Below are 53439 nucleotides of genomic sequence, written 5' to 3' on the forward strand. Positions count from 1 at the left end.
GATCGCCGCCCGCCGCTAGCACCCCACATGCCGCCGGGGCCGGCGGGCGGGGGATGGACCGCCGACCCCGGCGGCATGTGGGGTGCTAGCGGCGGGCGGCGATCAAGCAGTCGGCCTGGTACTTCGCCTGCTCCGCGGCCTGCTGGGCTTCCTGCGCTCGAACCAGTGCGGCCTGGGCCTCGCGGTCAGCGGCGGTGAGGTCCTGCTCAGCCACGGCGATCACCGGGCCTTGCGAACGTGCGTGGCGGCGGCGTGGGCGTCACGGTCGGCCTGCGACATCTCGATCACGATGGGGCTGCGGCCGATCTTCCGGCCGACGGCGATCCTGCGACGCTGCGGGGCGACGGTGGCGGTCTTCGTGTCAGCCACGGGACACCTCGCGGGCGGTCCGGGCCAGCTCGCGGATCTGGGCGGCGAACGCGACCAGGTTGTCGGCGAACGCGTCGGCTGCGTCGGGCGTCATGTCCGCCGCGTCCGAGCTGTCCGCAACCACAACGAACGGCTGACGGCGAAGCGGATTCTTGGACGCAGGGTCCATGCCCAGTCGGGCAAACAGGACGATGTCCTCGCCGCGACCCATGACGGGCGCCGTGAGATCCGCGTAGTCACTTCCGTGCCACAGATCCTCAGGGCTCGTAAGGTCCGTCGCGTGGTCGTTCGTGCACCAGGTCGGGCAGTCCGCGCCAGCGACGACGGCCGGCACGAAACGCTGGGCGGGGATGATGGCGCTCACGAGGCCACCGCCAGGTCGCTGGCCGGGATGCCGCGGTCGGCGACGTACTGCTCGAAGGCGGCGCGGCTGATACGGATCGTGCCGCGGCCGGCGCCAACGCGATAGGCGGGGAGGTCGCCCTGGCGGATGGCGAGGTAGACCGTCGACACGTCAACACGCAGCGCGGCGGCGACCTGCTTTGCCCTGAGCGGGGCGATTCTGGAGACGGATCCAGCCGTCTCCGGGGTAGAGTTCTCCTGCATCGGTTTCTCCAGATTCCAGATGCGTGGCCTCGACGGGCTCAGTGTTCGTAGCACTGAGAACCCCCGTCGGGGCCTTTGACGTGTCTGACCTATCCCAACCTGTCGTTCCGGTGGGCTTGCGACTACGATGTCTTAAGACTCTTGGTGGAGTCAAGCAGGTTCTCTAAGAAACTTAAGACGGGAGAGTTCGGATAGTGAGTACACCCCAGCGGCTGCCGGCGTACCGGCAGGTCGCCAACGAGATCATCGAACGCATTAAGAGCGGGGAGCTGCAGCCTGGCGACCCGATTCCCTCTGCGCGGGAGATCGTCGAGGCCAAGGGGATCAGTAGCGCCACCGCCGCCCGCGTGCTCGGAACCCTGCGGGACGAAGGATGGGCCGACACCTCGCCAGGACGGCGAACCCTGGTTCGAGCCCCGGAAGTCCTGACGCAGGGCGCCAGTCGCATCGGCATGGTCCGTCGAGGCGGATCGGGTCTCCTTGACGGGGAGACGGTCGAATTCGTCGAAGCCCACACGGAACCCGCCACCCAAGAGGTGGCCGACGCCCTCGGCGTTCAGGAAGGCGACACTGTCGTGTTCCGGCGGCGGCGGTACGTCGACGGGACCGGCATCTCCGTCGTGTCCACCACTTGGGTCACAGCCGAACTCGCAGGGCGACTCCCCGCGTTCACCGAACCGAGCAAGCTGCCGAAGATGACCATGGGGTACATCGAGGATCAGACCGGCCGCAGGGCCACCCAGCAACGCGAGACGCACTCCATCGGATCCGTTCCGGAGGACATCGCGCCGAAGCTCGGCGTTGAGGCGGGCGAACGGGTTCTCAAGGTCACCAATCGCTACGTAGACCAGGATGCCGAGCCGACCGAGTACGCCGTGGACTGGCACGCGCCCGGCAGGAGTTGGGTGGCCGAAGGCCCGGTCGAGTAGATGGGCAAGCGGATGAGCGCACACTCGCCGCACATGACGAAGGCCCCGCCGAGCTTTTGGCGGGGCCTTCGTCGCACTACGCGCGACCGATCGCCTTCTCGTCGGCGATGATCTGCATCTGCATGCGCTTCCACTCTTCGAGCGCCTGACTCATCTGCTCAGGCGTCGCCCCCTCGGCGGCGCGCACGACGATGATGATGCGGGCGCCAGAGTCCTCCAACTCGATGACCTTCGTGTCGACCAGGTCCCCGGCATCGAGCTCGTGGGCGACCGCGAACGGCAGGTCCGTTCGAGTCGTGGACGTCTCAGGGTTCGCCAGCGGAGGGTTCTTCGCAGGAGGGCCGGACACTGAGCCCGCGAGCAACTGCTCAATGTGACCGTCTGGCCATCCCAGAATGGCCGCGATCTCCTGCATCCTGCGGCTGATCCTCTTGCGCGGTTGTCCACTCTCAAGGTTCTGGATCGTGGAACGAGAGGTGCTGGCACGCTCTGCCAGCTCCTCCTGCGACATCCCCGCCGCCAAACGCGACGCCCTGAGCGCATCGGCCACGCTCTGCCAGTTCTCCTGCATGCCTCCATGGTGCACAGAAGAGTGACCTAGGCCAAGTTAAAGCTTCCGAAAGTAGAGAACTACTTGCAGGATGACCATCTAAAGCTTAGTTTTAGCGCAGCAGGCCCACCCGGTACTTGGCGGTTCGGGGTGGGCCTAGCGATCAATCCACTGCGTTACAGACAGGAGAGACCATGACCATGGTCGCATCCCTCGCCAGCCCTGACGACGACGGGGCCGTAGGGCGCTTCAGCTTCGAGGGGGTCGAGGTCCGGACTGTGATCCGCGACGGCGAGCCCTGGTGGGTCGCCGCGGACATCTGCTCGGTTCTCGGCATTACCGATCCTCGCAAGTCCGTGGGCCTGCTCGACGAGGATGAGCGGAATACTGTTCCGGTCACCGACTCCCTGGGTCGCCAGCAACAGTCGTTCATCATCAACGAGTCTGGGCTGTACTCCCTGATCCTGCGAAGCCGGAAGCCGGCAGCGAAGGCGTTCAAGAGGTGGGTCACCCACGAGGTGCTCCCCGCCATCCGTAAGACCGGCAGCTACGGACAAGCCCCGAAGCCCCGCGAGATCACGGCGGCTGCTGGCCCCGTGCCGTACAAGGAGCAGGCGGAGATCCTTTCGATCCTCTACCCGATGCTGCCGGATTCCTACGCCACGGCGACCGGGAAGATCATCATGGCGCGCGTCATGGGTGAACGGCCCGAGCTGGAGTCGTCGGAGACCCCGCTGTACGCGTCCACGTTCCTCGCCGAGAAGGGCCACAAGCCGAAGACGGTGGCGAAGTTCCAGTCCGGGTTCGGGTCGCGAGTGTCGAACCGATACTTCAAGGTCCACGGCCGGCGCCCCGGGAAAATCCCTGGCCCGGCCGGGTCACGGATCGACCAGGTCGCTGTCTACACGGAGGACGACCGCCCGATCCTGGAGCAGGTCTACCGGGAGATCGCCGACCTGATCGACGACTTCGAGGGCGGCGGCCAGATGCGCATGTCCGCCTAACACCGAACGCGACAAGGCCCGCCACCCCATCGGGTGGCGGGCCTCGTCGTGTCCTGCTCGGCATGCGCGCGGTTGTCTGTGCATGGAGTCTGAGCTGCCTACTGCCGGCTACCCCGACGACCCGCGCCTGCCGTTGCTGACGGCCGCTGAGGCGCGGGAAGCGGTGGGGTACCTGCTGTTGCTGGAGTCGCTGGACCTGTCGCCGCGGGGCGAGGCCGCCGGCCAGCTGGCTGCGGACCTGGCGCGGCGCCTGCCGGAGGGCTAGGCGGGGCCGGTCTTCTGGTTGTAGTCGACGAGGGCCCGGATCTGGATCTCGACGAATTCCTGCTGCTCGACGGTGAGTTCCCGGAAGGCGTCGACGATGCGCTGTTCCCTGTCCGGGGCGACTCGTCCCGGGGTCTTGCGGCCGGCAGCGGTGAAGACTTCGGATTCGGGTACGCCGAGTACCCCGGCGAGCTTGGTGAGTGTCTCCCGGTTGGGTCCTCGTCCGGTGCCTCGCTTGCGCCTGACCCAGCTGTTGACTGCGGCAGGAGAGATGCCGATCCGTCGCGCGATCTCACTCTGGGTGAGCTGGGGCCGCTGATCTTGGATGCGGCGGATGAGGCCAGACAGGTCTTCGTCGTTTCGGTCCACGCTTTCCGCCTTCCTCAGGATCGTAGCGACCCTACTGCGGGCCTCCTCGCCTGCTGAAGGGTTAGCTATGGGAGATGGGCTGCTCGGTACTCGCGCGTGATCCGTTCGATGTCCTCGGATTCGGCAGTGACTGCGAAGCCTGGCGCCCAAAAAGTGTGCTCACCTGGCGCGAGCCCTTCCTGGGCCGGTCGCCCCACCTCGATCTGGGTTCGCCAGTGGCTCCACGCCGGGACGACCACCTGAACCCAAGGGCCGCCTGGCTTGTCCACTACTGCCGTGACGCGCCCCTTGAGGAGGCCGCCGTTGCCGGGGAGCCGAACTTCGACCCGAGGGTGGGGCGGGCTGACCTGGTGAGTCTTCTCTTTCACGGTTGTCTGTCTAGCGGGCCGCGGTGGGCCGAAGGTCGGGGGCGCGGCGTCGGGGCTGGGTTTCATCCGAATGGCTCGCCGAAGGAGCGCCGTGCACTCCCCGGGCGACCCTCTGGCCTGCACTTTTACTCACGTCAACAAGGTGATACGCGTGCGCCCGAAGGTGCGGAACTTACGTATTTTCTGTGTTCTCTGGGGTGTGCCAGAGAGAGTCGGCGGCTATGATTGGCATGTCAGACGCGCTGACGTCATGACGTCACAGGAGCCCTCTGGTGGGCTGCCGGGATCAGGTCGGAACCAGGCAACTGGATCCTCCACCCAAGTGGTGGCAGTGGCCCCCGGAGCCCTCCAGAGGGCTTCTCCTGTGTGGCAGTCAGGCGATGCTCCACTTCTTCCACCAGCACCGGTCCGTGACGAAGCTGTCGTCTCGCGCGATGACCTTGACGCCGACGCCTCGGAGGATGCCCGCCGGAGAACGGTGCAGCTGGTGCTTGCACAGCAGCAGGTTCTCTGCGCAGGTGGCGTCATCCTTGGCGCCCGTGAGTGCCACGTTCAGCAAGCCGGCGTGGATGTCTGCGAGTTGGATGCCGTCCCAGTCGGTTCCGGTCCAAGCGGGGGGCCACTTGATGTACTGCCAGGGGACGGCGAGGCCGAACCTGTCGAAGTCGCCGCGTCGCGCCCTGTTCAGGTAGTAGGCCGTCTGGCTGTGATCCATGCCTTTGACTGCACCGAGTCGGACGATGGCAAGTCTGGGCCCACCGGGCCAGTTGCGCGCAGCATGGGCGACTCGTTCGAGAAGGTACTTGCAGGTGAAGTTGTAGAAGCGGTCGGTGTTCTGCAGCCCTCGGTAGTAGTCGCGTCGGATGTCTTCCTTGGGTGCGATCACATGGACGACCTTCGCGGAAGGCATGTCGGCCAAGGCCCGGGCGGCCCGGTAGCGCCGTTCCGGTCTCTTGGCCTTGAAGTGATCCACCCAATGCAGGGGCTTTGTGGTGTTCGGGAGGCTGGTGTGGATCAAACCCCTGAGGCCGCAGGCGGCGTAGCGGACGGTCCAGTCATCTTCGTGGGGAACCATGAGGGCGGTCATGGCGAAGAACGGCGAAGCCCCGTTGGCGAGGCCCCTGTCGCCAGTCTCGTCGACGTACACGTTGAGCTTCGGCAGTTGACCGAGCTGTGCGGGAGTGAGTGGGGCGGTACTCATCGCCCCTGCCGCGGCTTTGCTTGGTAGCGCGCGGCGCTACGGTTGGGATGTGCCACTGGAGGGCGAACTCCTTTGGTTTTCGCCCCCGATGGCCGTCCGCTGTCGGGGGCGTTCCTCATTCCGGTTACCGTCCAGTCACTTAGCGTGACGCGTCCGATTGGATGACGTTACACCGGTCCGAGGCGTGTCCGAGGCCCCCCACGGGTCATGTCGCGCTATGCCGCGGCTCCCCGTCCGGCGAGGCCGCGACCGAGGATGTCACTGCGCTCGTATCCGGTGCCGCACGCCCGGCACGTCTCGCCGTGGGTGTTGAGCGTGAACGGGACCACTGCCCCGCATGCGCAGGCGAACCGCAGCCTCCGCGCGGGCTTCTCTCCGCTGGTGATGCCGGTCAGCGTGCGGTGGATGGTGCCGATCTCGGCCGCGAACTCGTCGGCCGCGGGGTGATTCGCAGCGGCCCAGGCCAGATTGAACCTGAGCGTCCTGCAGGCGTGGTCGACGCGCCGCTGCAGGTTGCCGGCCTCGCACATGTCGGCGTGGCCGTGGGTCTCCCAGTCGCGTACCCACGTCTCCAGTGGGCCGAGGACGGGGCCGCCGGCGCACTGAAGGCTGAGGATGTCGACGCGCAGCGGGGCCGGCGCTGTCTTGCTGCCGGAGACGGCCGGCCCGCCGCTGCCGGAGCCGCGCTGCAGGTGGTGGGCGAGCTGGGCGTACAGGCCGCGCGGGCCCTGGATGGCGCCCAGCTGCTGGGCGGCCCGGTCCTCGCAGCGGCAGCAAAGTACGCGCCCGAGCTCGTCGTCGCGGAGCTCGTAGGCGCAGCGGGGGCAGGTCGGGAAGTCGATCACGGCGGCTCTCCTTGCGGCGGTGCGGGGTTGAGTCAGGTGGTGGGCTGTTCGCCGAGCTGGAGTCGCTGGACGAGTGCGTCGGCGATCGCGGTGCGGCCTTCGATGGCGAGCCAGTAGCCGGCAGCGTTGATGGCGGTGCTGATGGTGTCGAGGATCAGCGCGCGGGGCTCGGGGCCCTGTGCGCCCGCCTGCGGGCCGTTCGCCGTCCCGGCGTCCCGATCCTTGGATTCGGCGCCAGAGGCCGCCACAGGCCCGTACAGGCCGTCCGGCGGGGTCGAGTTGGGGTTCATGCTGCCTGTCCCTTCGGTCGGACCGAGATGCGGGAGTCGTTGAGGTCGATGAGGCCGAGGCGGGCGGCGACCACCACGGCGTGAACCCGGTTGCGGGCGCCGAGCGTTCGGGCCGCGCTCTTCAGTCGCAGATGGACGGCCTGTTCGGAGACGCCGAGGACGCGGCCGGCTTCGAGGCTGGTGAGTCCGTTCGCGACGAGTCGGAGGGCTTCGAGCTGCCCGGGGCTGAGGTGGTCGGCGGTGCGCGGCATCACAGGCTCCTGATCACGTTGACGACGGGGCGGCTGGGTATCTGGGCGCGGGCTGGGGAGCGGCCGTGGTCGCAGGGCACCGTCTTGGCCCATCGACCGCGGGGCCGGGGTGGGAGGCCGAGGCCGGCTTTGGCGTCGGCTTCGGCCTCCCACCCGTCGGGCCACAGGGGCGGCTGGTCGTGCACGGCTAGTCGTCGGTCCCGGACTGCGGCTCCTGGGGGTCGAGGGCGGCGCGGATGCCCGCTTCGGCCATGGGTTCGATGTGGATGGTGCCGAGGTCGCGGCCGAGGTGGGTGAAGGCGTAGTCGCTGATGGCGAATGCGGCGGCGCGGATGGCCGTGGGGCTGGTGACGCGTTCGATGGCGGCCTCGGCCTCCCGGAGCTTGCGTGCCCATGCCTGGCTGACGGCGTCGTGGCCGGCCTTGTCGATGCGGAGGTTGCCGAGCTCGTGCTCTTGCGCGGCCAGCCTGGACTCCGCCTTGTCGACGCGTGAGTGGAGCCGGGCGAGGGCTTCGGTGGTGATCGTGACGGTCTCCGGCCCGGTCCGGCGTGCCTGTTGGGCTGTGCGGGCGTGGTCGATGGGGCCGAGGCGGGGCTGGTCGGTCATCGGGTGCTCCTGGTCCAGGTGCCGAGGGGGAGTCCGGCGAGGGTGGCGGTGAGGGTCACGTACAGGACGACGGCGAGGACGGTCACGACGGCTCGGGCTGGGAGGTTCGGCGGCCGTTGATGACGTCGGTGATGTCGCGGAGGGCTTCGCGGTAGCCGTTGCCGAACTCGCTGCGCGCGGTGACGGGGTCGCTGGCGATCCATGCCTGGACGCGCTCGACGGCGTCGGTCGTGGGCTGGGTGGCGTCCTGCTGCCCGACGGCGGCGTACTGCGGGCAGTCGCGGTAGTGCCCAGCAGGGACGAAGGCGGGACCCGCCGACCCGCAGGTGCAATCGGCGGCAGTCTGCTCGAAGCTGTGCAGCTCGTGGCCAACGACTTTCTGGCACTGCTGGCCGTAGTCCTCGAACTCGGCGGCAGGGCACTGCTGCGTCTCCTCGGCGTCCGGCTGTTGTGTGCTGGCCTGGCGGGCCGCGTCCCGAACCGCGGCAGCGGCCTGGAGCGCGAGCACCGCGTCGGCGGCGGCTTCGGCCTCGCTGTAGTTCAGCATCACGGGACGGCCCTCATCAGCGAGGCGGAGGCTGTTGGGGCCGAGGCGGACGCGGACCGCGTCGCGGATGGCGCGGGCGTACTGCTCGCGGAGGCTGGTGGTCTGGTCGGTCATGGTGGGCTGCTCCTGTGTGGTGGACTGGTGGGGTGCCCGCCCCTCCCGAATCCCGCGGGAGGGGCGGGCCGCTGCGTGGGTCAGGCCGAGGCAGCGGCCAGGCAGGCCGCGACGATGACAACGGCTGGGGTGTCGCCGGGGAACTCGATGACGGCGCCGCTCGGGCAGTCGAGGCCGGAGTCGTCGGACTCGTTGTGCACGGCCCAGACGGCGCCGGACGGGTGGCGCAGGATGCTGAGTGGCATGTCGGTGTCGCCGGTCCAGCCCGCGGACTCCAGGGCTTCGACGACGTCGAGGCGGCCGAGCCAGTCGCCGGGGCCCGGGCGGCTGATGATCAGGTGCAGGTCGGTCATGGCGGTGTTGCTCCTTGGTGTCGGGTGGGGCGGGCCGGCGGGCGGCTACGAGACGGGCGTGCAGGTCGGGCACTCGTCGCGGACGTCGGGCAATGCGCGGCCCTCCATGGCGGCAGCGATCTCCATGTCGGTGGCGTCGCCGAGGGTGTAGCCGCAGCCGTTGCAGGCGCGCTTGACGCGGCGGGTGGTGGTGCCTCCGTCGTTCTTGCGGGGCGGGGTGTCGGGTCGGGTCATGGCGGTGGGTCTCCCTGCGTGTGGGGCGGTGGAACCGGATGACCGGCGGTCAGGCGGTGAGGCGCTTGCGGAGCGCGTAGGCCGTCTCGTCGTCGGCTGTCGGCGGGGTGATGCGGAGGGCGTGGAGGACGGCGTTGAGGACGGTGCCGGGGTCGGCGTCGGGTTCGCCGGTGGCGTGCTCGATGGCGTGCCAGGCGCGGTCGTGCTCCAGGACGGTGAGGGTGCGACGGGTCTCGGGTGGGGCTGGGTCTGGACGCGACCGGTAGCGGGGACGGTGCACGGCTTGTGGATGCCGGCGCCGCAGTGGGGGCAGGCGACGGAGCGGGAGGGGTGCTGGCCGGCGCGCATGAAGTGGCGGAGCTCGGCGGGCATCGGGGCGTTCGGGCGGATGGTCACTGGTCCTCCTGGGCGTTGTCGGGGGTGTCGCATCCGCCGCATCCGCACGGGTCTCGGTCGCTGCCTTCGCCTGCTCGGTAGCGGTCGAGGGCGTGGTCCCATGCGCCGGGCGGCTGAGACTTGAGTGGGTCTGGCGGGCGGCTGCCGGTGGGCCAGGCACCTGGCGGGCGCCCCGTGGGCCTTCTGGCGGGCTTGGGGGCGGGCTGCTCGCGGCGGGCTTTGCCGATGGCGAGCTGGGCCCGCATCAGGGCCTTGATCCCGGCGGCGCCTTCCTCCCTGCGGATGGCGGCGATGTCGTCGACGTCGAAGTCGTCACTCACCGAGGGCCTCCTCGCGGGCGGCTTCCTGGTTGGCGATGATCTGTTCGAGCTTGGCGATGGACGCGGCCCGCCGGTTCTCGATCTGCTCCACCGTCTCGCTGGCCACAGGCTGGCCCTGCGCTGCACGCCGGCGAGCGGGGTGAATGACCTTGCTGGCGCGGCTACGAAGGGCCGACTTGCACGGCCGTCCGATCGGGGCGGCGCAGGCAGGGACTGGGCATTCGATGCCGAGGGGCCCGGATCGCCTTACCTCGGCGACCGCATCGTCCTCGCCAGGTACCTGTCGGCCGACGCCGTCGAAGTCGAACTCGTTCTTCAGTCGCTGGAGAACGTTCGGGTGGAAGCTGCCCTCGAGGGCCGGGATTTCTGTGGGCGCCGGAACCTGGCCGGACGCGACAGCCTTCATGCTGCGCCGAAGGTTCGCCAGGTACTGGGCGGGGGTCTCGTCGGGGTTGCCTTCGTAGACGAAGTTCTCGAGGCGCTCCTTGCGGAGGATGTCTCGGTGGCTGCGGACGTCGTGGGGTTGGATCCACAGTCGCTGGCCGGCCTCCTTGGGCGGGGTGCCGTAGTAGCGGGCGACGGCGTCGAAGCAGTCCTGGTCGAGGGGGAGGTCTTTGAGCGATGTGGCCCAGGCGCGGGCGGCGATGAGGCTGGGCTGCCGGTTGTCGAAGGCGGCGCAGGCTCCGAGGAGCTGCTTCGCGTCGTCGGGTGTCACGGGTTCTCCTCGGTCGGAAGGTTGAGCCAGCCGGCTACTCGGGCGTCGGTGCCGGTGAGGGTCTGGCCGGTGGGGAGCTGGATGACGTTGCTGGGGCGCTGGCCGCGTTCGGCAGTCCATTTGGCGGAGCGGCGGATCCACTTCTGCCATTCGGCGGCCCAGTTGGGGCGTCGGCTGCCGTTGGCGCGGTGGTGGTCGAGGAACTGGGCGGTCTCGTAGTCGAGGTCGAGGCTGGGGCCGAAGGTCTGGAGGGCCCAGCGGCGCATGGCGTCGGTGACCGCGAATCCGTCGTCGTCGATGGGGGCGTGGAACGCCCGCCCCTGGGGTGGGTCACTGTGCTTCCCCACCTGAGCGACGACGGTTGTTGGTGGTTCTACTGATGGTTGATTGGTGGTTACGGCGGCTCTGAGTGCGTGACCGACGGATTTAAAGTGCGTGACGTCACGCACTTCGAGTGCGTGACCGACGGAGTTTGAGTGCGTGACATCTGTCTTGGTCACGGCTTCTGAGTCCGTGACTGTCACGTCGTTTGAGTGCGTGACGCTCTTGGCCCTGGACCGCCTCTTGCGCGCTGTGGCGGCCTCCCGCGAGTCCTCTTCTGCGCGCTCCAGCTCGTCCCAGTCGGAAGCCGGTCGCAGCAGGTGCATGTGCAGCTTCCAACGGGTCCGGTCCTGAACCGTGCCGTCAGGCGAGATGAGGCCGGCGTCCTGCAGGCGGCGCAGCGCCCGCTGGACGGTCCGACGGTCGAAGCCGGTTCGGTACTGGAGTCGGGTGACGGACGGGTGGGTGTTGGTTCCGTCCTTCCGGGCGTGCTCGGCGAGCGCCTGCAGGACATGCCGCGCCGTGGCGTCGGGCTTCCCGGACGCGGTGCGCAGCATGGGCGCGTCGTCCATTGCCCACTTCACGGCCTCGGTGCTCACGTCGTCTTCTTCCTGCTGGCAGGGGTGGGTGGTCTAGGCGGCGGTCTGCTGCTCGGGGTGGCGGCCGAGTTCCTGCTGGAGGTACTGGCGGGTGATGCCGAGGCGCTGGGCGGCGACCTCATAGGAGGCGCCGAGCCGCATGAGTTCGCGGGCGTCCTCGACGATGGCGGCGCCGCGGTTGGAGGCTTCGGCCTTGGCCCGGCCGAGAGCCTTGAAGCGGTCGCCGTGGCTCAGGCCCTGGTGCGCCTGAAGCCATTCGTCGTGTGCGTTCTGACATCTCTCGCACGCGGCGATCCGCTCGAGGCGGTGGGTCCACCAGCCGCGGTCGGTGCCGCAGAAACCGGTCCAGTCCGGGTGGGCTTCCGGGTCGTCGATGCTGTCCGAGTCCCAGCCGTCGGGTCCGGGCCAGTTCTTCGAGGCCGCGGCGATGCGGGCGGGACGTGACGGGCCCGGGGTGGCTTCGTGTCTCCGGTACAGGGCGGCGAAGCGTTCGGCGAGCGTGCGGTCGACAGCGTCGACGGTGCCGTTGAGGATCTCGTAGATGTGCCGGTTGGAGCAGGCGACCTGGGTGGCGGTCCAGTCGATGGTGTAGCCGGCCCGGGCGAGCGCCTTGATGCGGCGGATGCTGCCGAGCGGGGGAACCTTTGGGCTGTGCTCCGGCTTGACGTTGAGGAGTCGGAGCCCGTTGTCGCGTTGGACCTGGGGCTGCCCGCCGAGGATGTAGCGGATGGCGCGTTCGGAGACGGTGCTTGCTTCGGCGAGTCCCAGTCGGGTCCAGCCGGCGTCGAGGCACTTCCGAATGTGGTCGGCGACGATGCTTCCGGCGATGTGGCCGTCGATGCCCTGGCGCTGTCGGCTCGCCTTCCGCTGGCGGGCGACCCTGTTGGCGGTCCGCTGGGTGTCGGTGGTCACTGTCCGGTCTCCTTCCGGGGCTGCGGGATTTCGGTGAGGTTCCAGATGGCTTCGCAGGCTTCGCGGTCGGCGATGGTCTGCTGGGTGAGGCGGTCGGCTCGGTAGCGGGCGACGTCGGCGGCGACCTGCTCGGGGGTGCGGTAGGGCGGGTGGTTGTCGCGGATCCAGATCGCGAGCCAGGCGGCGGCGAGGACGACCGCGCAGGCGGCGGAGATGGCGCCCATCACGCGGCGGCCCTCCTGGCTGCGGCGGTGCCCTTCCAGGTGCGGACGCCGGAGTGGTGGACGGTCGGCCGGTCGCTGCAGGCCCAGCCCGCGGTCCGGATGAAGCCCTCGTCCTTGAGGAGGGTCATCAGCCGCCCCCAGTGGTGGGCGGAGTCAGGCGGCTCCGGCAGCTTGTGGGCGTCGGCTATCTCGAAGCAGGTGAAGGTACGGCCGGTGGCTGCGGCGTCGAGGTACTTGGGCCAGACGGCAGCGAGCCACGTCTCGTAGTCCTCGGCGCGCTGGCGGGTCCTCGATTCCGGGACGGTGCCGTCGAGGGCGGGCTGGATGGCGGCCATGGCGGTTCTCCTCTCTGCGTGGTCTGCTGGGTGGTGGGCCGGCCGCCTTGCCCGCGGCCGGCCTGAAGGGGCTACTGGGCGGGGTTGCTGCGGAGCCAGTCGAGGATCGGCTTGGCGAGGTCGCGGACGCCGTCGGGCCGCTCGAGAACCTGCTGGTGCAGGGCGGGGCAGCGGGACTTGAGAACCCGGAGCCGGTTTTCGATGTTCATCTCGACGGCGATGTCGAACTCGTACTCGATGCCCTTGCGCTGCTCGGCTCGCATGCCGACCATCACCGGCTCGCGTCGGCCACGAGCGTTCTCCTGCAGGACCCACTCGGTCTGGGACCGCATCGTGGCGACGACGTGCCCGGGATAGGTGAGGATCGCCTCGACCATGTCGTTCTGGAGGGGCGTGCCCTCCTTCCAGCCGGCGAAGGAGTTTCCGCCGAACCGACTGGCAGCCTTCTCGACCTGGTCGAGGGTGCCGTCGGTGCCCTTCCAGAAGTGGCTGAGGGAGTCGACGGCGATGACCGGGTAGCCGGCCTTGGCTGCGGATTCCAGCGCTTCGATGAGGAGGCGGGGGTCGTAGCGGTCCATCTGGAGGGTGTCGAACTGGATGCCGCGCTCGCCGACGTAGAGGGATGAGGCGCCGTTCTCGGTGTCGATGACGCCGAACCGGTTCCCTTCGGCGAGCCCCCAGGCGATGGAAAGCCCGGTCCAGGTCTTGCCGCTTCCGGAAACGCCCTGGAGGGAGACGCGGGCCTTGCGGCCGTCCTTCGTGGCGGGCCGGAATCCGGCGGCGGTTCCGGCGGCGGGCTGGTCCTGGCGGGTCTGTGCCCGGCGGACGGGCGGGGGCAACTGGTTCACGAGATCTCCTCGATGGCCTTCTTCTCGGCCCACGGCGGGAGCGAGATGTGCAGGGTGGTGGGGCTGTAGGCGGGCCACTCGCCGGTGGCCTGGCACAGGCGGTAGGTGTGGGCGGCGCGCAGGTTGCGCTCGTGTCCGATGGCGCGGGCCGGGAAGTCGAGCTCGACGACCTGGACCAGGTACGGCGGTTCCTTCTCCTGCATCACGAACTTGAAGGCGCCGTGCGGCGGGATGAGCCCGAGCTCGATGGCGATGCGTCGGTAGTGGGCGTCTTGCTGGAAGTAGCCGTGCTCCCAGACGGTCTTGGCTATGGCGTCGGGGTGGACGGAGCGGGTGGTCTTGTAGTCGCTGATGTCGTCGGCGAGCCAGTCGAAGCGGGCCCGGTGCCAGGTGCCGTGTTCGTCGGGCCAGAACGCGGACTGTTCGGCGATGCCGCTGCCGGGTGTGAAGATCTCGGCTGCCTCGGGGTGCCGGGAGAGGACTTCGGCCATGTCGTCGATGCGCTGCTTGGCTTCGCGCTTGAGGGGCACGTTGCCGGCTGCGCGGATCGCGGCGACCTTGGCCTTGAGCTCCTTGGTGTCCCAGCGCTCCGCGTCGACGACGATCAGTTCCGGGCCGTCGCCGAGGATCACGGTGTGGGCGGCGGTCCCGAACTCGAAGGCCGGCTTGTAGGGCTCGGGGTTGTCGAGGAAGTGCTTGAAGCGGGCGGGGCAGTCGGTGAGGCGTCGGATGCCGGTGGAGGAGAGGCTGCCGCCGGGGATGGGGTCCTGGTGGTACAGCTCGGCGGGGATGTCGTACAGGCCGGGCTCGACCTCGTCCCCGGCGGCGGTCACCGGGCGTCCTCGGTGCCAGCGCAGTCCTCGCAGCGCGGTCCGTCGGGGGTGATGACGAACGGGCCGTCGGTGTCGCCGCACTTGCAGGTGATCACGCGGCACCGTCCAGCTGCTCGACGCCGACGAGGCGGACCTGGGGGCCAACGCGGTAACTGGCGGCAACGTCGTAGTGGTCTTCGACGCAGACGCAACCGGTGTGTCGGAAGCGGAGGTCGCCGTCGCGGCTGAGACCGGCTGCGATCTGGCGGCGCATATCGTCGATCAGGTCGAGCAGCTCCTGGCGGCTCAGATTCTGCACTTCGGGCTCCTTGAGGGTGTGAGAGGCCAGCGCCGCCCGCAGTCGCGGGGGTCGGGCGGCGCTGGCTGGCGCGGAGCTGGGGGCTCGGACGCGCCGTCTATGGGGTTGGGTCAGGCGGTGAGGTCTTCTCCGCACTTGGCGCAGCGGGAGTGGGCTCCGCTGATCGCGCCCATCTCGTCGTGGAGGTGGACGAGAAGGACATCGCCGCCGCATCCGGCGTGCTCGACGTTCTCCGCGCGGTAGGTGCGCTCGAGGCCACCGCCCCAGTCGTCAGTGTTGGTGAGGGTCCAGATCACTTCGTCGGGAAGGTTGCTCATGGTGGGTCTCCTGGGATGCTGGGGGTGCGCCCCGTCGAATTCGCCTCGACGGGGCGTCGGGCTGGGTGGTCTTGTCCCGCCGAGCGTTGGCCGGTGTCATCCAGCGGCCGGCGGGTGGTCTAGGTCCGCTTGTGCGGGAGGGTGACGACGCGTCCGGCTACGAAGCGGCGGAGTATCGGGACGGGCTGGGTGGGCTGGTCGCCGGGGTCAATGTCCCGCTCGCCGGCCGGGATGGTGACCGCGTTGACGTTGGCCTTGAACGCCCGCAGCGCGAGGAGCTCGGCCCGCATGCTGGCGACCTCGTTCTCGGCAGTGACCGCGCGGACCCGCAGCCGGTCGGCGGCGTCGAGAGCGGCGCGCCTGTCCTGGCGCAGCCGGGCGAACGCGTCGTCGGATCCCGCCACGATCTTCAGCAGGCGCCGGTTCTCGTCACGGAGCTCGGACGGGCTGGCTGAGCGGTGCAGGCCGTGGCCACGGAGGATCGGCAGCGATATCAGGCTCATGCCATCCTCCGGCGTGCCATTCGGTTGTCCGCCGCTGTGAGGTGCCTGTCGTACTTGCCTTGCGCGTCTTCCTGGTCCCAGAAGGCGCGGATCTTGTCCAGGTAGGCGGCTCGGAGCGACCTGAGCTTGCTGTAGTCCTGGGCGATCGAGAGGAGTTCGGCGGCCTCGAAGCGCGGCGGGTACTCCTCGTATGCGTAGTCGAATCCTTCCCAGTCGACCTTGGCGTCGAAGGCGGCGAGCTCGAGGAAGTCGTACTCGGACAGCTCGGGCTGTTGACTGGTCACGGTGTTCCTCCGCGGGTGTCTCGGATGGCGCGCCATGCCGCGCGGCGACCGGGGTCGCGCTCGGCGGCGATCCGCTGATCGATCCAGCTACTGGGTTTCTGATTGAGGTGGCGCCCCAGCTTCAGGAGCGCGGCAGAGATGGCGGTGGTGGCGGCGAGCAGCAGCCAGACGCGGCTCACGGGGCGGCCCCTGCGGTGCGGCGGGCCCAGTCCTCGTAGGACTCGACGTAGCCGGCCTCGACCGTGCGGGCGAAGTCGCCCGAGATGGCGTCCTTGAACATGGCCTTCGACGGGCGGGCCGGCAGCGGGATCAGCGGGCCGTGGTCGCGGTAGACGACCGACAGCGGGAGCGGGGTCTTGTCGCCGGAGCCGATCAGCAGCGGCTCGCCGGTCTCGGTGCACTGGCCCGACCAGCGCCACTCGACGCCGATCACGTCCACAAACCCACGGGCAAGGTCGAATGCGATGCCGTCGTGGACGTATTGCGTCATGAGGCTGCCGCCTTCGGTGTGGCGAGCTTGGTGTAGTCGCGGCCGGCGAGGTCGGGGTCGATGTCGAGGAAGGCGTGCCAGTCCTCGAGGTGCATGCCGTCCGGGTCGGGGCAGGCGCGGCGGGCGTTGGCGCGAATCTCGGCGATCTGCTGCTCGAGGTCAGCGGCTGGCACGTCGAGCTTCTCGATGGCGTTCATGCGGCACCTCCGGCGCGGACGATGAACCGCGGGTCGAACGCCGCGAGGATCTTGTTGGCGCGGGCCAGGTCACCGAGGGCGTACTCGCGGGCCTCGGCGTAGCGCGGCGATCGGCAGAGGCTGATGTTGTAGGCCTGGTTCACGGCCTCGACCTCGGCCTGCAGCACGCGCTCCGGGATCTGCTGGCCGATCAGGTCGGCCACACGGTCCGGGACGGGCACGGCGGGGAGCTGAAGGGTGATCACGCCGCCACCGCCTCGGTGCGCATGTCGAGGATCAGGCCGAGCGTCTTGCGGTCGCGGCGCCAGATCGAGGCGCCGTTCGCGGCGGCGCGGGCGTTGCTTTCCTCGGTGAGGGTGCGGCAGTTGTCGCAGTGCTTCTCGTGCTCGGCCCGTGCGGCAGCGGTGTACCAGTCGGCAGGACGGGGCGCAGGGGCGCGGCGGGCCCGGGAGGTAGGGTGGTTGGACACGGGGTCCTCTTCTCTCTTCGCAGGTTGGATGCGTTGCGAGGGGTGGATCTCGGAGGGCGGCCGTCGGTGGTCAGAGACCGGCGGCGGCCCGCATACCGCTCTAGGCGGCGAGGACGCGCGGGCTGTACTGGTGAGGCGTGACCTCGCCGTGCTCGATGACCCAGCGGATGTGCTGAGCGGTCAGGCGGGGGGTCCGGCCGATGCGGGTGTGCGGGATGGTGCCGAGCTGGATCTGCTCGGTGACCCAGTTCTCCGTCTTCCCGAGGTAGGTCGCGGCGTCGGCCGGCGAGTAGGTGCGGATCTCGATGTCCGCGTCGCTCTTCAGGCCCTCGACGGCGCGGATGAGGCGCTCGAGCAGGTCTCCGTCGGAGCTGCCGAGGTCAGTTACAGGGGCCAGGGCGGTCTTCCTGGTCACGGGGCTTCTCCCTTGTGATGGCTTCGATGGGGACTGCCAGTGATGTGGCAATCCGGCCAAGCGTTTCCGGCGATGCCCCGTCGTCCTCTGTCTCGATATGTGAGAGGAATCCCGGGCTCCGCTCTATGAGGCGAGCGAGCCGTCGCAGGCTCAGTCCGCGTGCCTCACGGATGGACCTGATTGCGGCTCCGTTCGGTGTCACGACACCTAAAGTATGGGTGCCGCTACGGCTGCGCAACCCGTTGGGCCGGATTAGTTGGGTGTTTCTCCGCCCCCGATGGGTGACTTTGGGTGCACTGGGTGCCCGGCGCACCCAATCTCGGTGGCACCCGGTGCACGCGCCGGAGCTTGAAGAGGCAACATATGTGCGCCTTAAGCACCGATCGTTACAGGTCAATTGGGTGCCCCGGTGGGTGTGTGTTGCCTGCAAGTCGTGCATCATGAGCCCATGGGCAGGGACTGGAAGCGCCTGGCGGACGCCGTCGAGGCAGCGAGGGACGCGAAAGACCTCACACAGGTAGCGCTGGCTGCACTGGCCGGCGTGAGCGAGTCGACCGTGCAGAACCTCGAGTCTGGAGCCGAACGCAAACGAGTGCCGGCCTCTCTGCACCGCGTCGAGAGGGCACTGGGCTGGGCTCCGGGGTCGGGAGAACAGGTCCTGGACGGCGGAGACCCCGAGCTACAGGAAGAGTCCGCCCCACCGCCGTCCGACCTTCCGTTGCGCATCGTTCAAGAGCTGCAGGACGGTCCGCTCCTCGACACCACCGTTCTCGACCTCAGCCCGCTCGGCTCAGGCGCCAGGATGATCGTGGTGGTCAAGGGCGCGCCGGACGCCAGCCCCGAGCAGATTCGGGCCGACCTTCTCGCCTGGGCCAAAGCGCAGCGCCACCTGCAAAACCTTGGCGAGGACGACGACCCCGACGAAGCGGCTAACTGACTGCAACATTTCGTCTACTCAGCATCACCGACCCCTCCCCGCGCAGGCGTACATGTGATGTCATGTCGGTTACCAACGAGCGGGCCAACCTCGGTGGTACAGGGGGACCTATGTCACTCCGGGTTCTTCGAGCGTCAGGCATGCCGCACAACGCTCAAGCGTGGCTGACTGATCGAGACGGTCAGCAGGTCCTCTATGTCGATGAGGGCCTGACCGCTAGTGAAGTGGCGCAACTGGTCGAAGGGGCGGTCAAGGCTGCCTCTCACTTCTGGAACAGCGCCGCGGACCACAATCCGCGGTGAAGTCTCACACTGGATGACGGCGATGCCGGCAACCCCCATGCGCCGGCGAGCCGTTGCCCAACCGTCCAGTGAGGTGAACGTGGCGTTCTCAGAGAAGCGCGGCAAGGGCCGAGACGGCCGGATGCGGTATCGAGGCCGCTACAAGCTGCCCAACGGCAAGTGGGGATCCGTCTCCCGCGACGACCAGGGCCACCCCTTCTACACCGCGCGCTCCGCCGAGCAGTTCGCCGTCGGCCTAGAGACGGACGTGCGGCGCAAGGCGTTCATCAACCCTCGCGACGGCCGCATGACGGTCCAGGCATGGGCCGATCAATGGCTCCAGTCCATCGACGTGGGACCTCTCAGCGAGAAGGACTACGGGCTCCGCCTGAAGAACCAGATCCTGCCCGAATGGGGACCCGTCGCCATCGGCGACCTCTCCCCCGCAGGCATCGCCAGGTGGGAGAAGACTCTGCGGCAGCGGATCAGCAAGAACTACGCCGACGGAGTCATGTCGGTCTTCCGCACGATGATGGACGACGCCGTTGCCGAGAAGATCCGGGGCGACAACCCCGTCATCGCCCGCAAGGCGGGACGCCGCGGCCGGTACAAGGCTAAGCCCAAGGACGAGCGAGTCACCGCGACGCCACGGCAGGTGCTGCTCATGGCCCGCAACGGGCTGGAGATGCGCGGCCTGAACGAGTACGCCATCGTGCTCGCGTCCGCCTACACGGGCCTCAGAATCGGCGAACTCGCCGCCGTGCACCGGGACCAGGTGGAGCTGGACGACACAGGCCAGGGTGCCCGCCTGTACTCGGTACAGCAGAGCCAGTACGTGCAGGGCGCCTTCACCCAGATCGACAACAAGTACGCCTCGGGGCGCGGCCTCATCCTGCCGCCTTTCCTCGCCGACCTCCTGCGCGAGCTCATCGATAGCCGGCCGGACAGCGAGTGGGTGTTCACGGCCCCGAAGGGCGGGCGACTGCTGCGCGGCGGCGACTGGTACGCCGAGACGTGGCGTCCGATGGTCGAGGGTCGGGCGCCTCGCGGAGTGGTGCGGGGCGCCAAGGCCAGGTGCGGCATCCGTCCCGTTCTCGGCGTCGAGGGTCTGACGCCCCACGGTCTGAGGCACTCGCAGAAGGTGTGGCTCGACGAGGGCAGCCATCCTCGGGTCGCGGTGGAGGCCAGGATGGGCCACGTCCTTCCGGGGGTGGAGGGCACCTACTCGCATGTGACACTGAAGATGGAGCTCGCGATCGCGGCCTACCTCCAGGAGATGTGGGAGGCGTCGCTGAAGCCGGTCGTGGCACGGCGGGAGTTCGGCCCCTATCCCCCGCTGGAAGTGCCGACCTCTAAACGATCTCCCAGGAATCTCCCAAGCCGCTCGGTAGTCACCCAGACGGCATGAAGAAGGCCCCCCGCCGCGATGGCGGGGGGCCTTCTTCGTCGACTCGATCTATGCGCGTCCCGCTGGGAGTTCGGCTGGTGTCGGGCGTCAGCGGGCGAGGCCGCGGCTGATCACCAGCCGCTGGATCTGGTTGGTCCCCTCGAAGATCTGCATGATCTTCGCCTCGCGCATGTAGCGCTCGACCGGGAAGTCACGGGTGTACCCGTACCCGCCCAGGACCTGCACCGCGTCCGTGGTCACCTTCATGGCGGCGTCGGTCGCGATCAGCTTGGCCGCGCTGGCCTGGCGGCTGAAGGGGCGGCCGAGGTCGCGGCGGCGGGCGGCGTCGAGGTAGGTGGCGCGGGCGGAGTCGACGGCCGCGGCCATGTCGGCGAGGAGGAAGCCCAGGCCCTGGTGGTCGACGATCCGGCGGCCGAACGTGGTGCGCTCGTTGGCGTAGTCGACGGCGGCGTCGAGGGCCGCCTGGGCCAGACCGGTGGCGCAGGCGGCGATGCCGAGCCGGCCGCAGTCGAGCGCGCTGAAGGCGATCTGGAGGCCCTGGCCCTCGTCCCCGATGAGCCGGCCGGCGTCGAGCAGGGCGCCGTCCCAGTGGGCGGAGGTGGTCGGGACGGCCTGGAGGCCCATCTTCCGCTCGGGCTTGCCGAAGGAGAGGCCCTCGGCGCTGCCCGGGGCGAGGAAGCAGGAGACGCCGTGGCTGCCGGGGGCCGTGCGGGCGAAGAGGGAGTAGAAGCCGGCCTTGCCGCCGTGGGTGATCCACGCCTTGGTGCCGGTGACGCGGTACGCGGTGCCGTCGGCGGTGCGCTCGGCCTTGCACGAGAGGGCGGCGGCGTCGGAGCCCGCCTGGGGCTCGGAGAGGCTGTATCCGCCGACCAGGTCGCCGGCGAGCATGGCGGGCAGCCAGCGCTGCTTCTGCTCGTCGGTGCCGAAGGAGTTCAGCGGGTGGCAGGCGAGCGTGTGGACGCTGGTGGCGACGGCGACGGCCGCCCAGCGGGCCGCCAGCTCCTCCAGGACCTGGAGGTACACCTCGTACGGCTGGCCTCCGCCGCCGAACTCCTCGGGGTACGCGAGGCCCAGCAGCCCCGCGTCGCCGAGGGTGGTGAACAGACCCTCCGGGTACGTCTCGGCGGCCTCGTGTTCGTCCACGCGGGGAGAGAGCTCCTTGTCGGCGATCTCCCGGGTGAGGGCGATGAGGTCCGCTGCCTCGGGGGTGGGAAGCAGGCGGTCGACATCCATGGCGACTCCAGGGACACTCAGCACCGCTCGAAACGGTACTGGGGGCGGTACGGCAGTACCGTTGAGAGTAGCGCAGAAGTGGGACGCCGTAACCCCCGGAACAAGCCGACCGGCATACTGTTCGGGTGATCGAGACCTCAGCCGCCGACGCGCCCAAGCTGACGGGCCGTGGCGCGGCCCGCCGGTCCGCCCTGTTCGAGGAGCTGGTGGCCCTCCTCGTCGGCGAGGGCTTCGCGCAGCTGACGCTGGACGATCTCGCCGCCCGCCTGCACTGCTCGAAGCGCACGCTGTACGGCCTGGCGGGCAGCAAGGAGCAGCTGGTCCGGGCCGCCGTCGTCCACTTCTTCCGGCGCGCGACCACCAGGGTCGAGTCGGTCCTCGCCGCCGAGAGCGAGCCGGCCCCGCGCCTCGCCGCCTACCTGCGGGCCGTCTCGGCGGAGCTGGCCCCGGTCTCGCCGCAGTTCTTCGACGACGTGGCGGCCTTCGAACCGGCCGCCGAGGTGTACGAGCGCAACACGCGGGCGGCGGCGGGCCGGGTGCAGCAGCTGATCGAGGAGGGCGTGCGCGCCGGCGCCTTCCGCGAGGTCCACGTGACCTTCGCGGCCGACGTCATCGCCTCGGTCATGGTCCGCATCCAGCAGCGCCAGGTGGCGGCGACGACCGGACTCGCGGACGCCGAGGCGTACGAGCAGTTGGCGGAGCTGCTCCTGAACGGCCTGACCAAGGCGTAGCGAGGCGGCCCCGGCCGGCGACGCCCAGGTCCTGTCCGGGCGGTCTCCGCGGGCCCGCGACGACGGCTGTCAGCGGGCGGGGACGACCGGCGGGTTCGCCAGGCGCAGGAGTTCCAGGGCCTGGGACGGGAACCACTCCCCCGCCCGCGGGTCGGCGATCCCCCGTTCGGGATCCAGCGGTCCCGCCGTGCCGCGCAGGCACTGGCCGTCGGACTCGCCCGGGATCTTGATCCAGAGGCGGGCGTCGTGGAGCGGGTCGCCGGTGACGGTCGTGGGCGGGGCGCCGAGCCCTCGGCCGGGCGGATTGCACCAGTCCTGCGGGTCGGTGTAGCGGCCGGCGGGCGGTGTCCAGGGGCCCTGGCCGTTGCGGCTGGAGTCGGTGACGAAGTGCCTCATCCGGTCCGCCGGCGTGGTGACGTGGGCGGCCAGCCATGCCCGGGCCTGCGCGCGGGGCAGCGTGCGGTCCGGGCAGCGGGCGGGGTCGCCGCCGCCCTCGGCGTGGGCGAGGCAGGAGGCGACGAGCGTGCCGTACCAGGTCGTGTCGTCGTCGGTGCGGTGGTTGGAGACGTTCACGGCGAAGCCGGTGGCCCGCCCGGCCCCCGCCTTCAGCAGGCGGGTGACGACGGTGGGAACCGCGTGCCAGGCGGCGTGGCCGGCGTCGACGTACACCCGGGTGGCCGGGAGGGGTTCGAGGGTGTCGACGGCCCGGGCGAGCGAGGCGTACCGCTCGGCGGTCCGGGAGCCGGCGGCGTCGTCCTGTCCGCACTCCGAGGGGAGCAGGGCCAGGCCGTCGGGCTCCAGGACCACCAGGGCCCGGTGGTCGCCGATGCCGCGGGCGACGGCGTCGGTCCAGGCCGTGTACGCGGCCGCGCCGCTCGCGCCTCCGCCGGAGTACTGGGCGCAGTCCCGCCCCGGGAGGTTGTAGAGCACGAGGACGGGAACGCTGCCGTCCTTCTCCGCGGCGGAGACGGTCCCGCGCACCTCGCGCTCGGTGTTGGCGGGGGTCGCGTCGCCGAACCACACGGCCTGCGGGGTGCGCGTCATGGCGCGCAGGGCCGCGGCGGTGGACGCGTCGCCGCGGGCGACGAGGTCGCGGTGGTGCGCCTGGGCCTCGGCGGACGGTTCGGGTGCGTACAGCCGGACGGGGGCCGCGGGGTCCACCGGGTCCTCCGCCGGGGGCGGCGTCCGCGCCGGCAGCAGGGCGACGAGCCCGAGCACGAGGGGAGGAAGGAGGGCCGGCAGCAGGGTGCGTCGGCGCATGGGCCGTCCCTTCGTGCGCGTCACGGGATCGGGTCCCGTGACCGGGATGCCCGGCTCCCGGGAGCGTTCCCCCCGAGCCTCACCCCCGGCCCGGCGCGCGTCAATCGCGCGAACGGCTGACCACGGGGCCGGGCGCCCGGTCGCCCGAGGGACCCGACGACTCCCGTCGCGGCTCCCGCTCAGGCCGACCCCCGGCCGTCGGGCGACCCGTCAGGCGACCCGTCAGGCGACCGAACCAATCCGGCCGGCGGGCGGGCGCGGGCTGTCGTGGTGGATCGGGGTGTGCGCGCCGGTCAGGGAGGCGCCCGTGCCGCCGCGGCGGTTGGCCACGATCTCGGCGGCGATCGACAGCGCCGTCTCCTCCGGCGTGCGGGCGCCGAGGTCGAGGCCTATCGGGGAACGCAGCCGGGCCAGTTCGAGCTCGGTGACGCCGACCTCCCGCAGCCGCTTGTTGCGGTCCTCGTGGGTGCGGCGGGAACCCATCGCGCCCACGTAGGCGACGGGGAGCTTCAGGGCCGCTTCGAGGAGCGGCACGTCGAACTTGGCGTCGTGGGTCAGCACGCACAGGACCGTGCGGCCGTCGACCTCGGTCGACGCCAGGTAGCGGTGGGGCCATTCCACGACGATCTCGTCGGCCTCGGGGAACCGGGCCGGCGTCGCGAAGACGGGGCGGGCGTCGCACACGGTCACGTGGTAGCCGAGGAACTTCCCGACCCGCACGAGCGCCGAGGCGAAGTCGATGGCGCCGAAGACGATCATGCGCGGCGGCGGCACGGACGACTCGACCAGGAGGGTGAGCGGCTGCCCGCAGCGGCTGCCGTCCTCGCCGATCACGACGGTGCCGGTGCGGCCGCCGTCCAGCATCGCGCGGGCCTCGCCCGCCGCGGTGCGGTCCAGTTCCGGATGGCCGCCGAGCCCGCCTTCGTACGACCCGTCCGGGCGGACCAGCAGGGCCCGCCCCATCAGGTCGGCGGGGCCCTCGACGATCCGGGCCAGGGCCGCGGCCTCGCCGGAGACGGCGGCTTCCAGCGCGGCGGGGTAGACCCCGCCGCGTACCGGGGTGACGAGGATGTCGATGATGCCGCCGCAGGTCAGACCGACCGCGAAGGCGTCCTCGTCGCTGTATCCGAAGCGCTCGACGACGGTCTTGCCGTCCTCGAGGGCCTGCGTGCACAGGTCGTAGACCGCGCCCTCCACACAGCCCCCGGAGACCGAGCCGATCGCCGTGCCGTCGCTGTCGACGGCGAGCGCGGCGCCGGGCTGCCGGGGCGCGCTCCCGCCGACCGCCACGACGGTGGCGACGGCGAACTCGCGTCCCTGCTCGACCCACCGGTGCAGCTCTTCGGCGATGTCCAGCATCTCGGTCTCCTCGGGTGGTGTGGGGAGGGCGGCGGTGGGGGCGTCAGCTGACGCCCAGCCAGCTCTCGATCGGATGGATCGCGAAGTACACGATGAAGATCGCGGTCAGGCCCCACATGAAGGCGCCCACCTCGCGTGCCTTGCCCTGCGCCACCTTGATGACGACGTAGGAGATGACGCCGGCCGCGACACCCGTGGTGATGGTGTACGTGAACGGCATCAGGACCACGGTGAGGAACACCGGGATCGCGACGGAGCGGTCGCTCCAGTCGACGTGCTTGGCGTTCTGCATCATCATCGCGCCGATGACGACCAGGGCGGCGGAGGCGACCTCGGCCGGCACGATCGCGGTGAGCGGGGTGAAGAAGAGGCAGGCCGCGAAGAACGCGCCGGTGACCACGGAGGCGAGACCCGTACGGGCCCCCTCGCCGACACCGGTCGCCGACTCGACGAAGACGGTCTGGCCGGAGCCGCCGACGCCGCCGCCGAGGATGCCGCCGGCACCGTCGATGAACAGCGCCTTGGACAGGCCCGGCATCCGGCCCTGCTCGTCGGCGAGCTTGGCCTCGGAGCCGACGCCGATGATCGTGGCCATGGCGTCGAAGAAGCCCGCGAGCACCAGGGTGAAGACGATCATGGTGATGGTGATGTAGCCGACGTCGCCCCAGCCGCTGAAGGACACCTCGCCGATGAGCGAGAAGTCCGGCGCGGAGACGGCGCTGCCGTGCAGCTCCGGCGGGCCGGAGAACCAGGCGCCCGCGCCCTCCTTCGGGATGTCCGCGACCGCGTTGACGATGGCGGCGATCACCGTGCCGGCGACGATGCCGATGAGGATGGCGCCGGGGATGTTGCGGGACTGCAGGGCGAAGATCAGGAGCAGGGTGACCGCGAAGATCAGTACGGGCCAGCCCTGGAGCTCACCGGCGGGGCCGAGGGTGACCGGGCCTCCGCCGGGAGAGGGGTTCTCGTGCACGAAGCCGGCCTTCACGAAGCCGATGATCGCGATGAAGAGGCCGATGCCGATGGTGATCGCGTGCTTGAGCGCCAGCGGGATCGCGTTCATGATCATCTCGCGCAGCCCGGTGACCACCAGAAGGCAGATCACCACGCCGTAGGCCACGCACATGGCCATCGCCTGGGGCCAGGTCATCACGGCGATGACCTGCGAGGAGAGCACACCGGAGACGCTGAGACCCGCCGCCAGGGCGAGGGGGACCTTGCCCCAGAAGCCCATCAGCAGGGTCGTCGCGGCGGCGGCCAGAGCGGTCGCCGTGATGAGCGCGGGCTGGCTGAGGACGTTGCCGTCCACGTCCTTGCCGCCGAGGATCAGGGGGTTGAGCAGGAGAATGTACGCCATCGCCATGAAGGTGGTGACGCCGCCGCGTATCTCCGTCGCGACGGTGGATCCTCTTTCCGAGATGTGAAAGTACCGGTCGAGCCAAGAGCGGCCGGCGGGGACGTTCGAGCCGGAGCCCGCGTCCTCCGAGGCGGTCTTGGGCTCCACTGACGACTGGGTCATGGGGCCTACTCCCAAGGTTCAAAGGGACACCCGCATCCGACGGGGAAGACGGAGGTGCTGCGGGATTTGGGATGGTGCGTTGGCTGCACGACCCGGGGGACGGCCCGAGACGGACGTGGATGGATCGGATCCATCCGGTGTTGCGCGGTACTGCTGGTGGTGCGGGTGGTGCTGGAGGCTCCGGACGGCGCGGGCGGGGAGGTGTGACGTTCCCGGATGGCGCGCCGCCCGGAGAGTCCTACAAGGTGCCGGTGAGCGCCTCGGGGCGGACCGGCGTCTTGTTGAGCTCCAGACCCGTCGCCTGCCGGATCGCCGCGAGGACGGCCGGCGTGGACGAGAGGGTCGGGGCCTCGCCGAGTCCCCGCAGGCCGTAGGGCGCGTTGGGGTCGGCGAGTTCGAGCACGTCGACCGGGATGGTCGGCGTGTCGAGGATCGTCGGGATCAGGTAGTCCGTGAAGGAGGGGTTGCGCACCTTCGCGGTCTTCGGGTCCACGATGATCTCTTCCATCACCGCGACGCCCAGGCCCTGGGTGGTGCCACCCTGGATCTGGCCGACGACGGAGAGCATGTTGAGCGCCTTGCCGACGTCCTGGGCGGTGGCGAGCTCGATGACCTTGACCAGGCCGAGCTCGGTGTCCACCTCCACCACCGCGCGGTGCGCGGCGAAGGTGTACTGGACGTGGCCGTCGCCCTGACCGGTGACGAGGTCGAACGCCTGCGTAGGCCGGTGGCGGAACTCGAGCTCGATGTCGATCGTCTCGTCCTCCAGGACGTCCGCCAGGGAGGCGAGGACCTCGCCGCCGTCGGTCACGACCTTGCCGCTCTCCAGGAGCAGCTCGGCGGTGGCCCACGCGGGGTGGTACGAGCCGAACTTCCGCCGGCCGATCTCCAGGACCCGCTCGCGGACGGCCTCGCAGGTGTTCTTCACCGCGCCACCGGTCATGTACGTCTGCCGGGAGGCGGACGTCGAACCGGCGGAGCCGACCTGGGTGTCGGCCGGGTGGATGGTCACCTGCGTGACACCGAGCTCCGTACGGGCGATCTGGGCGTGCACGGTGACACCGCCCTGACCGACCTCGGCCATGGCCGTGTGGACCATCGCCACGGGCTCGCCGTTGATGACCTCCAGGCTCACCCGGGCGGTCGAGTAGTCGTCGAAGCCCTCGGAGAAGCCGACGTTCTTGATGCCGACGGCGTAGCCGACGCCGCGGACGACGCCCTCGCCGTGCGTGGTGTTCGACAGGCCGCCGGGCAGCGCGCGGACGTCCGCGCCCTCGCCGGCGGTCTCCCACTGGCGCTCCGGCGGCATCGGGCGGGCCTTGACCCGGCGCAGCAGCTCGGCGACCGGGGCCGGCGAGTCCACGACCTGGCCGGTCGGCATGATCGTGCCCTGCTCCATGGCGTTGAGCTGGCGGAACTCGACCGGGTCCATGTCCAGCCTGGCCGCGAGCTTGTCCATCTGCGCCTCGTAGGCGAAGCACGCCTGGACGGCGCCGAAGCCGCGCATCGCGCCACAGGGCGGGTTGTTGGTGTAGAGCGCGATCGCCTCGATGTCGACGTCGTCGATGACGTACGGGCCGACGGAGAGGGAGGACGCGTTGCCGACGACGGCCGGGGAGGCCGAGGCGTAGGCGCCGCCGTCGAGCACGATCCGGCACTTCATGTGCGTGATCTTGCCGTCCTTGGTGGCCCCGTGCTCGTACCAGAGCTTCGCCGGGTGGCGGTGGACGTGGCCGAAGAAGGACTCGAAGCGGTTGTAGACGATCTTGACCGGCTTGCCGGTGCGCAGTGCCAGCAGGCAGGCGTGGATCTGCATCGAGATGTCCTCGCGGCCGCCGAAGGCACCGCCGACGCCGGAGAGCGTCATGCGCACCTTCTCCTCGGGCAGGCCGAGGACGGGGGCGATCTGCTTGAGGTCCGAGTGCAGCCACTGGGTGGCGACGTACAGGTCGACGCCACCGTCCTCGGCGGGCACGGCGAGGCCGGACTCCGGGCCGAGGAAGGCCTGGTCCTGCATGCCGAACACGTACTCGCCCTCGACGATCACGTCGGCCCTCTTGCGGGCCTCCGCCACGTCGCCGCGGATGATCGGCTGGCGGTGCACGATGTTCGGGTGCGGGACGTGACCGATGTGGTGGTCGTCGCGGCCCTCGTGGATGAGCGGCGCGTCGGCGGCGAGTGCGGACGCCTCGTCGGTGACGAGCGGCAGCTCCCGGTAGTCGATCTTCACCTTGGCCGCGGCGCGACGGGCGGTCTCCGGGTGGTCGGCGGCGATCAGGGCCACCGGCTCGCCGTGGTGACGTACCCGGCCGTTGGCGAGGACGGGGGTGTCCTGGATCTCCAGGCCGTAGTTCTTCATCTCGGCCGGCAGGTCGTCGTACGTGAGCACGGCGTACACGCCGGACGTCGCGAGGGCCTCGGAGACGTCGATGGAGACGATCTCGGCGTGCGCGACGGTCGAGCGGAGGGTCTGGCCCCACAGCATGTCCTCGTGCCACATGTCCGAGGAGTACGCGAACTCGCCGGTGACCTTGAGGGTGCCGTCCGGGCGGAGCGTGGACTCGCCGATGCCGCCCTGGTTGTGCTTCTGGGTGACGTTCGTCGGTGTGCCCGCCGGAGCGGTGCGCGTGTTCTGCGCCATGGTCAGACCGCCTCTCCCTGACGGGCGGCCGCCAGGCGGACCGCGTCGAGGATCTTCTCGTAGCCCGTGCAGCGGCAGAGGTTGCCGGACAGGGCCTCCCTGATGTCCTGGTCGGACGGGTCGCTCTGCCGCTCCAGGAGCTCGTCGGCGGCGATCAGCAGACCAGGCGTGCAGAAGCCGCACTGGACGGCGCCGGCGTCGATGAACGCCTGCTGGATCGGGGAGAGTTCCACGCCCTCGCCGGTCTGCGAGTCCTGGCCGGCCCGCGCGCCGGGCTCGCCCTGCGAGGGGCGCGCCTCCCACTTCCGGGCGGTGTCGAGCGAGGTGCCGCAGGCGCCGGTGGCGCAGCCGCCGTGGCCGGCGTGCTCCTCGCGCTGCCTGGCGAAGTCGGCGAGGCCCTCGACGGTGACGACGTCGCGGCCCTCGACCTGGCCGGCGGCGACCAGGCAGGAACAGACCGGCACCCCGTCGAGGCGGACCGTGCAGGAACCGCATTCACCCTGCTCGCAGGCGTTCTTGGAGCCGGGCAGGCCCATCCGCTCGCGCAGGACGTAGAGGAGGGACTCGCCCTCCCAGACGTCGTCGGCTTCCTGCGGACGACCGTTGACCGTGAAATTGACGCGCATGGTTATGCAGCTCCCTCAAGCGGGCGGCCGGCGCCGCGGTACTGCTCCCAGGTCCAGCCGAGCTGGCGGCGGGCCATGATGCCGACGGCGTGGCGGCGGTACTTCGCGGTGCCTCGGACGTCGTCGATCGGGTTCGCCGCGCCCGAGCACAGGTCGGCGAACTGCTTGGCGATCGACGGGGTGATGATCTTGCCGCTCTCCCAGAAGCCGCCCTCCTCCAGCGCCGCGTTCAGGAAGGCCTCGGCCTCCTTGGCGCGGATCGGGGTCGGTGCGGCCGAACCGATGCCGGTGCGGACGGTCCGGGTCTCCGGGTGGAGCGCGAGGCCGAAGGCGCAGACCGCGATGACCATCGCGTTGCGGGTGCCGACCTTGGAGTACTGCTGGGGGCCGTCCGCCTTCTTGATGTGGACGGTCTTGATGAGCTCGTCGGGCTCCAGCGCGTTGCGCTTCACGCCCGTGTAGAACGCGTCGATCGGGATGAACCGGTTGCCACGCACCGATTCGACCTCGACCTCGGCACCCGCGGCGAGCAGCGCGGGGTGCGCGTCGCCGGCGGGGGACGCGGTGCCGAGGTTGCCGCCGACGCCGCCGCGGTTGCGGATCTGCGGGGAGGCGACCGTGTGCGAGGCGAGGGCCAGGCCCGGCAGCTCGGCCCGCAGGCGCTCCATGATCGTGGTGTACGGGACGGAGGCGCCGAGGCGGACGTTCTCCTCCCCGACCTCCCACTCGCTCAGCAGCTCGATACGGTTGAGGTCCAGGAGGTACTCGGGGCGCCGGTGGTCGAAGTTGATCTCGACCATGACGTCGGTGCCGCCTGCGATGGGCACGGCCGTGGGGTGCTCTGCCTTGGCGGCGAGCGCCTCCTCCCAGCTGGCGGGGCGAAGGAAGTCCATGGTGGCTCTCTTCTTGTGCTTCTAGTGGTCGGGGGTCCGTCGTACGGGCCCGGGGGGACGGCCGGCCCTCGACTTCGAATTCGTGTTCATGTGCTGTTCACGCGATGTGTGGCCTAGTACACAAGCCCGGCGCTGCCCGGTGCAGTCACCGAAAACATGAAGGAGTTGGCTGGTGACCTTCCTCGTCTTGTAGATTCGAACGAAAGGCGAGGCTCGGCAACCTCTCCGTTTTCCCCTGGAAACCCCGGCACCGGGCCACCGTCGACAACGCGACACTCTCCCGCGCCGCGGATCCTGGGGATCCACCTGTTTATGTCTTACCCACGAGTGACTGACGAGAAGGAACGGCGGCGACGAGATGCGGCTGCGCGCACTGCTGGAAACCGACGCGCTGGGGCTGCGCCTGCTCGGTGGCGAGGACGAGCTGGACCGCACCGTCCGCGGCGTGATGACGACGGACCTCAAGGACCCCAGCCGGTATCTGTCCGGGGGCGAGCTGGTCCTCACCGGGCTCGCCTGGCTCCGCGAGCCGGCGGACGCCGAGCCGTTCGTACGGATCCTGGCCTCCGCCGGGGTCGCGGCCCTCGCGGCGGGCGAGGCGGAGCTCGGGGACATCCCCGACGACCTCGTCCAGGCGTGTTCTCGCCATCGTCTGCCGCTCTTCGCGGTGAACGAGTCCGTTGCGTTCGCGACGATCACCGAGCACGTTGTTCGACAGGTCTCCGGCGAGCGGGCCGGCGACCTGGCCGCCGTCGTGGACCGCCACCGGCGGCTGATGACCTCCGGCCCGGCGGGCGGCGGTCCGGACGTGGTCCTCGATCTGCTCGGCTCCGACCTCGACCTGCGGGCCTGGGTCCTCTCCCCCACCGGCCGCCAGATCGCGGGGGCGGGCGAACCGCTGGACGGGGCCCTCGCCGCGCGGCTGGCCGGCGAGCACCTGGCCGCCACCCGGACCGGCCGGCGCGGCCCGCACCGGCTGAACGCGGCCGGGGCGACGTACTCGCTCTTCCCGATCCGCAACACCGGCCGCGGGGCCGCACCCGCCTCGCGGGACGTGCGGGAGACGGTGCTGTCCGACTGGCTGCTGGCCGTCGAGGCGGACGCCGGGGACTGGCCCGCGGCGCGCCTGGACCTGCTCCAGGGCGTCACCCAGCTGATCGCCGTGGAGCGGGACCGGCGGGACGCGGCCCGCACGGTCCGGCGCCGGCTCGCCCAGGAGGTCCTCGAACTGGTCCAGACGGGCGCGGCACCGGCCGAGATCGCGGCCCGCCTGCGGGTGGCCGCGCCGGTCCTGCTGCCGGGACTGGGCACCGCGCCGCACTGGCAGGTCGTCGTCGCCCGGGTGGAGTGGGAGCCCGAGGGCGCGGCCGGCCAGACGGTGGACGGCGGCSCMGWCGCCCAGGCGCTGCTGGAGGAGGTCCTCGTCGACCCGGCGACCGTCGGGCCGGACTCGGCCGACCGGATCGCCGTGGCCCACCACGGGGACGAGGCCATCGCCCTGGTCCCGCTGCCCGCGGGCCCGCTGCCGGACAGCGAGGACGAGGACCGGGGCGCCGGCGCCGGCCTGCACGCGGACGAGCTCCTCGCGGCGGTACGGGACCCCCTGTCGTCCGGCCTCGCCGACGACGGCCGCCTCACCCTGGGCGTCAGCGCCGCCGTCCACTCGGCGGAGGGCCTGCGCGGCGCGCTGGAGGAGGCCCGGCACGCCCGCCGGGTCGCCGCCGCCCGTCCGGGCCGGGTCTGCGCGGCCGGCCATCACGAGCTGGCCTCGCACGTCCTGCTGCTCCCGTTCGTGCCCGACGACGTCCGCCGCGCCTTCACGGCCCGGCTGCTCGACCCGCTGCGGGACTACGACCGCCGGCACCGTGCGGAGCTGATCCCCACGCTGGAGGCCTTCCTGGACTGCGACGGGTCCTGGACACGCTGTGCGACGCGACTCCACCTGCATGTGAACACCCTGCGCTACCGGGTCGGCAGGATCGAGCAACTCACCGGGCGGGACCTGTCGCGCCTCGAGGACAAGCTGGACTTCTTCCTGGCCCTGCGGATGAGCTGAGCCGGACCCGGGGGGGGCGGCGCCCGGCTCCCGGCTCCCGGCTCCCGGGGCGGGCCGCCCCGCGGGGGCCCGCGGGTGCGGACACGCGCACCCCGCGCCGGGTGGCCCCGCTGCCGTTCCGCCGCCCTCCACACCACCCGTCCGGCCCAAGGGGGAGTCCCGTCCCGGTCCTCACCCGGAAGACGGACACGGAGATTCATCTCTTCGAGCGAGGGCGCGGATCCCGCGCACGGGAAATCCGGCCCGCGCACGGCGCCGGGCGGAAGCCCCCAGCCCTTCCGGAAGGGCCGGGAACCGCTCCGAATCGGCCCGTCCACCGGTCACATCGGGCCTTCCGTGTCCGTATACCGGATAAACACAAGGCACTTGTGAATTCATTCACCTGACCCCTTGGCCAGGCCCGCCCGTTCGTGCTGAGATTCCAGCCTCACTCAACAGCTCAATGGTGCGCTCGGGGAGGGCAATGTGGCGGACACCGCCATGTCTGGTTCCGAAACGACGGAGGGTGACGATCCGTCCCTTGCCTACGGCAAGGCGACCCCCATGGAGACGGCCATATGGCGGCTGCGTTCGCGCGGCTGCTGGACGGACGCCGCCGCGCTGCTCGCGCCCCGCGCGGCCGAACCGGCCGCGGCGCTCGAACGGGCCGCGCTGCTGATCGAGCGGTGTCTGTACACCGAGCAGGGCTGGGCCGAGGCGGACGAGGCCCTCCGGGCGGCCGAGGCGGTGGCCCGGACCGACGAGGAGCGCGGGGCGGCGGCCTGCGAACGCGGCTACCTGGCCTACGCGTCGACCCTGCTCGGCGTTCGGGACCGTGCGGACGAGGCACGGGCGGCGCTGGGCCGGGCCGCCGCGCTGATCAGCCCCTCGGCCGAGGGGCGTCCCCTGCTCGACTTCCGGCGCGGCCTGGTCGCCCAGAACCTCGGCGACTCCCCGGAGGCGGCCCGCGCCGCCTACCGTCGCGCCCACGCCGGGGCGACCGCCCAGGGTGACGCCCTGCTGCTGTCCTTCACCTGGCGCCATCTCGCCGGAATCGCCCTGCGCGAGGGCGAGTTGGCGGAGGCCCGGCACGGGTTCGCCGAGTCGCTGCGGATCCGGGAGGAGCTGGGCTATCTCGTCGGCACGGCACCGGCCCTCACCGCGCTCGCCGACACCGAGACGGAACCCGAGGCCGGGCGGCTCCGGGAGGAGGCCCGTCGGCTGTTCCGGCTGCTGGGTGGCGTCCCCACCTGGCTGGCCGGACAACTGGCCGTCCCGCACACGGCCGTCTGAGAGCGACCCGGGGCGTCCCGGCAACGGGGTGACGACGCGTCCGCACGTGACGCGTCGTCACCCCGCTCTGATGCTGCGGGACTTCACCGATTCTCCTGGGGGGCCGGGTCCAGCAGGACCAGCACCTCGTCCATCCCGATCACCAGCCCGCCGTCCGGGGTGACCGCCACCGCGCGGACGGGCGGCCCCGGGCGGAAGGCCAGCCGGGTGCCGGAGTCGAGGTGGTGCAGTTCGACGAGCCCGTCGGCCCAGGCGACGGCGAGCGCCGGCCCGGCCGCGGTCGGCGTCGCGTGCAGGTCCACGACCGCCGCCTCCCGCGAGGTGAGCGGGCCGGGCTTGGGGTCCCGGCCCGGGACCCAGACGCGGACCGTGCCGTCCGCGCCGCCGCTGCAGACGAACGGCGTGGCCGTCTCGACGGCGGTCACCGCGGTGACGCGTCCGCTGTGCAGCGACGCCTGGTGAACGCCCGTCAGACCGAAGGCGTGCACGGAGCCGAGCCGGTCGCCGACCACCACCGAGCCGGCGATCGCCGCGAGCGCGGTGCCCGGGTGCCGGCTCAGGGTCGCCGTCACGGCCTCGGTGAGCCGTTCCAGATACGGCGGACGGGGCGCCGAGCCCCGTACGGTGTGCAGCCGGCCGCGCTCGTCCAGGAGCAGGACGGCGCCGTCGGGCGCGGGCGCGAGGGCCTTGACCCGGCCACCGGGACTGGTGGCCGGTTCGCCGACGGGACGGGCGTCGACGGGATCCAGCAGGGTGACGGTCTCGGCCGGGCCGGCGACGAGCAGACCGCCCCGGCCCACGCCGAGGGAGGTCGCCGGGCCCGGCCAGGGCGGGGTCAGGTCGCCGCGGACCCGCGTCCACCGCACCCGCCAGGGCGCGGCGGCCGCGAGCTCCGCGAGGGCGGGACGGAGCCGGGGGTCCGCGCCGTCACCGAGGGAGCCGAGCAGGACGAGGGCGCGGTCGGCGGGATCCTGGTCGCGGCTGAGGGACTGACCGGCACGCAGCCAGGCGGCCCGCAGTCCACCGTGTTCCTCGTCCGGGTCGGCCATGTAGGCGGTGGTGACGCGCACCGGGTCGGCGGTGCAGACGGCGACGGGGTCGGCCGGGTCGGGCCCCGGCTCCGCCTCCCCCGGCCACGGGCCGGTCGGCGCCGCCGCCCCGCCGTCCACGGACACCGTCGCGGCGCGCCGGGCGGTCAGCGCGGCGGGCGGGTGCGGGCCGGTCTCGACGACCATGCGGACGCGACCGGACTCGGCCAGGTCGGCGAGCAGTTCGGCGCAGGCCTCCGGTTCGGCGGCGGCCTGCAGGTCGGTGAGGAGGAGCACGGCGCGGCGGGTCTCGGTGGTGGCGAGGACCCGGACCAGCTCCCCCGGGGTGCGGGCGACCACGCCGAGGCGGTTCGCCAGCGCCCAGGCGGCGCCGAGGGCGCTCTGTCCGGCGAGCGGCACGACCGCCCGTGCCGACCGCCTGCGGCGGCCGCCGGAACGGGAGCCGTACGTGGCGAGCCAGGCCAGCAGGGCCGATTTGCCGCGCTCCGGCCCGCCGGTGACCAGACAGAGCCGCGGCGCGTCGGGGTCGGTCAGCCAGCCGAGCAGTGCGGCGGCGGCGGCCTCGGTACCGGCGGGGGGCCGCTGCCCGCGGGGGGACCCGCTCACGGGCGCCCTCCCCCGGCCGTGCGCCGGGGAGATCCCCACCGCACCGGAATCGGAGTCGCGGACGGCATGGGACACCTCACGGACGGCGCTGCGCGAGCCGGCGTGCGGGCCGGCCGGCGGGACGGGCTGACGGCAACGACCTTAGTGGTCAGCCACCCGATCCGGTGAAGTGCTCGCGCACCAGGGACTGCACGACCGTCAGGTCCTGGGCGATCAGCGCGTCGAGCAGGGCGGTGTGCTCGGCCGCGTCGGCGACGAGGTCGCCGTGCCGGGTCACGGGGGCGCTCGCCAGCGGCCACTGGGAGCGGCGGTGCAGGTCGTCGGCGACGGCCAGCAGCTGTGCGTTGCCGGCCAGGGAGAGGACGGCGCGGTGGAAGGCGCGGTCGGTCTCGGCGTAGTGGGCGCGGTCCCCGCGGGCCGCGGCCGCCCCGGTGGCCTCGGCGAGGGGCCGGAGCTCGGCCCAGCGGGCGGCCGGGACGGTGCGGGCCAGCCGCAGCATGACGGGGACCTCGATGAGCGCGCGGACCTCGGCGAGCTCGSCGAGCTCGCGGGGGGTGCGTTCGGTGACCCGGAAGCCGCGGTTCGGCACGACCTCGACGGCGCCCTCGGTCGCGAGCTGCTGCATGGCCTCGCGCACGGGGGTCGCGGAGACGCCGAACCGTTCGGCGAGGGCGGGGGCGGAGTAGACCTCGCCGGGGACCAGTTCGCCCCCGACGAGGGCGGTGCGCAGGGCCTGCAGGATCTGGCCGCGGACGGAGTGGCGCTGGACCGGGCGCGGGAGGCGGGGTGCGGGCGGCTCGCCGTGGGTGTGCTCGCCGCGGGCGGCGCCCGAGGGCTCGGGGCGGGGTGCGGCGCCGCTCCCGCGCGCCTGTGCGGGGACGCGCGCGGCACCGTCGTACGGCGGGTACGGCTCCTCCGCCGCCCGCTCGCGCGCTCTGCCCTGCTCCACCCGGGTCCTCCTGCGGCTTCGTGCCGGGCCCGGCTCGCGATCCCGGGTCCCCCTGTGCACCATAGGCGGACAAGGCTGCAGTTCAAACATCGCACGCGTCGGGTAAGGTAAGGCTTACCTGCTAACGATCGCGATTCGGTGGTCCCGTATGGCCGTCCCCGCTCTGCTGCCCGCTCCCCTCACCTCGCCTGTCGCGGCCTCCTACGCCCGCCTCGGCGAGGTGTTCCCCGGCCTGCGGATAGACGAGCACGACGGGGACGAACGGATGCCCCGCGGCGGCGGCTGGGTCGGCGCCGACGAGCTCGGCGCGGGGGGTGCCGCCCTCGACGCCTTTCTGGCCTGGGACGACGCCCAGGTGATCCGTGACTACGGCACGCGGGCCCGACCGGACGTCGTCGCGAGCTTCGGCCTCCACCGCTACGCCTGGCCCGCCTGCCTCCTGGTCACCGTCCCCTGGTTCCTGCACCGCCGGGTGCCGCGCCTGCCCGCCCGCAACGTGGCCTTCCAGCGCGCGCTCGGGCGGCTGGCCGTGCGCGTCGAGGAGTTCGCCTGCCTGCCCGGCGACCCCGCGGCCGCCCTGCCGGGGGCCCGGGTCGTGCCGGACGAGGAGGCGCTGCGCGCCGAGGTGCGCGCCTCGCTCGCCGAGCACTTCGAGGAGATCCTGGCCGGCTTCGGCTCCCGGATGCGCCGTGGACGGCGGGCGCTGTGGGGCATGGCCACGGACGAGATCGTGGAGGGGCTCTGGTACATCGCGACCCTGCTCGGCGAGGAGCCGCGCGGGATGGCGGAGCTGGAGCTGCTCATGCCGGGCACGGCCAAGCCGTACGCCGGGGCGGCGGGCTTCCGCGAGCTGCCGGGCTCCGGTGCCGCCGGGGAGGAGCCGCGGGCGACCCGGGACCGGGCCACGTGCTGCTTCTTCTACACGCTGCGCCCCGAGGACACCTGTCTGACGTGTCCGCGCACCTGTGACGAGGAGCGGGTCCGGCGGCTCGCCGCGACCGCCTGACGGTCAAGCCACCCCGAAGGGTGGCTTGAAATCGAACGCAACTCCCTTCACCCGGCCGCCCGTTCGACCAGATCACACCTATTCGCATGCCGTGCGGCCCCGATGGCGTGCTCTTGCCGTGAAACCCCCTGTGCGCCCTGCGAGGTCGGCCAGTATGGGCCGCCGAAACGCCCTACTGCGATGCAAGGGACACCGCATGAGACTGACCGACATATCGCTGGACTGGCTGCTTCCGGGTGGCGTGATGGTGGCCGGGGTCCTGACGGCGGTGGCGGTGCTCGCGCGCGGCAAGCGCGCCGGTGACCAGGCCGCGGCCGAGGACTCCTGGGAACGCAGCGAGGAGCGCCGCAGACGCAAGGAAGCCGTCTACGGAACCGCCTCCTACGTCCTCCTGTTCTGCTGTGCCGCGGTCGCCGCGGCCCTCTCCTTCCACGGACTCGTCGGCTTCGGCCGGCAGAACCTCAACCTCAGCGGGGGCTGGGAGTACCTCGTCCCCTTCGGGCTCGACGGCGCCGCCATGTTCTGCTCGGTGCTCGCGGTCCGCGAGGCCAGCCACGGTGACGCGGCGCTCGGCTCGCGCCTGCTGGTGTGGACCTTCGCCGGCGCGGCCGCCTGGTTCAACTGGGTCCACGCCCCCCGCGGTCTGGGACACGCGGGAGCCCCGCAGTTCTTCGCGGGCATGTCGCTGTCGGCGGCGGTCCTCTTCGACCGGGCCCTCAAGCAGACCCGCCGAGCGGCGCTGCGCGAGCAGGGCCTGGTGCCCCGCCCGCTGCCGCAGATCCGGATCGTGCGGTGGCTGCGCGCACCCCGGGAGACGTTCGCCGCGTGGTCGCTCATGCTCCTGGAGAACGTGCGGACCCTGGACGAGGCGGTCGACGAGGTGCGCGAGGACCGGCGCGAGAGGCAGCAGAACCGCCTGCGCAGGCGCGATCAGGAGAAGCTCGACCGGGCGCGGCTCAAGGCGATCAGCCGGCAGCACCGGGCCTTCGGGCTCGGCCGCGGCGGCGGTCGTCAGGTGGAGGTGGCCGCTCTGGGCTCCGGTACCGGTTCCGCGACGTCCGCAGGGACGGCCGTCGCGGAGCCCGCCATAGCGGATCCCGGACAGTTGCCGCTTCGACCCCGGCCCTCCCTCGCGGCCGTGAAGGGCGCTGAGTCCCGGACGGTGGATCTCACCGCCGAGGACGACACCCAGGCGCTGCCCCGACTGGACTCCCTGGAGCGCAAGCTCAAGGACCTGGAGCAGCAGTTCGGCTGAGGCTCACCCTTCGCGTACCGCCCCCGACGGTGGGGCCGCCCGGTTCAGGCGGCCCCACCGTCCAGTTCGAACCACACCACCTTGCCCACGCCGTGGTCCTCCACCCCCCAGGAGTCGGCCAGCGCCTGGACCAGGACGAGCCCCCTGCCGTGCGTACCGTCGTCGGCGATCGGTACGTGCGGTCCGGGAAGCCCGGCCAGTCCGGAGACGTAGTCCCGGACCTCGACCCTGAGTCCGTCGGGGACCACGGTCGCGGTCACCACCGCGCCCTGCTCCGTGTGGATCAGCGCGTTGGTCACCAGCTCGCTGGTCAGCAGTTCCGCCACGTCGGAGGCGCCTGGGCCGCCCCATTTCCGCAGCATCGCGCGCAAGGCGTGTCTGACCTCCGGCACCGCCGTGAGATCCGCACCTCCCAGCTTCTTCAGCAGTTGAGTCGGCTGTCCCGCCTCCCCGGCCATAACCCCCACCCACACGTCGGTACCACTTCACGGACTCCCTGCCTCGAACAGGCTCACGGGGATGCATGCCCCGCAGGCCCGCCCGCATTCATGCCGGACCGGCACCGAACGGACGTGTCGGGGCATCTCCGGTCCGCGCGCCGGGCGAAGGGGGCGCGTTGCGCCGGCTCAGGGGCAGCTGTTGCGGTAGTCGCCCGAGTCGGTGGAGCAGGTGTCGAAGCCGAGCCCGCCGTACGCGGCGTCGTTGCCGGCGACGCCGTCCCGGGTGTCGAGGGTGTCGTTGCCCGCGTCCCCGTTGAGCCGGTCGTTGCCGCTCTGCCCGTAGAGCCGGTCGGCGCCGTTGCCGCCGTCGACCCAGTCGTTGCCCGCACCGCCGTGGACGGTGTCGTTCCCGCCACCGCCGTTCACGGTGTCGTTGCCGCTCAGCGCGCAGATCACGTCGTTGCCGAAGGTGCCGTTGAGGGTCTCGGTGGCGCTCGTTCCGATGATCGTGCAGCCGCGGGCGTTGTTGACGGTCGTGGCCGCCTTGGCGTTGTTGTTGGCGGGCGCCGGGTCGGCCTCGACCGCCGCCGTCGCCACCCAGTCGGTCAGGGTGCCGGTGGCCCGCGGTTCGGCCACCACCGTGACGGTGGCGGACGCGCCCGCCGCGAGGTCGCCCAGGCGGCAGTTCATCGTGGTCGGGTTCACCGTGCACGGGCCGCCCTGGCTGGGCGCGGCCGAGAGCAGCGTGCCGGAGCCGCCGGTCAGGGTGTCGGAGATCGAGACGGCGGTCGCGGTCACCGCGCTGTTGTTGGTGACCCGGATCGTGTACGTGGCCTGGTCCCCGATGCTGACGGTGGCGGGACCGGTCTTGGTGACGGACATGTCCACGCTGGGCGGCGGGGGCGTCCCGCTGATCTGGTAGCGGGCCACCGCGTGGCTGTCGCTGCCGTTGCCGGCCACGACGATCTTGCCGTCGGGCTGGAGGGCGACCGCGCGGCCGTCGTCGAAGTTGCCCTCGAAGTCGGTGGTCACCTTGCCGTCGCCGCTGAAACCGGTGTCGAGGGAGCCGTCGGTGTTGTAGCGGGCGAGCGCGAAGTCGGAGTTGGCCGCTCCGGCGACCACGATCCTGCCGTCCGTCTGCACCGCCATGTCGCGTCCGGCCGCGCCGGTGCCGCCGAAGGAGGTGGTGACCCTGCCGTCGCCGTCGAAGGCGGGGTCGAGGGCGCCGTTCTCGTCGTACCGGGCCACCGCGAACTGCGAGCCGAGGCCGTCTCCGCTCGACCCGGCGGCGACGATCTTCCCGCCGGGGTGGAGCGCCACGCTCTCGGCCGAGGTGCCGAACGCGGTGGCCACCTTGCCCTCGTCGCCGAAGGTCACGTCGGCCAGGCCGGTCTCCTGGTAGAGCCGTACGAGTCCGAAGCCCGCGGGGCTGGAGCCGGCGGCGATGAGCAGTCCGCCGGGATACACCGTCAGGTCCTGGACGGAGGAGCCCCCGCCGGCGAAGGGGAAGACGGACTTGCCGGAGTTGTCCTCGCCGAAGACGTCCAGGGCACCGGAGGCGGTGAAGGCCGCGACCATGGCGTCGCCGCCGTAGGTGCCGCCGACGAGGATCCGGCCGTCGGTTCCCGAGGTCACGGCGTTGCCCACGGTGGAGACGCTTCCGCCGAGCGCGGTGACGACCTTCCCGTCGCCGTCGAAGGCCGTGTCCAGGGAGCCGTCCGGGAGGTAGCGGGCCACCGCGAGCTGGGCCCTGCTGCCGTCGGGGGTGTCACTGCGGCCGACCGCGACGATCTTGCCGGCCTGCAGGGTGAGGGCCCGGGCCTCGTCGTTGGTGGAGGCGCCGAAGTCGGTGACGACGATGCCGTCGCCGCCGCCGAAAGTGGTGTCGAGGCTGCCGTCGGCGTTGTAGCGCACCAGCAGGAAGTCGTTGGGCCCGTCGAAGTCGAAGCCGTTGCCGAGGGTGAGGATCTTGCCGTCCGGCTGGACGACGACGTCCTGGCTGTCCTCCACGTTGGCCACGTCGGTGACGACCTTGCCGTCGCCGCTGAAAGCGGGATCGAGGTCGCCGGGAGCGGCGGTCGCCGCTCCCGGCAGGCCGAGCACGAGGGTCAGGCCGGCGGCGCTCGCCGCAGAGAGGCGCCCGGCGCGGCGCCGGGGGAATGCAGGGACATGAGGGATCGCTCCGTCGGTAGGAACCTGGGAGCCCTCAGCTTTCTGGGACGCCTGTGCCGCCCTGGTCAGCGGCGGGTCGCGCTGCGCCCACTGGACGCCGGGGTTCCACTCTCCGGAGTGACGGTTCGCGCAGGCGAGCGAATCCCGCCGTCACGGCCTGGGCAGGTTGCGGAGGTTGGACCGGGCCATCTGGAGCATGCGGCCCACTCCCCCGTCGAGCACGATCTTGCTGGCGGAGAGGGCGAAACCGGTCACCATCTCGGCGCTGATCCTGGGCGGGATCGACAGCGCGTTGGGATCGGTGACCACGTCGACCAGGGCCGGACCCTTGTGCTTGAACGCGTCCTTCAGCGCGCCCGCGAGCTGCTTCGGCTTCTCGACCCGGACGCCGTACGCCCCGGCCGCGCGGGCGATGGCGGCGAAGTCGGGGTTGCGGTTGGTCGTCCCGTACGAGGGGAGTCCGGCCACCAGCATCTCCAACTCGACCATGCTGAGCGCGGAGTTGTCGAAGAGCACGATCTTCACCGGGAGGTCGTACTGGACCAGGGTGAGGAAGTCGCCCATCAGCATGGAGAATCCACCGTCGCCGGACATCGAGACGACCTGCCGCCCCCGGTCCGTGAACTGCGCTCCGATCGCCTGCGGGAGGGCGTTGGCCATCGAGCCGTGGGAGAAGGAACCGAGGATGCGACGACGGCCGTTGGGCGAGATGTAACGGGCGGCCCAGACATTGCACATGCCGGTGTCGACGGTGAACACAGCGTCGTCGTCGGCGAGTTCGTCGAGGACCGAAGCGACGTACTCGGGATGGATCGGGACGTGCTTCTCGACCTTGCGGGTGTACGCCTTGACCACGCCTTCGAGGGCGTCCGCGTGCTTCTTCAGCATCTTGTCGAGGAAACGGCGGTCCGTCTTGGCACGCACCCGGGGCAGGAGGCAGCGCAACGTCTCGCGCACGTCCCCCCAGACGGCCAGGTCGAGCCTGGAGCGCCGGCCGAGGCGCTCGGGCCGCACGTCGACCTGGACGATCCGCACGTCGTCGGGCAGGAAGGCGCTGTACGGGAAGTCCGTGCCGAGCAGGATCAGCAGGTCGCACTCGTGGGTGGCCTCGTACGCGGCGCCGTAGCCGAGCAGTCCGCTCATGCCGACGTCGAAGGGGTTGTCGTACTGGATCCACTCCTTGCCGCGCAGGGCATGGCCCACCGGCGACTTGACGCGTTCGGCGAACTGCATCACCTCGGCGTGCGCGCCGGCGGTCCCGCTGCCGCAGAACAGCGTCACCCGTTCGGCGTCGTCGATCATCCGGGCCAGGGCCTCGATCTCGGCGTCGCTCGGCCGGACGGTGGGCCGGGCGGTGACCAGTGCCGTCTCGACCGTCTTGTCCGGGGCCTGCTCGGAGGCCACGTCGCCGGGCAGCGCCACGACGCTGACGCCGCTCTGGCCGACGGCGTGCTGGATCGCCGTGTGCAGCAGCCGGGGCATCTGGCGCGGGTTGGAGATCAGCTCGCTGTAGTGGCTGCACTCGCTGAAGAGGCGGTCGGGGTGGGTCTCCTGGAAGAAGCCCAGACCGATCTCGCTGGACGGGATGTGCGAGGCCAGGGCCAGGACCGGGGCCATCGAGCGGTGCGCGTCGTACAGGCCGTTGATGAGGTGCAGGTTGCCCGGACCGCAGGACCCCGCGCAGGCCGCGAGCCGACCGGTGATCTGGGCCTCGGCCCCCGCCGCGAACGCGGCGACCTCCTCGTGGCGGACCTGGATCCAGTCGATGTCGGGGGTGCGGCGGATGGCGTCGACGACGGGGTTCAGGCTGTCGCCGACGACTCCGTACAGGCGTCGCACGCCCGCCCGGACGAGGATGTCGACGAACTGTTCAGCGACATTCTGTTTGGCCATGGGTCCATCAACCCACGGGCCGCGCCGTCACGCCTCCCAGACGGCGGCCCCCGTACGGTCGTCGGCGTAGCCCTTCACCCTCAGCTGGACGTCGGCGAGGAAGGCGGCGAGTCCGGGCGGTTCGGGGGCGGCCCAGCGGGTGGCGAGCTCCATGGCGAGGGCGGGCTGGCCCCGCATCGGTTCGGCGAGGCCGTTCGAGGCGAGCAGCAGTATGTCGCCGGGCCGGGCGACGGAGGCACGGAAGCGGAAGGGTTCGGCGGGGGGCGGCAGCGGATCCTCGACGAGGGGGCCGGGAGCCGTGGTGATGCCGAGGTCCATGGTGAGCCGGTCGCCTTCCGGCGTCGCCTCGGGGACGTCCGCGGGCGGCGAGCCGAACCCGACGACGGGTGCACCGGTGAGCGACGAGGGTTCGGGGACGAGCGGCTCGATGTCCTGCCAGGCACCGTCGCGGAGGCGGAAGAGCCCACCGCGGCCGATGCCGAAGAAGACGCGCGTGCGGCAGTCGGGATCGGCGGACAGGAGCAGGCAGCGCAGGCTCGCGGTGTACTCCTCCGGTGCCACGCCCTGGTCGGCCGCCCGGGCCCGGAGCCTGCCGTAGGTGCGGTCGGTGAGGCGGTGGAGACCGGACTTGAGGTCGCCGCGGCGACCCGCCCGGATGTCCTCGGCGAGCCGGGAGTGGCTGCGGCCGACCGCCTCGCCGATCCACCGGCAGGCGTCGGCGGCGGCGCGGTGGGCGCCCTCGGCGGTGCGGGCGCCGGCGGCCACGGCCACGAGGACGAGAGCGGACTCGTCGTGGCCGAAGCGGGCGGTCAGCAGGGCGTCGCGGCGGGGTTCGCCGCGATAGCGGGCGGAGTCGCCCCGGACGGCGGCGGCGCGCAGGGTGCAGACGCCGTAGCGGGCGCCGTCGAGGACGGTGTCGGCGACGAGGTCGGCCAGCTCGCCGGGGTGGGCGGCGGGCAGCGCAGTGGGCTCCGGCTCGTACGTGGGCGGGCCGCTGCCGATGTGGCCGGTACGGGGCCGGGGGACGGGGACCTCGACGGTCGGCGCGGGCGCGGCGGACTCGGGAGGCTCGGGCGCGGGTGCGGGCGGCTCGGGACTGGCGCTCCAGGGGGCCGGCGCCTCGTAGGCGGGCACCTCGTAGTGGCCCCGGCCGCCGTGGCCAGCGCGGCCGAGTCGAAGCGGTCGTCCAGTGTGTCGCCCGTCGCCGTCGGTCCCGTCTCCGGTACCGACTCGTCGTAGAGCTTGTCCCACCAGTTGTCCCCCTGCTGAGTCATGCCCTTATTGTCCACCGCGCAGGGCGCCCGAAAACGGGACATCCGGAAATGCGCGGGAAGAGGCACGAAAAAGGGTGGTCCGCCGAGCGACCCCACCCCCCACGGGAAGGACGCCCGGCGGACCGGCGTGATCAGCGCACGTCGTAAGCGCGGACCACGGTCTGGGTGACGGAGTTGCCGTGGGCGTCCGTCAGTTCGGCTTTCAGGGTGACCGGCTTGCCGGCCGCGCCCGCGTGGTTCACGGTCGCGGTCCACCGACCGCCCTGCTGCGACACCTCTGCCTGCGTCCAGGTCGTACCGCCGTCGTACGAGTAGGCGAGTCCGGCCGAGGTGAGTGCGCCGGGCTGGTAGCCCGCGTGACCCGTCACGGTCAGACCGATCCGCTGGCCGTCTTCGGCGGCAAGGGTCTTGAGTCCGTCCTCCGGCAGGTCGTACCGGGGGAAGAGAATCGGAATGCCCTGAGAGTAGACCGTCTCATCGAGCTTGGAGGTGAATTTCCAGACCGAGTTGACGGAGGTGGAGCGCTCCCACACCTTGCTGCCGAACTTAGCGGTGTTCTGTTCGAGAGTGTACGCGCCTTCTTCGGACGGGACTTCGAAGACCCCGAACGGCCAGCTGGAGGAGCCGAGTTCCGCCCCGTCCTTGCTCAGCCGGAGGCTGCCGACGTCACCGAACGAGCCGGCCTGGGCATAGTGACCGCCGTCGCCCCACAGGGCGTCGGCGAAGCCGATGAGGTTGCCCTGCCGCTCGGCGACGAGGACCGGCAGGCCCGCCGCGTCCAGCGGCGCGGTCGGGGCGACGACACCGTCGTACCAGCGCTCGGTGCGCTTCTCCCCCGCCCGGTAGGCGTGCCTCGCGCCCATCATGAACTCGCCGAACGGGAAGCTGGAGGACAGCACCTGCTCCCACCGGGTGTCCCCGGCGGAGTAGAACTCCGTGCGCGTGCCGGGCGCGGGCACGGTCTCCAGCGCGGCGAAGAACACTCCGGTGCCGTCGGGCCGGTAGGCCGCCGGACTGTCCACGAAGTCGGTGGCGACGCCCATGGAGCCGTAGGTGGACTCGGTGCGGCCCAACTGCCCGTCGTGGACCCGGTAGTTCTTGTCCTCGCGGATCGAACCGGTCTCGTGGAACGCCAGGTTGTAGAGGTAGGGGCTCTTCGCCGTGGCCTTCCAGGACAGCGTGACCTCCCCTGCGGTCAGCCGGGCGAGCAGCGCCGCGCCTTCCGCGGAGCTCACGGCGAGGGCCGGCAGGCCGGCTCCGGTGAAGCCACCGGTCGGGTACCAGCGGCCCGTTGAGGCGCGGTGGGCGAGGACCGCCACGGCTCCGGCCGCCTTGGCGTTGCGGGCGACGGTGAGCACGCTCGTGGCGGTGTCCGGGATGCGGACCAGGGCGATCCGGCCCCGCACGTCCGCGGCCTTCAGCTCGTCGGGGGTGCCGGCGCCCGCGTCGACCAGCCGGGCGGAGCCGGTGCCGTCGAGGTTGTCGGAGCCGGTGGAGGCGGTGACCGGGTGCAGGACCGTGCCGTCGTCCGTCCTGAGCTCGGAGATCAGCGGGGCGGCCGAGCGCCAGTAGCTGCCGAACTCGAACGCGCCCTCGTCCGCGCGCCCTTCGACCGAGGCGTAGTAACCGCGGATGGTCCGGGGGCCGCCGGCCGTTCCGGCGTGCAGCCAGGTGTCGTCCCAGGAGCGGGAGAAAGCCAGAGTGGCGCCGCGGGACTCACCGGGCTTGTCGGTCTGCACCGACAGCCGGTGCGCCCGTCGGGCGTCGAGGACGACGGTGGTGTCCTTCCTCAGCTCCAGCTGAGGGCGGGCCAGGTAGCTGAGCGAGTCGTTCAGCGTGGCGCCCTCGCCCGCGTCGGGCGTGGTGACGAAGGAGGACAGGAAGTAGCTGCCCGGGCGGACCCGGAAGACCTGGTCGGTGGCGCCCTCGTTGAAGCGGCGCTCACCGCTCGCGTCGTCGGTGCCGATGACGTCGAGCGAGGACGCGCCGTCGGCCGGCCTGCCCTGGCGGTCGATCAGCTTGACCCGCAGGGTGACGGTCTCGGGCTCGACGTACAGCGAGAACGGGGTCGAGACGTGGACGCCGCCGGGGGCGGTGGCCACGATCCGGCCGGTGACGTCGCCGTACTGGGCGCGCTCCAGGCGGGCGGCCGGATCGAGGTCCAGGGGGACCTCGACGGTGGCGCCGGCCGGAACGGTGACGGTGCGCCGCCCGAGCCGGGCGACCGAGCCGGTGACGCGCGAGCCGTCGTTGCCGGTGACCTTCTCCACGGCGAGCGTGAGGGTGACCGGGCGGTCGGAGACGTTGGTGTACGGGACCGGGACCGTGGTCCGGTCGCTCCTGTGCTGCGGCCAGGCGAAGCTGCCGCCCTGGACGGCGCCGGCACCCAGGACCGTCTGCTCGACGGCGGCCTCGACGTCGAGCCGGCCGCCGCCGACCTCCCGGACGTCACCGGGGACGGCGCTCTCGGCCGAGGAGACGAGCGCGGCCTTGATCTGCCGGGCGGTCCAGTCGGGGTGGCGCTGCTTGACGATCGCGGCGGCGCCCGCGACGTGCGGGGTGGCCATCGACGTACCGGACATGGAGCGGTAGGCGTAGACGCCCCGGCCGCCCGCCGCGGCCGCGGATATCGCGACACCGGGGGCGGCGATCTCCGGCTTCAGGGTGTGGTGGACGGTCGTCGGGCCGCGGCTGGAGAAGTACGCCGTGGAGTCGTCGCGGTCGGTGGCACCGACGGTCAGCACGTCGGGGACGCAGCCGGGCGAGGAGACGGTGTTCAGGGTGGGGCCGGTGTTGCCGGCCGCGACGACGAACAGCGTGCCCGCGCTCTGCGCGAGTTCCTGGGCGGCGGCGCTCATCGGGTCGGTGCAGTCGGTCGGTTCGGGGCTGCCGAGGCTCATGGAGACGACGTCGGCGCCCTGGGCGACGGCCCACTCCATGCCGGCGATGATCCACGAGGCGGCGCCGGAGCCGGAGTCGTTGAGGACCTTGCCGTTGAGGAGGTCCGCGCCGGGGGCGACGCCCTTCTTCCTCCCGTCGCTCGCGGCGCCCGAGCCGCCGGCGGTGGAGAGGGTGTGGGTGCCGTGGCCCTGGTGGTCGCCGGCGTCCGCGGAGTCGGTGAAGTTCTCCGCCGCGACGATCCGGCCCTTGAGGTCGGGGTGTTCGGCGTCGGCGCCGGTGTCGAGGACGGCGATCCTGGTGCCCTTGCCGTCGAAGCCGGCGGCCCAGGCCTCGGGGGCGTGGACCTGCTTCGTCGAGCGCTCCAGGGCCGCCTCGACCTTGCGGTCGAGCCAGAGCTTGCTCGGTCCGGCGGCGGAGCGCCCGGCGAGGGTGCCGGCGACGTCCGCCCAGAAGGCGGTGGCCTGCTTCTTGTCGGCGCGCAGGGCGACGCCGCCGACCGACTTCAGGACCTGGCCACGGGTGGCGCCGCGCGGGGCGGCGGGCACGGACCGGGCGAGGTCGGAGCCGTAGACGGCGATGAGCGGCAGGGTCGCGCTGCCGGCGTCGTCGTAGCCCTGCCGGATCAGGCCGGTGACGTTGAAGAGCTCCTGGTCGACGCGGCCCGCGGCGAGGGCGGCGGTCGCGGCCTCGGGGTAGACGTACAGGTCCGGGCCCGAGCGCCGGGTCTGGACGAAGGGCACGGTCCCGTCCTCGCGCGGCAGTGCCGCGGCGGCCGGGTTGCCGGCGTCGTCCCGCGTGACCAGCACCCGGTCGCCGGTCACCAGGGTGACCGTGGCGGGTCGCCCGCCGGTACGGGCGGCGGCCTCGCCACCCACCAGCGGCCGGCCTGCGGCCGGGTCGTCCTGCGGCGCGGCGGCCACGGACGGCGCGACCGCGGTGACGGCCAGGACGGCGGCGGTCGCCGCCCCCAGGGCCGTACGCGAAATCGGACGCATCGCTCTCCCCATCTGAATCCGGCACGAGGCGGGCAAAAGCGCCGTGCGCGGAGGCTGTTGGTGCTGCGGTGGCGCCACATTGGCAGAGGTGAGGGTGGTGCAGGGATGATGGGCGCGGCGGGAATGCGCCGTGGCCGATTCCCGCCAGGCACAAACGGAACCAATGCGTCCGGAGATGTCCTGTGACGTCCGGGACGTCCGGCGAGGGGTGGGGACAGCGATGCTCGGAGCGATAGGCCTCGACGAACGGCAGGAGTCCGCGTACCGCGCGCTGGTCGCGCTGGGCGCGGCCGAGGTCACGGACCTGGCACACCGGCTGGCGCTGCCGGAGTCGGACACCGAGCGGGCGCTGCGAAGACTGGAGGCCCAGGGCCTGGCCGCGCAGTCCTCGGCGCGCACCGGCAGGTGGGTCGCCGCTCCGCCGGGGGTCGCGCTGGGCGCGCTCCTGACGCAGCAGCGGCACGAGCTGGAACAGGCGGAGCTGGCGGCGGCGCTGCTCGCCGAGGAGTACCGGGCGGAGGCGAGCGAACCGGCCGTCCACGACCTCGTCGAGGTGGTGACCGGAGCGAGCGCGGTGACCCACCGCTTCCTCCAGCTCCAGCTGGGCGCGACCGAGGAGGTCTGCGCGCTGGTGACCGGGAAGCCGATCGCCGTGAGCGGGATGGAGAACGACGCCGAGGAGCTGGCGGCGGAGCGGGGCGTGGCCTACCGGGTGGTCGTCGAGCGGGAGGTCCTGACACTGCCGTCGGGCATCGTCGAGCTGTCGGCGGCGCTCGGCCGCGAGGAGCTGATCCGGGTCGTCGACCGGGTGCCCACCAAGCTGGTGGTCGCCGACCGGACCCTGGCGATGGTGCCGCTGACCGGCCGCGGGGCCGAGCCGGCGGCGCTGGTGGTCCACGCGAGCGGGCTCCTGGAGTCCCTGATGGGGCTCTTCGAGTCCGTCTGGCGCGAGGCGCTGCCCCTGCGGCTGGGCGCGGGCGCGCACGTGGCGGAGTCGGAGGTCCCGGGCCCGGACGCGACGGACCTGGAGGTCCTGTCCCTGCTGCTCGCGGGCATGACGGACGCCAGCGTGGCCAAGCAGCTGGACCTGGGCCTGCGCACGGTCCAGCGCCGGGTGAAGGGCCTGATGGAACTGACGGGGGTGACGACGCGGCTCCAGCTGGGCTGGCACGCGTACGAGAAGGGCTGGGTGGCCCGGACGTAGGACGCCGCCCGGTCGGCGGCCTCGGCGGGCTCCGGGCGGTGGCCTCGCCGGGCTGCGGGGGCCGGTCGCGGGCCGGGGACGACGGCATACCCCGGCGGGCCCCGCGACCTGCGAGGACGCCGCCGGTCCGGCACGCTGGGCAGATGGGTGTGTGGCAGCTGTTGCTGGTCGCGATGGTCATGCTGCTCGGCCTGTTCGGGGTCCTCGCTCCCGGCGTGCCGGGGCCGTGGCTCGTGTGGGCCGCGATGCTCTGGTGGGCGCTGCACGAGCGGACCGGACTCGCCTGGATCCTGCTGGTCTCCTCGACCGCCCTGCTGCTGCTCACCCAGGTGGTCGTATGGCAGCTGCCCCCGCGCCGGATCCGCGGACTGGGCATCACCCGCCGGATGGTCACGTACGCCGGACTGGGGGCGCTGTTCGGCTTCGTGCTGATCCCCGTGATCGGCGCGATCCCCGGCTTCGTCGGGGGCATCTACCTCTGCGAACGCCTCCGCCTCGGCGGCCACGGTCAGGCCAGGGCCTCCACCCGGACGGTGATGCGCGCGGTGGGTACCAGCGTGCTCGTGGAGCTGTTCGCCTGCCTGCTGATCGTCGGCGCCTGGGCGGGCGCCGTCCTCTGGGGCTGACCCCGGGCCGGACCCCGCGAGCCACCGGCGCTCCACGGCGCCTGCCCCGCCGGCCCACCGGCGCTCCTTCGACGACGGGACCTAGGACCACCGTCCTGGGCCGGAATCGGTCCGGACGCCGATGCCGCGGCCGGGTCCGCGCGGGACGCTTGCCCCATGAGGGATTTCGAGGGATTCACCGACGCGGAGCGCGCCTATCTCGGCACCCAGCGTCTCGGCCGGATGGCCACCGTCGACGGCCAGGGCCGGCCGCAGGCCAACCCCGTCGGGTTCTTCCCGCAGGAGGACGGCACGGTGCTCGTCGGGGGCATGGCCATGGGCAGGTCGAAGAAGTGGCGCAACCTCCAGGGGAACCCGCAGGTCGCCCTGGTGGTCGACGACCTGGCGAGCGTCCGGCCGTGGCGGGTGCGCGGGGTGGAGATCCGGGGCGAGGCCGAACTGCTGGTCGGGCCGCACGAGCTCGGCCCCCACTTCAGCGAGGAGGTCATCCGGATCCACCCGCTACGGGTCCACAGCTGGGGTCTGACGGCCCCTACGGAAGATCGATCTGGTACTTGACGAAGCCGGTGTCGCGGGCGACCCGGTCGTACAGGCGCCGTGCGGTGGTGTTGGACGCCTGGGTGTTCCAGTAGACGCGGCCGCAGCCCTGCGTCCGGGCCCAGTCGGTGACGGCGGCGATGAGGGCCCGGGCCACGCCCCGGCCACGCGCCTCGGGCTCGGTGAACAGGTCCTGGAGGTAGCAGACGTCCGGGCCCGAGGTACTGGGGTGCACGAAGAAGTGGGTCAGGCCGACGACCCGTCCGTCGAGCCTGGCGGCCAGGGCGTGCAGCCGGCTGCCGTCCTGGAACTCCCGCCAGGCCCGCTCGTACATCGCGTCGGGTTCGGTGCGGCCGTAGAAGTCGATGTACGCGCGGAAGAGCCGCTCCCAGGCGTCGCGGTCCTCGGGTCCCAGCGGGTCGGTCGTGATCATGACCGCGATTGTGCCGGATCGGGCGCCGGCACCGCGTGCAGGTACCGCAGGGCGTACGAGCGCCAGGGCCGCCATGCCGCGGTGTCCGGACCGCCCTCGGGGGACACGTCCGGGTCGCCCAGCGCCCGCATCCGGACGAGGCCCGCGACGGCGGCGCTCACGCCGTGGACGGCCAGCAGCGCCCGTTCGGCCTCGTCCCGGTCCGCACCGGGGTCGAGGCGTACGGTCCCGTCGGCGAGCGCGGCGGCCAGGGGACCGGCCACGGGGTGCGCGACGAGGGCCGCCGGGGCCGGGAACAGGTGGGTGAGGCTGCCACAGGCCGCGTCCAGCGCGGTGCCGTGCGTCCGCGCCAGCAGCGCGGCCTCCGCCGGGCCGAGGAGGGTCCGCAGCGCGAACTCCTCGGGATCGGCCGCGCCCGGCGAGCGGACTCCGGGACGGGCGGCGACCCGCTCGGCGAGGTCCGGGTCGGCGCCGAGGCGTTCGGCGACCGCGTAGGGGTCGGCGTCCAGGTCGAGGAGCCGGCGCAGCCGCTGGACGGCGGTGGTCAGGTCGCGCAGGTCCGTGAGGTGGATCCGGGCCTCCAGCCAGGGTCCGCTCCGGCGCTCGTCGACGGACACGATGCCCGTGCCGTACGGCAGGCGCAGGGTGCGCCGGTAGGTGCGGGCGCCGGTCTCGCCGAGCACCTCCTCGACCTGGGGAAGGGCCTCGGCGGCGAGCAGGTCGAACACCTCGCGGGCGGCGTACGGGCCCCGGTACGCGAGCCGCAGCGGCACCCCGGCGGCGAGCGCGGTGCGCGGTCCGGCGCCGGTGCCCGACTCGGTGCGCAGGTCGGAGGGGGTGCGGGCGTAGATGCGGCGGATCGTGTCGTTGAACTGGCGCACGCTCGCGAAGCCGGACGCGAAGGCGATCTCGGTGACCGGCAGGCCCGTGGTCTGGAGCAGGAGGCGGGCGGTGTGCGCACGCTGCGCCCGGGCGAGGGCGACGGGGCCGGCGCCGAGTTCGGCGGTGAGCTGGCGCTGGACCTGCCGGGCGCTGTATCCGAGCCGGCCGGCGAGTCCGGGGACGCCTTCGCGGTCGACGACGCCGTCGCCGATCATCCGCATGGCGCGTCCCACGACGTCGGCGCGGACGTTCCACTCGGCGGACCCGGGCACGGCGTCGGGCCGGCACCGCCGGCACGCCCGGAAGCCGTGTCCCTGCGCGGCGGCGGCCGTCGGGAAGAACGTGACGTTCTTGCGCTTCGGCGTGACCGCCGGGCAGCTGGGCCGGCAGTAGATCCCCGTCGTCTCGACGGCGAAGAAGAACGCGCCGTCGAACCGCGCGTCCCGGCTGCTGACCGCCTCGTACCTGGTGTCCTCGTCCATCACAGGTCCAGTGTGCGCGCCCGCCGGGTGGGCGCGCACACTGGACCTGTGATGGACGAGGACACCAGGTACGAGGCGGTCAGCAGCCGGGACGCGCGGTTCGACGGCGCGTTCTTCTTCGCCGTCGAGACGACGGGGATCTACTGCCGGCCCAGCTGCCCGGCGGTCACGCCGAAGCGCAAGAACGTGGGGGAAGGCGCGGACCACGCGCGCCCGGCCCCACCCGCCGATCCGCACGGGCCCCTTCCCCGCCGGCCCCGGCCCGCGCGTACGGCAGGCGCCGGCCGCTCAGTGCGGGGCGGTGGCGGGCACCACGGCGACCGGGCAGTGGGCGTGGTGCAGCACCGCGTGGGTGACGGAGCCCATGAGCAGCGACTCCATCCGCGGCCGGTGGCGGTGCCGGCCGACGACGACGAGCCCCGCGCTGCGGGACTCGTCGACCAGCCGGCCGGCCGCGTCGGCCGGCACCACGTCGACCACCACCTCGACGTCCGGGTACCGCTCGGCGCACGGCCGCAGCCGCTCGGCCTGCCGGCGCTCCGTCTCCGCCACCAGCTCCGTGGCCTCCGACATCGCCATCTGCGGCGGCATCTGGAGAGCCGGGGCCGGCGGTCCGACCAGCATCGCCGGGGAGGCCGGCAGGCGGAAGGCGGTCACGGCCTGCAGGGCCACGCCGCGCTGCGCCGCGGCCCGGAAGGCGAAGTCGATCACGTCGTCCGCGGTCTCCTCCGTGTGCAGCCCGAGCAGCACCCGGCCGGCGCCCGCACCGCTCTCCAGCGACACCGTGCGGGCCTCGTGCGGCACGACGACGACCGGGCACGCGGCGCTCGACGCGAGCGCGCGGCTGGTCGAGCCCAGCAGCAGGGTCGCGAAGCCGCCGTGCCCGCGCGAGCCGATCACCAGCAGCCGGGCGTCGCGGCAGAGCGGCAGCAGCGCGTCGGTCACGGTGCCGTCCAGGGAGAGGTACCGCACGGGCACCCCCGCCCCGTGGCGCTCGACCCAGGCCCGCACACCGTCGGCGACGGCGTCCGGGATCTCGGGTGTCCCGCCCAACGAGGCGATCCGGGCGGAGCCGACCTGGAGCGCGTCGGACCGTACGTGCGCGACGAGCAGGGGCGCGCCGATCCCCTGGGCGGCGCTCA

General features: G+C 71.9%; 64 protein-coding genes and 1 pseudogene (1 of these 65 running past the window's edge). 14 read left to right on the plus strand and 51 right to left on the minus strand.

All coding sequences use genetic code 11. From position 1 onward, the window contains the following. Positions 1–85: 85 nt before the first annotated feature. The 4 genes from EAO71_RS39230 to EAO71_RS27040 are packed head-to-tail and all read right to left on the minus strand — an operon-like array spanning position 86 to position 975. Positions 86–214, minus strand: a complete 129-nt coding sequence (locus EAO71_RS39230) for a hypothetical protein (RefSeq protein ID WP_261992378.1) — start codon at positions 212–214, stop codon at positions 86–88. A gap of 5 nt (positions 215–219) precedes the next feature. Then, entirely contained in the window at positions 220–369 is a 150-nt protein-coding gene (locus tag EAO71_RS37920) for a hypothetical protein (protein ID WP_187282845.1), read from the minus strand. Beyond that, positions 362–733, minus strand: a complete 372-nt coding sequence (locus EAO71_RS27035) for a DUF6907 domain-containing protein (RefSeq protein WP_147980432.1) — start codon at positions 731–733, stop codon at positions 362–364. Before EAO71_RS27035 ends, EAO71_RS37920 begins: the two co-directional genes overlap by 8 nt. Then, entirely contained in the window at positions 730–975 is a 246-nt protein-coding gene (locus tag EAO71_RS27040) for a helix-turn-helix domain-containing protein (RefSeq protein ID WP_147980433.1), read from the minus strand. The genes EAO71_RS27035 and EAO71_RS27040 overlap by 4 nt, the downstream gene beginning before the upstream one ends. 194 nt (positions 976–1169) lie before the next feature. Here EAO71_RS27040 and EAO71_RS27045 point away from each other — a divergent pair, with 194 nt between their 5' ends. Beyond that, on the plus strand, positions 1170–1904 hold the full coding sequence (locus EAO71_RS27045) for a GntR family transcriptional regulator (protein WP_261992379.1): 735 nt from the start codon (positions 1170–1172) through the stop codon (positions 1902–1904). Positions 1905–1980: 76 nt separating this feature from the next. On the opposite strand, the gene EAO71_RS27050 is transcribed toward EAO71_RS27045, so the two are convergent. Continuing rightward, complete coding sequence (locus EAO71_RS27050) at positions 1981–2475, minus strand: helix-turn-helix domain-containing protein (protein ID WP_147980435.1); 495 nt, start codon at positions 2473–2475, stop codon at positions 1981–1983. Positions 2476–2648: 173 nt separating this feature from the next. Between EAO71_RS27050 and EAO71_RS27055 the strand changes: the two genes are divergently transcribed. Both EAO71_RS27055 and EAO71_RS27060 read left to right on the plus strand, forming a co-directional pair. Further along, a complete protein-coding gene (locus tag EAO71_RS27055) occupies positions 2649–3458 on the plus strand; it encodes a BRO-N domain-containing protein (protein WP_222723591.1) in 810 nt (269 codons plus the stop codon). Positions 3459–3540: 82 nt separating this feature from the next. After that, positions 3541–3723 (plus strand): hypothetical protein, encoded by a 183-nt coding sequence (locus EAO71_RS27060; RefSeq protein WP_147980436.1) that lies wholly within the window; start codon positions 3541–3543, stop codon positions 3721–3723. Here the strand turns inward: EAO71_RS27060 and EAO71_RS27065 are convergent. The 29 genes from EAO71_RS27065 to EAO71_RS40145 form a co-directional block, all read right to left on the minus strand. After that, entirely contained in the window at positions 3720–4091 is a 372-nt protein-coding gene (locus EAO71_RS27065) for a helix-turn-helix domain-containing protein (RefSeq protein WP_222723592.1), read from the minus strand. The genes EAO71_RS27060 and EAO71_RS27065 overlap by 4 nt on opposite strands. Before the next feature lie 741 nt (positions 4092–4832). Then, positions 4833–5606, minus strand: coding sequence for a DUF3800 domain-containing protein (locus EAO71_RS27070; protein ID WP_187282846.1), 774 nt, complete (start codon positions 5604–5606; stop codon positions 4833–4835). 269 nt (positions 5607–5875) lie between these two features. Next, the gene (locus tag EAO71_RS27075; protein ID WP_147980438.1) at positions 5876–6505 is read right to left on the minus strand and encodes a hypothetical protein; all 630 of its coding nucleotides are present in this window, start codon (positions 6503–6505) and stop codon (positions 5876–5878) included. A 32-nt stretch (positions 6506–6537) separates the two neighbouring features. After that, a complete protein-coding gene (locus tag EAO71_RS27080) occupies positions 6538–6795 on the minus strand; it encodes a hypothetical protein (protein ID WP_147980439.1) in 258 nt (85 codons plus the stop codon). Then, positions 6792–7046, minus strand: a complete 255-nt coding sequence (locus tag EAO71_RS27085; protein ID WP_187282847.1) for a helix-turn-helix domain-containing protein — start codon at positions 7044–7046, stop codon at positions 6792–6794. The genes EAO71_RS27080 and EAO71_RS27085 overlap by 4 nt, the downstream gene beginning before the upstream one ends. A gap of 187 nt (positions 7047–7233) precedes the next feature. Continuing rightward, entirely contained in the window at positions 7234–7653 is a 420-nt protein-coding gene (locus EAO71_RS27090) for a hypothetical protein (protein WP_147980441.1), read from the minus strand. 82 nt (positions 7654–7735) lie between these two features. Further along, positions 7736–8314, minus strand: coding sequence for a hypothetical protein (locus EAO71_RS27095; protein WP_147980442.1), 579 nt, complete (start codon positions 8312–8314; stop codon positions 7736–7738). An 80-nt stretch (positions 8315–8394) separates the two neighbouring features. Further along, positions 8395–8667 (minus strand): hypothetical protein, encoded by a 273-nt coding sequence (locus EAO71_RS27100; RefSeq protein ID WP_147980443.1) that lies wholly within the window; start codon positions 8665–8667, stop codon positions 8395–8397. Positions 8668–8712: 45 nt separating this feature from the next. Beyond that, on the minus strand, positions 8713–8901 hold the full coding sequence (locus EAO71_RS37925; protein WP_187282848.1) for a hypothetical protein: 189 nt from the start codon (positions 8899–8901) through the stop codon (positions 8713–8715). Between the two features lie 49 nt (positions 8902–8950). Further along, positions 8951–9181 (minus strand): hypothetical protein, encoded by a 231-nt coding sequence (locus tag EAO71_RS37930; RefSeq protein ID WP_187282849.1) that lies wholly within the window; start codon positions 9179–9181, stop codon positions 8951–8953. Between the two features lie 112 nt (positions 9182–9293). Beyond that, on the minus strand, positions 9294–9617 hold the full coding sequence (locus tag EAO71_RS27110) for a hypothetical protein (protein ID WP_147980445.1): 324 nt from the start codon (positions 9615–9617) through the stop codon (positions 9294–9296). Next, positions 9610–10332, minus strand: coding sequence for a zinc finger domain-containing protein (locus tag EAO71_RS27115; protein WP_147980446.1), 723 nt, complete (start codon positions 10330–10332; stop codon positions 9610–9612). Before EAO71_RS27115 ends, EAO71_RS27110 begins: the two co-directional genes overlap by 8 nt. Continuing rightward, entirely contained in the window at positions 10329–11252 is a 924-nt protein-coding gene (locus EAO71_RS27120) for a helix-turn-helix domain-containing protein (protein WP_147980447.1), read from the minus strand. The genes EAO71_RS27115 and EAO71_RS27120 overlap by 4 nt, the downstream gene beginning before the upstream one ends. Before the next feature lie 33 nt (positions 11253–11285). Beyond that, positions 11286–12164, minus strand: a complete 879-nt coding sequence (locus EAO71_RS27125) for a hypothetical protein (protein WP_147980448.1) — start codon at positions 12162–12164, stop codon at positions 11286–11288. Further along, positions 12161–12388 (minus strand): hypothetical protein, encoded by a 228-nt coding sequence (locus EAO71_RS27130; RefSeq protein WP_147980449.1) that lies wholly within the window; start codon positions 12386–12388, stop codon positions 12161–12163. The genes EAO71_RS27125 and EAO71_RS27130 overlap by 4 nt, the downstream gene beginning before the upstream one ends. After that, positions 12388–12723: a hypothetical protein gene (locus EAO71_RS27135; protein WP_147980450.1), complete on the minus strand. Its 336-nt coding sequence runs from the start codon at positions 12721–12723 to the stop codon at positions 12388–12390. The genes EAO71_RS27130 and EAO71_RS27135 overlap by 1 nt, the downstream gene beginning before the upstream one ends. Positions 12724–12794: 71 nt before the next feature. Further along, entirely contained in the window at positions 12795–13571 is a 777-nt protein-coding gene (locus tag EAO71_RS27140; RefSeq protein ID WP_147980451.1) for an ATP-binding protein, read from the minus strand. After that, positions 13568–14404: a PD-(D/E)XK nuclease-like domain-containing protein gene (locus tag EAO71_RS27145; RefSeq protein WP_147980452.1), complete on the minus strand. Its 837-nt coding sequence runs from the start codon at positions 14402–14404 to the stop codon at positions 13568–13570. Before EAO71_RS27145 ends, EAO71_RS27140 begins: the two co-directional genes overlap by 4 nt. 91 nt (positions 14405–14495) lie before the next feature. Continuing rightward, positions 14496–14702, minus strand: coding sequence for a hypothetical protein (locus tag EAO71_RS27150; RefSeq protein WP_147980453.1), 207 nt, complete (start codon positions 14700–14702; stop codon positions 14496–14498). 110 nt (positions 14703–14812) lie between these two features. Then, positions 14813–15019: a hypothetical protein gene (locus tag EAO71_RS27155; RefSeq protein ID WP_147980454.1), complete on the minus strand. Its 207-nt coding sequence runs from the start codon at positions 15017–15019 to the stop codon at positions 14813–14815. Positions 15020–15138: 119 nt separating this feature from the next. Further along, entirely contained in the window at positions 15139–15522 is a 384-nt protein-coding gene (locus tag EAO71_RS27160; protein ID WP_147980455.1) for a hypothetical protein, read from the minus strand. Beyond that, positions 15519–15806, minus strand: coding sequence for a hypothetical protein (locus tag EAO71_RS27165; protein ID WP_147980456.1), 288 nt, complete (start codon positions 15804–15806; stop codon positions 15519–15521). The genes EAO71_RS27160 and EAO71_RS27165 overlap by 4 nt, the downstream gene beginning before the upstream one ends. Next, positions 15803–15985 carry a hypothetical protein gene (locus EAO71_RS27170; RefSeq protein WP_147980457.1) on the minus strand — a complete coding sequence of 61 codons (183 nt, stop codon included), beginning with the start codon at positions 15983–15985 and terminating at the stop codon, positions 15803–15805. Before EAO71_RS27170 ends, EAO71_RS27165 begins: the two co-directional genes overlap by 4 nt. Continuing rightward, on the minus strand, positions 15982–16296 hold the full coding sequence (locus EAO71_RS27175; protein WP_147980458.1) for a phiSA1p31-related protein: 315 nt from the start codon (positions 16294–16296) through the stop codon (positions 15982–15984). The genes EAO71_RS27170 and EAO71_RS27175 overlap by 4 nt, the downstream gene beginning before the upstream one ends. After that, on the minus strand, positions 16293–16493 hold the full coding sequence (locus tag EAO71_RS27180) for a hypothetical protein (protein ID WP_147980459.1): 201 nt from the start codon (positions 16491–16493) through the stop codon (positions 16293–16295). The genes EAO71_RS27175 and EAO71_RS27180 overlap by 4 nt, the downstream gene beginning before the upstream one ends. Then, complete coding sequence (locus EAO71_RS27185; protein ID WP_147980460.1) at positions 16490–16738, minus strand: hypothetical protein; 249 nt, start codon at positions 16736–16738, stop codon at positions 16490–16492. Before EAO71_RS27185 ends, EAO71_RS27180 begins: the two co-directional genes overlap by 4 nt. Beyond that, entirely contained in the window at positions 16735–16962 is a 228-nt protein-coding gene (locus EAO71_RS27190) for a hypothetical protein (protein WP_147980461.1), read from the minus strand. The genes EAO71_RS27185 and EAO71_RS27190 overlap by 4 nt, the downstream gene beginning before the upstream one ends. A gap of 100 nt (positions 16963–17062) precedes the next feature. Then, positions 17063–17377, minus strand: a complete 315-nt coding sequence (locus EAO71_RS27195; protein ID WP_147980462.1) for a MerR family transcriptional regulator — start codon at positions 17375–17377, stop codon at positions 17063–17065. Continuing rightward, entirely contained in the window at positions 17343–17819 is a 477-nt protein-coding gene (locus tag EAO71_RS40145; protein WP_147980463.1) for a helix-turn-helix domain-containing protein, read from the minus strand. Before EAO71_RS40145 ends, EAO71_RS27195 begins: the two co-directional genes overlap by 35 nt. A gap of 6 nt (positions 17820–17825) precedes the next feature. Between EAO71_RS40145 and EAO71_RS27205 the strand changes: the two genes are divergently transcribed. Next, complete coding sequence (locus EAO71_RS27205) at positions 17826–18314, plus strand: helix-turn-helix domain-containing protein (protein WP_147980464.1); 489 nt, start codon at positions 17826–17828, stop codon at positions 18312–18314. A 381-nt stretch (positions 18315–18695) separates the two neighbouring features. Continuing rightward, positions 18696–20003, plus strand: coding sequence for a tyrosine-type recombinase/integrase (locus EAO71_RS27210; protein WP_187282851.1), 1308 nt, complete (start codon positions 18696–18698; stop codon positions 20001–20003). An 87-nt stretch (positions 20004–20090) separates the two neighbouring features. Here EAO71_RS27210 and EAO71_RS27215 read toward each other — a convergent pair whose 3' ends face one another. Beyond that, on the minus strand, positions 20091–21236 hold the full coding sequence (locus tag EAO71_RS27215) for an acyl-CoA dehydrogenase family protein (RefSeq protein WP_147980466.1): 1146 nt from the start codon (positions 21234–21236) through the stop codon (positions 20091–20093). A 125-nt stretch (positions 21237–21361) separates the two neighbouring features. Here EAO71_RS27215 and EAO71_RS27220 point away from each other — a divergent pair, with 125 nt between their 5' ends. Then, complete coding sequence (locus EAO71_RS27220; RefSeq protein ID WP_147980467.1) at positions 21362–21967, plus strand: TetR/AcrR family transcriptional regulator; 606 nt, start codon at positions 21362–21364, stop codon at positions 21965–21967. Positions 21968–22036: 69 nt separating this feature from the next. On the opposite strand, the gene EAO71_RS27225 is transcribed toward EAO71_RS27220, so the two are convergent. The 6 genes from EAO71_RS27225 to EAO71_RS27250 all read right to left on the minus strand — a co-directional run bounded on the left by EAO71_RS27225 (position 22037) and on the right by EAO71_RS27250 (position 30265). After that, positions 22037–23227 (minus strand): glycoside hydrolase family 6 protein, encoded by a 1191-nt coding sequence (locus EAO71_RS27225; RefSeq protein ID WP_147980468.1) that lies wholly within the window; start codon positions 23225–23227, stop codon positions 22037–22039. A 222-nt stretch (positions 23228–23449) separates the two neighbouring features. Beyond that, entirely contained in the window at positions 23450–24586 is a 1137-nt protein-coding gene (locus EAO71_RS27230) for an XdhC family protein (protein ID WP_147980469.1), read from the minus strand. Positions 24587–24629: 43 nt separating this feature from the next. Beyond that, on the minus strand, positions 24630–26105 hold the full coding sequence (locus tag EAO71_RS27235; RefSeq protein WP_147980470.1) for an NCS2 family permease: 1476 nt from the start codon (positions 26103–26105) through the stop codon (positions 24630–24632). A 238-nt stretch (positions 26106–26343) separates the two neighbouring features. Continuing rightward, positions 26344–28746 carry a xanthine dehydrogenase subunit D gene (gene pucD, locus EAO71_RS27240; protein WP_147980471.1) on the minus strand — a complete coding sequence of 801 codons (2403 nt, stop codon included), beginning with the start codon at positions 28744–28746 and terminating at the stop codon, positions 26344–26346. A gap of 2 nt (positions 28747–28748) precedes the next feature. Beyond that, positions 28749–29372 carry a (2Fe-2S)-binding protein gene (locus tag EAO71_RS27245; RefSeq protein WP_147980472.1) on the minus strand — a complete coding sequence of 208 codons (624 nt, stop codon included), beginning with the start codon at positions 29370–29372 and terminating at the stop codon, positions 28749–28751. A gap of 2 nt (positions 29373–29374) precedes the next feature. Further along, on the minus strand, positions 29375–30265 hold the full coding sequence (locus EAO71_RS27250; protein WP_147980473.1) for an FAD binding domain-containing protein: 891 nt from the start codon (positions 30263–30265) through the stop codon (positions 29375–29377). Positions 30266–30623: 358 nt separating this feature from the next. Here EAO71_RS27250 and EAO71_RS27260 point away from each other — a divergent pair, with 358 nt between their 5' ends. Together EAO71_RS27260 and EAO71_RS27265 are read left to right on the plus strand one after the other, a co-directional pair. Beyond that, on the plus strand, positions 30624–32321 hold the full coding sequence (locus tag EAO71_RS27260) for a PucR family transcriptional regulator (RefSeq protein WP_147980474.1): 1698 nt from the start codon (positions 30624–30626) through the stop codon (positions 32319–32321). A gap of 480 nt (positions 32322–32801) precedes the next feature. Then, the gene (locus EAO71_RS27265; RefSeq protein ID WP_187282852.1) at positions 32802–33593 is read left to right on the plus strand and encodes a hypothetical protein; all 792 of its coding nucleotides are present in this window, start codon (positions 32802–32804) and stop codon (positions 33591–33593) included. Between the two features lie 83 nt (positions 33594–33676). Here EAO71_RS27265 and EAO71_RS27270 read toward each other — a convergent pair whose 3' ends face one another. Continuing rightward, entirely contained in the window at positions 33677–35248 is a 1572-nt protein-coding gene (locus EAO71_RS27270) for a WD40 repeat domain-containing protein (protein WP_147980476.1), read from the minus strand. A 148-nt stretch (positions 35249–35396) separates the two neighbouring features. Continuing rightward, positions 35397–36197 (minus strand): GntR family transcriptional regulator, encoded by an 801-nt coding sequence (locus tag EAO71_RS27275; protein WP_147980477.1) that lies wholly within the window; start codon positions 36195–36197, stop codon positions 35397–35399. Between the two features lie 148 nt (positions 36198–36345). Between EAO71_RS27275 and EAO71_RS27280 the strand changes: the two genes are divergently transcribed. Both EAO71_RS27280 and EAO71_RS27285 read left to right on the plus strand, forming a co-directional pair. Next, positions 36346–37203 carry a (2Fe-2S)-binding protein gene (locus EAO71_RS27280; protein WP_147980478.1) on the plus strand — a complete coding sequence of 286 codons (858 nt, stop codon included), beginning with the start codon at positions 36346–36348 and terminating at the stop codon, positions 37201–37203. A 196-nt stretch (positions 37204–37399) separates the two neighbouring features. Further along, entirely contained in the window at positions 37400–38458 is a 1059-nt protein-coding gene (locus EAO71_RS27285) for a DUF2637 domain-containing protein (protein WP_147980479.1), read from the plus strand. A gap of 44 nt (positions 38459–38502) precedes the next feature. Here EAO71_RS27285 and EAO71_RS27290 read toward each other — a convergent pair whose 3' ends face one another. From EAO71_RS27290 to EAO71_RS27310, 5 genes are all read right to left on the minus strand, one after another. Continuing rightward, positions 38503–38916 (minus strand): ATP-binding protein, encoded by a 414-nt coding sequence (locus tag EAO71_RS27290; protein WP_147980680.1) that lies wholly within the window; start codon positions 38914–38916, stop codon positions 38503–38505. Positions 38917–39084: 168 nt separating this feature from the next. After that, positions 39085–41001, minus strand: a complete 1917-nt coding sequence (locus tag EAO71_RS27295) for a DUF11 domain-containing protein (RefSeq protein WP_147980480.1) — start codon at positions 40999–41001, stop codon at positions 39085–39087. 219 nt (positions 41002–41220) lie between these two features. Further along, positions 41221–42963, minus strand: a complete 1743-nt coding sequence (locus EAO71_RS27300; RefSeq protein ID WP_147980481.1) for a pyruvate dehydrogenase — start codon at positions 42961–42963, stop codon at positions 41221–41223. 27 nt (positions 42964–42990) lie between these two features. Next, the gene (locus EAO71_RS27305) at positions 42991–44097 is read right to left on the minus strand and encodes a protein phosphatase 2C domain-containing protein (RefSeq protein WP_147980482.1); all 1107 of its coding nucleotides are present in this window, start codon (positions 44095–44097) and stop codon (positions 42991–42993) included. A gap of 271 nt (positions 44098–44368) precedes the next feature. Further along, positions 44369–48133, minus strand: coding sequence for a S8 family serine peptidase (locus tag EAO71_RS27310; RefSeq protein WP_147980483.1), 3765 nt, complete (start codon positions 48131–48133; stop codon positions 44369–44371). A gap of 220 nt (positions 48134–48353) precedes the next feature. On the opposite strand from EAO71_RS27310, the gene EAO71_RS27315 reads away from it, so the two are divergent. From EAO71_RS27315 to EAO71_RS27325, 3 genes are all read left to right on the plus strand, one after another. Further along, positions 48354–49337 (plus strand): helix-turn-helix transcriptional regulator, encoded by a 984-nt coding sequence (locus EAO71_RS27315; protein WP_147980484.1) that lies wholly within the window; start codon positions 48354–48356, stop codon positions 49335–49337. A gap of 143 nt (positions 49338–49480) precedes the next feature. Further along, positions 49481–49963, plus strand: a complete 483-nt coding sequence (locus tag EAO71_RS27320) for a DUF456 domain-containing protein (RefSeq protein ID WP_147980485.1) — start codon at positions 49481–49483, stop codon at positions 49961–49963. Positions 49964–50119: 156 nt separating this feature from the next. Next, on the plus strand, positions 50120–50521 hold the full coding sequence (locus EAO71_RS27325) for a PPOX class F420-dependent oxidoreductase (protein WP_147980486.1): 402 nt from the start codon (positions 50120–50122) through the stop codon (positions 50519–50521). On the opposite strand, the gene EAO71_RS27330 is transcribed toward EAO71_RS27325, so the two are convergent. Next, positions 50496–50933 (minus strand): GNAT family N-acetyltransferase, encoded by a 438-nt coding sequence (locus tag EAO71_RS27330; protein ID WP_147980487.1) that lies wholly within the window; start codon positions 50931–50933, stop codon positions 50496–50498. The two genes, EAO71_RS27325 and EAO71_RS27330, sit on opposite strands and share 26 nt — an antisense overlap. Next, a complete protein-coding gene (locus EAO71_RS27335; protein WP_147980488.1) occupies positions 50930–52297 on the minus strand; it encodes a bifunctional transcriptional activator/DNA repair enzyme AdaA in 1368 nt (455 codons plus the stop codon). The genes EAO71_RS27330 and EAO71_RS27335 overlap by 4 nt, the downstream gene beginning before the upstream one ends. Positions 52298–52348: 51 nt before the next feature. On the opposite strand from EAO71_RS27335, the pseudogene EAO71_RS27340 reads away from it, so the two are divergent. Beyond that, positions 52349–52486, plus strand: a pseudogene (locus tag EAO71_RS27340) (Ada metal-binding domain-containing protein); the annotation flags it as partial. Between the two features lie 99 nt (positions 52487–52585). On the opposite strand, the gene EAO71_RS27345 reads toward EAO71_RS27340, so the two are convergent. Then, a protein-coding gene (locus tag EAO71_RS27345) for a universal stress protein (protein ID WP_147980489.1) crosses the window boundary here: on the minus strand, positions 52586–53439 show its 3' portion. It continues 73 nt past the right edge of the window; the window shows 854 of its 927 coding nt (coding positions 74–927); the start codon falls outside the window, past its right edge; the stop codon is at positions 52586–52588.

This window comes from Streptomyces sp. MS191 (assembly GCF_008042125.1).
Lineage (GTDB): Bacteria > Actinomycetota > Actinomycetes > Streptomycetales > Streptomycetaceae > Streptomyces.

Excerpts from the sequence above, each read along its gene's own strand:
- EAO71_RS27040 (WP_147980433.1), bottom strand. The coding sequence starts at position 975 with ATGCAGGAGAACTCTACCCCGGAGACGGCTGGATCCGTCTCCAGAATC.
- EAO71_RS27050 (WP_147980435.1), bottom strand. The coding sequence starts at position 2,475 with ATGCAGGAGAACTGGCAGAGCGTGGCCGATGCGCTCAGGGCGTCGCGT.
- EAO71_RS27055 (WP_222723591.1), top strand. The coding sequence starts at position 2,649 with ATGACCATGGTCGCATCCCTCGCCAGCCCTGACGACGACGGGGCCGTA.
- EAO71_RS27060 (WP_147980436.1), top strand. The coding sequence starts at position 3,541 with ATGGAGTCTGAGCTGCCTACTGCCGGCTACCCCGACGACCCGCGCCTG.
- EAO71_RS27080 (WP_147980439.1), bottom strand. The coding sequence starts at position 6,795 with ATGAACCCCAACTCGACCCCGCCGGACGGCCTGTACGGGCCTGTGGCG.
- EAO71_RS27085 (WP_187282847.1), bottom strand. The coding sequence starts at position 7,046 with ATGCCGCGCACCGCCGACCACCTCAGCCCCGGGCAGCTCGAAGCCCTC.
- EAO71_RS27090 (WP_147980441.1), bottom strand. The coding sequence starts at position 7,653 with ATGACCGACCAGCCCCGCCTCGGCCCCATCGACCACGCCCGCACAGCC.
- EAO71_RS27095 (WP_147980442.1), bottom strand. The coding sequence starts at position 8,314 with ATGACCGACCAGACCACCAGCCTCCGCGAGCAGTACGCCCGCGCCATC.
- EAO71_RS27100 (WP_147980443.1), bottom strand. The coding sequence starts at position 8,667 with ATGACCGACCTGCACCTGATCATCAGCCGCCCGGGCCCCGGCGACTGG.
- EAO71_RS37925 (WP_187282848.1), bottom strand. The coding sequence starts at position 8,901 with ATGACCCGACCCGACACCCCGCCCCGCAAGAACGACGGAGGCACCACC.
- EAO71_RS27130 (WP_147980449.1), bottom strand. The coding sequence starts at position 12,388 with ATGGGCGCCATCTCCGCCGCCTGCGCGGTCGTCCTCGCCGCCGCCTGG.
- EAO71_RS27135 (WP_147980450.1), bottom strand. The coding sequence starts at position 12,723 with ATGGCCGCCATCCAGCCCGCCCTCGACGGCACCGTCCCGGAATCGAGG.
- EAO71_RS27155 (WP_147980454.1), bottom strand. The coding sequence starts at position 15,019 with ATGAGCAACCTTCCCGACGAAGTGATCTGGACCCTCACCAACACTGAC.
- EAO71_RS27160 (WP_147980455.1), bottom strand. The coding sequence starts at position 15,522 with ATGAGCCTGATATCGCTGCCGATCCTCCGTGGCCACGGCCTGCACCGC.
- EAO71_RS27175 (WP_147980458.1), bottom strand. The coding sequence starts at position 16,296 with ATGACGCAATACGTCCACGACGGCATCGCATTCGACCTTGCCCGTGGG.
- EAO71_RS27180 (WP_147980459.1), bottom strand. The coding sequence starts at position 16,493 with ATGAACGCCATCGAGAAGCTCGACGTGCCAGCCGCTGACCTCGAGCAG.
- EAO71_RS40145 (WP_147980463.1), bottom strand. The coding sequence starts at position 17,819 with ATGATGCACGACTTGCAGGCAACACACACCCACCGGGGCACCCAATTG.
- EAO71_RS27205 (WP_147980464.1), top strand. The coding sequence starts at position 17,826 with ATGGGCAGGGACTGGAAGCGCCTGGCGGACGCCGTCGAGGCAGCGAGG.
- EAO71_RS27215 (WP_147980466.1), bottom strand. The coding sequence starts at position 21,236 with ATGGATGTCGACCGCCTGCTTCCCACCCCCGAGGCAGCGGACCTCATC.
- EAO71_RS27225 (WP_147980468.1), bottom strand. The coding sequence starts at position 23,227 with ATGCGCCGACGCACCCTGCTGCCGGCCCTCCTTCCTCCCCTCGTGCTC.
- EAO71_RS27230 (WP_147980469.1), bottom strand. The coding sequence starts at position 24,586 with ATGCTGGACATCGCCGAAGAGCTGCACCGGTGGGTCGAGCAGGGACGC.
- EAO71_RS27235 (WP_147980470.1), bottom strand. The coding sequence starts at position 26,105 with ATGACCCAGTCGTCAGTGGAGCCCAAGACCGCCTCGGAGGACGCGGGC.
- pucD (WP_147980471.1), bottom strand. The coding sequence starts at position 28,746 with ATGGCGCAGAACACGCGCACCGCTCCGGCGGGCACACCGACGAACGTC.
- EAO71_RS27245 (WP_147980472.1), bottom strand. The coding sequence starts at position 29,372 with ATGCGCGTCAATTTCACGGTCAACGGTCGTCCGCAGGAAGCCGACGAC.
- EAO71_RS27250 (WP_147980473.1), bottom strand. The coding sequence starts at position 30,265 with ATGGACTTCCTTCGCCCCGCCAGCTGGGAGGAGGCGCTCGCCGCCAAG.
- EAO71_RS27265 (WP_187282852.1), top strand. The coding sequence starts at position 32,802 with ATGTCTGGTTCCGAAACGACGGAGGGTGACGATCCGTCCCTTGCCTAC.
- EAO71_RS27280 (WP_147980478.1), top strand. The coding sequence starts at position 36,346 with ATGGCCGTCCCCGCTCTGCTGCCCGCTCCCCTCACCTCGCCTGTCGCG.
- EAO71_RS27285 (WP_147980479.1), top strand. The coding sequence starts at position 37,400 with ATGAGACTGACCGACATATCGCTGGACTGGCTGCTTCCGGGTGGCGTG.
- EAO71_RS27290 (WP_147980680.1), bottom strand. The coding sequence starts at position 38,916 with ATGGCCGGGGAGGCGGGACAGCCGACTCAACTGCTGAAGAAGCTGGGA.
- EAO71_RS27300 (WP_147980481.1), bottom strand. The coding sequence starts at position 42,963 with ATGGCCAAACAGAATGTCGCTGAACAGTTCGTCGACATCCTCGTCCGG.
- EAO71_RS27310 (WP_147980483.1), bottom strand. The coding sequence starts at position 48,133 with ATGCGTCCGATTTCGCGTACGGCCCTGGGGGCGGCGACCGCCGCCGTC.
- EAO71_RS27315 (WP_147980484.1), top strand. The coding sequence starts at position 48,354 with ATGCTCGGAGCGATAGGCCTCGACGAACGGCAGGAGTCCGCGTACCGC.
- EAO71_RS27320 (WP_147980485.1), top strand. The coding sequence starts at position 49,481 with ATGGGTGTGTGGCAGCTGTTGCTGGTCGCGATGGTCATGCTGCTCGGC.
- EAO71_RS27325 (WP_147980486.1), top strand. The coding sequence starts at position 50,120 with ATGAGGGATTTCGAGGGATTCACCGACGCGGAGCGCGCCTATCTCGGC.
- EAO71_RS27330 (WP_147980487.1), bottom strand. The coding sequence starts at position 50,933 with ATGATCACGACCGACCCGCTGGGACCCGAGGACCGCGACGCCTGGGAG.
- EAO71_RS27335 (WP_147980488.1), bottom strand. The coding sequence starts at position 52,297 with ATGGACGAGGACACCAGGTACGAGGCGGTCAGCAGCCGGGACGCGCGG.